This window comes from Nocardia acidivorans NBRC 108247, assembly GCF_001625085.1.
Classification (GTDB): Bacteria; Actinomycetota; Actinomycetes; order Mycobacteriales; family Mycobacteriaceae; genus Nocardia; species Nocardia acidivorans.
This window is the reverse complement of sequence record NZ_BDAW01000009.1, coordinates 113,219-168,415: the sequence shown is the minus strand read 5'-3', so window position 1 is coordinate 168,415 and position 55,197 is coordinate 113,219. Positions and strand designations below refer to the sequence as shown.

Sequence of the window (55,197 nt, the reverse complement as noted above, 5' to 3'; positions counted from 1 at the left end):
GATGCAACTCACTGGCCTGTCCGGCCGTTTGATGGGGGAGAGATCTTGAATACCGTTGTGGCCGAGCAGTATCGGCGGACCACCAATCCGCAGGTGGTGCTGGGCATTGTGGCGATCGGCGTGCTGCTGTCCAGCCTGGATCTGTTCATCGTGAATGTGGCGCTGCCCGATATCGCCGCCGATTTCTCCGGATCGAAGATCTCCGGACTGTCCTGGGTGCTGAACGCCTATGCGATCGTGTTCGCCGCACTGCTGGTACCCGCCGGTCGGCTGGGTGATCGCAGCGGCAATCGCACCACCTTCCTGACCGGGCTCGGCCTGTTCATCCTCGGTTCGGCACTGTGCGCGGTGTCCTGGAATGTGGGTGCGCTGGTGGCCTTCCGCGTGGTGCAGGCCGTCGGCGGCGCGCTGCTCACCCCGGCATCGCTCGGCTTGGTGCTCGCCGCGACCCCGCCGGAGCGTCGCGCCATGGCCGTGCGGCTATGGGTCGCGTTCGGCGGTCTCGGCGCGGCACTGGGTCCGGTGCTGGGCGGCCTGCTGGTCGAGATCGATTGGCCCTGGGTGTTTTTGGTGAATGTGCCGATCGGCATCGCGGCACTGGCGATCGGTCTGCGGCTGCTGCCGAACCCGGCCGGTGACGGTGGCGCGCTGCCCGACGGGTTCGGTGCGCTCATGCTGGTCGGCTCGGTGGCGACGCTGATTCTCGCGCTGGTCAAGGGTGAGGATTGGGGCTGGGGCTCGCCCGGTGTGATCGGTGGACTGGTGGCGGCGGTGGTCTTCGGTCTCGCGTTCGCGTGGTCGTCGCGGCGGCATCACAGTCCGGTGGTGGATCCCGCACTGCTCCGACTGCCGAATTTCGCTCTGATGGTGGGCAATTCGATGCTGTTCAATATCGCCTTCGCGGGCATGCTGCTCTCGGTGGTGCTCTGGGCGCAGAACCTCTGGGGCTGGTCGGCGCTGCAAACCGGCCTCGCCATCGCACCTGGACCATTGGTGGTGCCGATCGTGGCGATTCTGGCCGGTCGGCTGATCGCCCGGATCGGCGCGGGACCGGTGATCGCACTCGGCGGCGTGCTGTTCGCGGCCGGAATCCTGTGGTGGACGGTCTCGGTCACCCTCACCCCGAATTTCGCGGGCGGGTTGTTGGGCGGCATGCTGCTCACCGGCCTCGGCGTCGGCTGCACCCTGCCGACCAGTTTCGCCGCCGGAACCGCGGGACTGCCACCGCAGCGCTTCGCCACCGGTTCGGCGGTGCTGAGTATGGCCCGTCAGCTCGGACTGGCGATCGGCGTGGCCGTGCTCGTCGCGGTGCTCGGGTCACCGGTCGGGCCGGAGGCGAATCTCGAGGCGTTCCAGCGCGGCTGGTATGTCATTGCCGGTGCGGCGGTCGCGGCCGGAGTCGTCGGCCTGGCGGCGCGACTGCCACGACCGGCCGCCTGACGGTCGCGCGGCGACATCCACATCAGACCGGAGGTAGGTGTCGCCGCCGGAGTTTTTCAGGGTCGGTCTCAGGGGTTGTCCGGATGTTCGGCGACGCTGCGATCCCTACCGTCGAATCATGCGAATCCTGCCGACCGTCACCGCCGTGACCGCACTGCTCGTGGTGGCGGGCTGTTCCAGCGTGAGCACCGGCAGCTCACCCAAAGCCGTCACCACGACCCCGCTCCAGGTGTCGGCCGGCCGAATCGATCAGGTGCGCAACGATATCGACGCACTCGTGCGCTCCGGTATGCCCGGCGTGATCGCGACCCTGAGCGAAGGCGGTCAAACGGTGGCGCTGACCTCGGGCGTGGCCGATCGCGGCACCGGCGCGACGATCCCCACGACCCCGCCACAGCAGGCCCGCGTCGGCAGCATCTCCAAAACCTTCACCTCCGCGATCATCATGCAGTTGGCGGCGGAGAACAAGATTCGCCTCGACGATTCCATCGACACCTACCTGCCCGGCCTGCTGGTCGGCGACGGTATCGACGGCCGTGCCATCACCGTCCGCCAGCTGCTCCAACATCGCAGCGGCCTACCGGAATTGACCGACGACCCCCAGATCGACGAGTACCGCGTGGCCCTGGCGGGCCGCACCTACACCCCCGCGCAGGAGATCGCGAACGCCCTGCGCTTCCCCGCCAAATTCGCCCCCGGCACGCAGTACACGTACACCAACACCAACTACATCGTCGCCGGCATGCTGATCGAAACAGTCACGGGCAGAAGCTATTCGGAGGAACTGTCCGGCCGCATCACCACCCCCTTGCACCTGGCCGACACCTACCTCCCCGCCCCCGGCGACCTGGAAATCCACGGCCCCCACCCGCACGGCTACGCCACCATAGACGGCGTGCTGACCGATGTGACCCGCTCCGAACCATCCGTCCCCTGGACGGCCGGCGGCCTCATCTCCACCGGCCCCGACCTGAACACCTTCTACCAATCGCTGATCTCCGGCAAGGTGGTCCCACCCGCCCAGCTCCAGGAAATGCTGTCGGGCACCCCCGTCCCCGGCACCACATTCACCTACGGCCTAGGCATTGGCAACATCCAATTGACCTGCGGCGTCGAATACTTCGGCCACACCGGCGGCATAGCCGGCTACACCACCGTCACCGGCGCGACCAAAGAAGGCCGCTCCGCCACCATCTCGATAACCAGCACCCCCGACACCGACCCCGACACCGCCATCCTCAACCTCATGTCCCACGCCCTCTGCCCCTGACCCACACGCATGTAATGGCGCAGGCAAATGCCGAGTAGCCCCCAGCGCCATTACATGCACGTCGGCGGTGCTCGCCTAGGCTGCGGGGATGCGGCTGATCGACACTGTGGCGTGGGTGCGGATCGAGGGTGGGCGGATTCTTTGTGCTCGGCCCAAGGGGAAGGACGTCTTCTATATCCCCGGAGGCAAGAGAGAGGGGGGTGAGACCGATCTGGAGACGTTGGTGCGTGAGATCGAGGAGGAGTTGACTGTCGCGCTGGTGCCGGAATCCGTTGTGCACGTGGGGACTTACGAAGCGCCCATCCCCGCGGCCGTGGTGCGGATGGCCTGTTACACCGCCGACTACAGCGGTACCCTCGCCGTCAGCAGCGAGATCGAGGAGATGGCCTGGTTCACCTACGCCGATCGCCCGCATGTTCCCCCGGTCGACCAGTTGTTGTTCGACGATCTTGTCGCTGATGGGCGCCTCGCGCAGCATCCCGATCTCGCCAACTAGAACATGTTGTTGACAGGTGCCGACCGGTAGGCTTCGTGAGACTGGTCTGAATGTAGAACATGTTCTAGTGTGATGGGCAGAACATTCCAGTGCCGGGAAGTTAGAGGAGCCCCCACACATGCGTACCGAGATCTGTGATCGCCTGGGCATCGATGTCCCCATCTTCGCGTTCACCCATTGCCGCGATGTGGCCGCCGCGGTCAGCAATGCCGGCGGCCTGGGCGTGCTCGGCGCGGTCGGCTTCAGCCCCGAACAGCTCGAGGTCGAACTGACCTGGCTCGACGAGCATGTGCAGGGCGTGTACGGCGTCGACCTGGTCATCCCCTCCAAGTACGAGGGCAAGGGCGTCGAAGGACTGACCCCGCAGGAGTTGGAAGCCCAACTGGCCAAGCTGGTTCCGCAGGGTCACCGCGATTTCGCCGCGAAGATCCTCGCCGACCACAATGTCCCGGAACTGCCCGCGGACGAGCAGCCCAATCAGCTGCTGGGCTGGACCGCCACCACGGTCGCCCCGCAGATCGACGTCATTCTCGAGCACCCCAAGGCCAAGCTGGTCGCCAACGCGCTGGGCACCCCGCCCGATGACGTGATCAAGCAGATCCAGGGTTCCGGTCGCCTGATCGGCGCGCTGTGCGGTTCGGTCAAGCACGCCATGAACCACAAGAACGCCGGACTCGACTTCGTCGTCATGCAGGGCACAGAGGGCGGCGGCCACTGTGGCGAGGTCTCCTCGATGGTGTTGTGGCCGCAGGTCGTCGACGCCATCGGCGATATGCCCGCGCTCGCCGCCGGTGGTATCGGCAACGGCCGTCAGGTCGCCTCCGCGCTGGCCATGGGCGCGCAGGGCGCGTGGACCGGTTCGCTCTGGCTCACCGTCGAGGAAGCCAATGTGCCGCCCGCGCAGATGCAGACCTACATCGACGCCACCAGCAGCGATACCGTGCGTTCGCGGTCCTGGACCGGTAAGCCCTGCCGCATGCTCAAGAACGACTGGACCGAGGCGTGGGACCGGGACGACACCCCGAACCCGCTGGGCATGCCGTTGCAGATGATGGTCACCATCGACGGCGTCAAGCGCGGCCACAAGTACCCCGAGGCCGCCAAGGATGTGAACTTCAACCCGGTCGGTCAGGTCGTCGGCCAGCTGAACAAGATCGAGCGCTCCGCCGACGTGATTCAGCGCCTCATCTCGGAGTACCTGGAGTCCTGCGAACGGCTGAACAAGCTCAACAATCAGTAATCCGTCAGCGGGCGTGGACTGCACCGAGAATCCCGTAATTTGTCGCGCCGGCAGCATTGTCGGCGCGACGAATTCGGTCCGGTGCGGATTACCGTGTCCTCATGCCCCGGATCGAGCGCTTGCTTCGGGCCGCGTATTACGGCCTGCTCTCGCTCCCGGTCGCGTTCGCCGACACCGGTGTTCGTGCCCGGGTGACCAGGCGCGTGTTCCGCGAACCCTTCGAACTCGATTCGCCCGGTCCGTGGCGGGCCGCCGCGCATACGGTGCTGGCGGCGGTCACCGCCCTGCTGTCCTGGTTCGCGTTGTTCCTGGCGCTGGTCGCCGCGGTGCGCGGGGTCGCGTATCCGCTGATCGCGGCGCATGACTACCGAAATTCCTGGGGCGGGCCGACATTGGCGGGCGCCTGGGCCGTACACGCCGCGCTCGGGGTGGGCCTGCTCCCGCTGTGGTTGCTGCTGCCGGCGGGTTTCGGCACGGTGCAACGACTTCTTACCCGACGGCTGCTCGGCCGCACCGGTCCCCGGTGGCCCATTCCCGCGGCGGTCGTCATCTCCGCCGCCGGGGCACTGTTTTTCATAGCCTGGTTGCATCAAATCTGAGACCTCGCGCGTGGCTTCGCGGCGTGTTCGGCGAGAATGACTGCGGCTCAGTTGTTCTCGACTTTGTCGTGCCGCACCATGTATGTAGCGCCAGGTCCGCCGACGCCCCGGTTGTGGGGTTGCCCATGTGACCCGTGTCTCCGAACCGCCGGTGCGACTTGCCGTTTCGGGTAGAGGATTGCGACGGTGTTCGGGATATGTTGCAAAGTGAGCTATCGCGCCCCCGGAAACCGATGCTGCCCCAGGGTTTTGCGGCAGGTGCGGCATGAAACTGTCCGTCCTCAAGTCCCGTAAGGGGCTCTCCTCGTTGGTCGGGTTGCTCCTGACCATCGCGCTGGTCGTGATCGTCGTCTTCCTGGAGCAGAAGAACGGCACCGACACCGGCGGTAAGAACCCCCCGGCCACCGCCACCGCCGACGGTAAACAAGTCGCCGCGCTGGTGGCGAAACTCGCTGTCGCGGACGAACTCCCCATGACCGGATACAGCCGGGAGAAGTTCCCGCACTGGGACAACAACACGCCCGCACACGGCTTCGGTCAGACGTACGCGCAGTACAGCAAGTGCACGACCCGCGATGTGATGATGCTGCGCGATGCGAGCGGCGCGGTCACCCTCGACGCGAAAACCTGTGAGCTGAAAGTCGGTAAGGACGGAGGCTGGAAAGACCAGTATGGCGTCCTGGATCCGAAGACCGGAAAACTCAAGCCGTACAAGTTCATCACCGATCCGGCGGGCGTGGACGCCGAGCATATTGTTCCGCTGGCCGAAGCATGGCGCTCGGGCGCTGCCAAAATGGATGAGGACACCCGCCGGAACATCGCCAATGACGCGATCAATCTCATCGCATCGGATCCCTCGGCGAATCGTTCGAAGGGCGATCAGGATGCCGCGCATTACCTTCCGCCGGGAAGCTTCCGGTGTGGCTATATCGATCACTACATCCAGATAAAGATAAAATACAACCTGTCCGTTGATCCCGACGAGCGCACAGCACTGCGTACCGCAGTCGATGACTGCGTTGAACAAGGAGGGTTCAGATAATCGACGTCATCGAGATACCCGCCGCAGCAGCCGTCATGACCCAGGAGGAAGGGACGGTGTCGGGGGCACTCGACGTCGCCGTCGACGACACCGGAGCCGGTTTGGTTCGGTATCGCGACACCGACACCTGGTACACCATCGGAAATCTCGAGGATCGGCCGCCACTGCGGTGGTCGAGGGTGGAAGACCTGGTGGACGCGATCGAAGCCGGTCAGGGAAAGCGAGACCAGGCCGGAAACACGATTCCCTTCGAGGCCTGACCCGATCAGCGCCTATCCATTGCCGTCAATGGATAGGCGCTTTTCTTTTCCGCGCAACAGGTTTCGTCAGCCCTGCACGGCCGCGAGCGCTTCGGAGCGCTGCTTCAAACCGTCCGTCATTCCACCGAAACCCTTGCGCATCGCACCGCCGAGAATGGCGCTGACCAGAATGCTCAGCGGCCCATTGAGTTCGAAGTGCGAGGTGTAGCGGGTGCGGCCGTCCGCCAGCGGGATCACAGTGTGCTGGCGCAGGCTGTTCAACAGACCCGGCACCGGCTTCATGTTGTAGCTGAATTCCTTGCCCGGAGTGTGGGTCCGAATGAATTCACGCTGCTGACGCGGCTTGGAGCCGAGCAGTCGCACCTGCATATCGATCGGGGTGCCGGGTTCGAGGGTGGTTTGGCAGGAGGGGACGAAGGGATTCCACTCGCCGTACTTGGCCACATCGGTGAGCACCTGCCACACCAGGTCGGCGGGTGCGTCGATCTCCACACTGTTATCGATGACAAGGGTCATGGGGGAACCATACTGAAACGAGTTCTAAGTGTCCGGGTGAGGACCCCGAACCGGGTGGTCTCCCACGGCCCCAGTCGGTTACGCCCAGCTCGAGCTACGGTCGAACCGTGACACTCGCCGATCGATACCCGGTGCTGCACGCTCCCGCTCGCTGGGAATGGGGTGGGCTCGACGTCCAGTTCTCCACCGAGCTTCCGCCCGATGAACTGGTCACCAATATCCACGTCATCTGCTTCGTCGGCGACGAGATCGTGCTGTGCCGCGACAGTCGCGGCCGCTGGCTGGTGCCCGGTGGTACCCGCGAGGAATCGGAGTCCGTGCGCGACTGCGTCATTCGCGAACTCCGCGAGGAGGCGGGGGCAGAACTCGTGGGACCCCTGCACTGGTTCGGTGCACATCACGCGATCACCGATCACCCCGCGCCCTATCGCCCCTGGCAACCCCATCCGTGCAAGGCGTGGCTGTGGTGCACGGCCGATGTACGACTCACGGGCGCACCGACCAATCCCGATGATGCCGAACAGATTCTGGAAGTCCGCACCCTCCCGCCGGCCGAGGCCATCGAGCGGTCCGCCACTGACGGCCCGCATATGCCCGAACTCCTCACCCTCGCAGCAGAACTCCACCGCGGTTTCTGATGTGCATGTAATGGCGCAGGGGGCTACTCGGTGTTTGCCTGCGCCATTACATGCGCGTTGTCGGAGTGGGCTCTCTGGCAATCAGAAGAGTTGATTCACCAGGAGATTGACCGATCGGGTGATGCGGCCGGTATCGCCGGTGATCCACCAGTCCATGATCACGCCGCGCATACCGGAGATGAGCAGGGTCGCGGCGGCCTCGGGATCCTCGATCGAAGGGTTTATGCGGGTGAGGGTTTCGGTCATGGCGGTGATCAGGACCTCGATCGCGTCCGTGGCGTAGGCGGTGAAGGGGCTGCCGGGGACGGTGGCCGCACCGAGCACCTGGAGTAGGACGCGGATGCTGATCGAGGCCGTGCCGGTGGTGTTCAACGTGAAGGATTGACCCAGGCGGGATTTGAGGACTTCCGGATCGTCTATGCCCGCGAAGAGGGCGGCGATATCGGGGCGCTGGGTCTCGAGGGCCGCCACCAGCATCTGTTCCTTGGTGCCGAAATAGTGGATGAGCATGCGGGAGCTGGTGCCCAGGTACTCCGCGAGCGGGCGCAGCGAGAGTTCGGCCAGGCCGCGGTCGGCTATGTAGGCAATGACGCCTTCCAGGAGTTCTGCGCGGCGGGCGTGGTCGAGGGGGCGGGGCACGGGTTGACTGTAGCGGACGGTACAGGTATCCATGTCGGCATGGGTGTAGCAATTGGTACAGAAACTCGCGGCGTCGTGGTCACGGCCATGGCCGCCACCACCTGCCTCGGACCGGACCTGGACACCACGTGGTCCAGACTGCTGGCGGGTGAGAGCGGAATCGCCCCGCTCACAGATGATTTCGTGACCGAGCATCAGCTCCCGGTACGGATCGGCGGCCGCCTGACCAATCGGCCGGGGGAGCAGCTGACCCGGATCGAACAGCGGCGGATGTCGTTCGTGCAGCAGCTTGCGCTGGTGCTCGGGCGGCGGGTCTGGCAGGAGGCCGGAACTCCCGAGGTCGAGACCGAGCGGCTCGCCGTCGCGGTCGGCACCGGACTCGGCGGCGGTGACGCGCTCGTGCACGCGGTGGATGTGATGCGGGCGGGCGGCTATCGCAAGGTGCCGCCCATGACGGTGCCCATGGTCATGCCCAATGGTTCGGCCGCCGCCATCGGATTGGAGATCGGCGCGAAAGGCGGGGTGTACGCACCGGTTTCGGCGTGCGCGTCCGGCGCGGAGGCCATTGCGCACGGCTGGCGGCTGATCGCCACCGGTGAGGTCGATGTGGTGGTCGCGGGCGGTGTGGAGGGGCATATCGACGCGGTGCCGATCGCGAGTTTCGCCATGATGCGCGCCATGAGCACCCGCAATGACGAACCCGCGCGCGCCTCACGGCCTTTCGACAAGGATCGGGACGGCTTCGTCTTCGGCGAGGCCGGAGCCATGCTGGTGCTGGAGTCGGAGGAACACGCGCGGGCGCGGGGCGCGCGGATTCTCGGGCGGGTGCTCGGCGCGGGCATCACCTCGGACGGCTATCACATCACCGGCACCGCACCCGACGGCGATGGCGCGGCCCGCGCCATGCGCAAGGCGATCGGCTCGGCGGGGTTGGCCGCCACCGATATTCAGCACATCAATGCCCACGCCACCTCCACGCCGATCGGCGACGCCTCCGAAGCCCATGCCATCGCGGCGGTCGCACCGGACGCCTCGGTCTATGCCCCGAAGTCGGCGCTCGGACATTCGATCGGCGCGGTCGGGGCGCTGGAGGCGATCCTCACCCTGCGCACGCTCGAGCGTGGAACCATCCCGCCCACACTGAATTTCGAACAGGGTGATGCGGCGACCCCGCTGGATATCGTCGCCGGTGCGCCGCGCGAGCAGACCCTGGATTACGCGCTGAGCAATTCGTTCGGCTTCGGCGGGCACAATGTGACCCTCACGCTGGGGCGCGCCTGAGGATTCGAGTGCTCAGTCCGGCGTGACCTTGGTCAGCATCGCGTGCGCGTGCTCGGCGAGCACCGGCCGGAAGCTGAAGCACAGGCCCAGCCACAGCACGCCGAAAATCCATCCCGCGACGATATCGGTCGGCCAGTGCACGCCGAGGTACAGCCGGGACACCCCGACACCCAGCAGGAACAGGACGGTGACGGCCACCAGCAGCATTCGCCATACCCCGCGCAGCAGCGGCAGCAAGACCGCCGCGACAACCACGCCCACCACGACGGCCGATCCCAGCGCATGTCCGGACGGATAGGAGTAATTCGTCTCGACCACCATGCGGTCGATCAGCGGCGGCCGCGGACGACCGATGAGCAGTTTGCCGAAGAACACCAGCGCACCCGATCCGAGCGCGGTGAATCCCACGAAAACCGCGGTCTCCCACTGCCTTCGCCAGGCCAGTGCCGAACACGCCGCTACGCCGAGCACCGTCATGGTGGCGGTGCCGCCCAGTTCGCTGATGACCTTGGCGAATGCGGTCGCCGCACCGCTCCGATGGTCGATGAACCAGCGCAGCAGGCTGGCGTCGGGGCCGATCGGACCCGGATGCACCTGCACCGCGAACGTGAGCACGACAACGATCGCACCCAGCGTCAGCAGTGTGCTCAGCAGCACCGGATGCGGTACACGCGGCCGCTTCGGCACGAGCGAAGTCTCCTTTTGCGTTGCGGTAACTGCGGCTGGCATACCTCGACCATGGCACGTTCTGCCTGAGAAGGGGTTGAGAACCCGGCCGGACGGCGCGAATTTTCGGATCTACGACCCATGATCGGGACAAATCGGTCTGCACCATCATGCCCGGGTGTACCGCGATGGTGCATGCTTGGGCCGTGCGAGTGCTGGTGGTCGAGGATGAGCAGCGGCTGGCGCGCACCATCGCGCGCGGGCTGGAGCTGGAGGGTTTCGTGGTGCAGCTCGCACACACCGGCACCGAGGGGCTGTGGTGGGCGATCGAGGACGAATTCGACGTGATCGTGCTCGACATCATGTTGCCGGAATTGAGCGGATACGAGGTGCTGCGGCGTCTGCGCGGCCGCGATGTCTCGACCCCGGTGCTCATGCTCACCGCCAAGGATGGCGACTACGAACAGGCCGATGCGCTCGACCTGGGCGCGGACGACTATCTGACCAAACCGTTCTCGTTCGTGGTGCTGATCGCGCGCCTGCGCGCGCTGCTGCGCCGCACCTCACCACAGCGTCCCGCACTGTTGTCGGCGGGCGATCTGGTGCTCGATCCGGCGCGGCGCAGCGTGCGGCGCGCGGGCACCGAGCTGACGCTCACCCCGCGCGAGTTCGGGCTGCTGGAATTCCTGCTGCGGCACAAGGGGATCGCCGTCACCAAGGCCGAGATACTGCGCAATGTCTGGGATGCGCACTACGAGGGCCCGGAGAATGTGGTCGAGGTGTACATCGGCTATCTGCGCAAGAAGATCGACGCACCGTTCGGGCAGGGCAGTATCGAGACGCTACGCGGTGTCGGCTACCGGCTGATCGATCCGGGGACCACCGAGGGGCAGCAGAATCACGAATCTGGCTCCACCCCACGGTGATTCGGCCACGCTGACGCTGCCGCCGTGCGCGGCGACCAATTCCGCGACAATCGCCAGGCCCAGCCCGGAGCCGCCCGAGGCCCGCGCCCGATCCGGCTCCAACCGCACGAAGCGGCCGAAAACCCGGCCGCGATCGGCCTCCGGAATACCCGGGCCGTCGTCGTCAACGACCAGGCGGGCCCGCTCGCCATCCTTGCCCACCGAGATCGAGATCCTCGAATCCGCATGTGCCGCGGCATTGTCGGCGATATTGCGGATCGCCCGCGCCAGTTTCGCGGGATCGCCGATCACCCGGGTCGGGTGGATATCGGTGCGGATGGTGAACGCGCCCCGGCCACGCAGCGCCGCGGCCTGCGCATCGGCGAGATCATCCAGATCGACATCGCCCGTGCGCAATTCGAGCCGGTGCTCATCGGCGGCGGCGAGGGTGAGCAGATCCTCGATGAGGTGCCGCATGCGTTCGGTCTCCGGCAGCAGGGTGCCGTCGATCAACTCCCGGTCCAGTATTTCGGGTCGGTCTCGCGCCAGCTCCAGGGCCGCCCCCACCGCCGCGAGCGGACTGCGCAATTCATGCGAAGCGTCGCCGACGAATCGCCGTTGCGCCAGATGACCGGCCTCGATGCGGGCCAGCATGGCATTCATGGTCTCGGCCAGCCGGGCGATCTCATCGCGCGCGGGTGGCACCGGGACGCGTTCGGACAGATCGGTCGCGCCGATCCCGGTGACCCGGCGGCGGATCACCTCCACCGAGCGCAGGGAACGGCCGACCAGCAGATAGGTCGCGGCCGCCGCGGCGGCCACCACGATCGGACCGCCCGCGGCGACGAGTGCCGCCACCTTGGTCACGGCATGCTCGACCGGTTCGGTGCTCACCGCGACCATCACCGTGTAGCGGCCCTGCGGCGTGTCCACCGATCGGGCGGATACCCGCAGATCGTCATCCTCGTCCGGGACCGGCTCACGGCCGACCACGCGATCGCCGACCGTAGCTGGATCGAGCAGGGCCACAGTGGTTTTCGGGTCGGAGGAGCGCAGCACCCGTCCGCGCGCGTCGACCACCTGGACCGCGTCGATGGAGCCTTCGGTGGAGAACAGCGAGGCGGGTAGCGCACCCACCGCACCGTCCGGCATCGGCTGCGCGGAGATCCGCGAGAGTTCAGGGGCCAGTGTGTCCATCTGGGTGACGGCGGCGGAGTCGAGTTCCCGCAGCAGCGATTCGCGCAGCAGTAGCAGCATGGCTCCGGCGGCGGCCAGCAGTACCGCTCCGACCACCAGCGCGGCCACGATCGCGGACCGGACGCGCAAGCCCCAGCGGGAAGGGCGCAGCCACTCCGGAATCCGATTCACCCGACCATCATCGACTACGCCGGGAATCGGATGTCACCGGCGGGTGCGTTCAGGGCAGGGTGTCGGTCTGGATCCGCGGATCGAGTTTGCGCAGGGTATCGGGTCGATCGGTGAGACAGGGCCAGTCCCGGCTCACCGCTTCGATGGTCGCGTGCCCGGCCGGAATGAGCGCATCGGCGTCTATGCGATCGGCCAGTGCCGCACCGAGGTGATCACTGGCCGGACGGTCGAGAGGCTGAATGACCGTATTGGGCAGATCCAGCAGCACGGCAAGGATATCCAGGCGACCCGGCGGGATGAGCGCGCGCGCCGCGGCCAACGCGGTCGCCGGAATGATGATGGTGTGCCCGGCATCGGCGGTGGCCCACACCACCGATTGCACGTAGGCGACCCGATGCGCCCAGGCGGTCAGGGCGGCCGTGTCGAAGACGACGCCGCCGAGCGTGGAGCCGGCGGAGGTCATGCCGCGCCGGCGTGATCGCCGTCGACATCCTCCTCGGGTAATGGGGGCAGGCCCTGCACGGCGCGGGCGCGATTGATGAGGTCCAGCGGGGGACGGCCACCGAAGACCTGCTCGATGCGAGCGAGGGACTCGGCACGATCGACGCGGTTCTTCACGGATTCGGCGACGAAGGCCGAGACCGACTCGATACGGCCTTTGCTGCGCCAGTCGTCGAGGGTTGCGGCGATCTCTTCCGGCACCGTCACGGTGATCTTGCGGGTGCGACGTTCTCTCGCCATACCGAAAGGATAGCGCGGTATGGCCGAAGGACACGAGAAGGTAACGGCGTGGCCCGATCCGGTAGACCCGTCGTCGGGTCCGCGGCGACCGCTCCGAGTCCCGCGCATTCGGATTCCGCTGATCTGAAACCTGCCGGTCACGCGGCGATCCGTATTCGATACGGTGGGCGTGTGCCGGTCGCGATTCGGGCCGCACTGAAGGCGCGAGAGGACAGACGGTAGATGGCTGAGAGATCGATCGAGTGGGTCGACGGCGCTCTGGTGACCATCGATCAGCGCGCGCTGCCGCGGGAATTGCGGGAGCTGCGGATCACCACGGTCGACGATCTCATCGACGCCATCAAGTCACTCGCGATTCGCGGTGCCCCGGCCATCGGCGTATCGGGAGCCTTCGGCGTGGTGCTCGCGGCCCTGGCCGCCACCACCGATGGCGTGGTGAATATCGAACAGGTCGAAGCGGAGTCCGCGCGTGTCGCCGCCGCCCGGCCGACCGCGGTGAATCTGGCATGGGGTGTGCGGCGGGCGCTGGCGCAGCTGCCGAACGGCGTGCAGGCCGTGCTCGACGAGGCCCTGGAAATGCTGGCCGAGGACGGCCGGGTGAATCTTGCCGCGGCCACGCACGCCGCCGATCTGGTGCAGCAGCTCTGTCCGGACCGGCCGCTGCGAATTCTGACGCACTGCAATACCGGTCGGCTCGCCACGACCGCCGTCGGCACCGCCATCGGCGCGCTGACCGTGCTGCATCAGCGGGGGGCGCTCGCGGAAGTCATTGTGGACGAGACTCGTCCGCTGCTCCAGGGCGCGCGACTGACCGCGTGGGAGATGGCCGAGGCCGGTATCCCGCATCGCCTCACCATCGATTCCGCCGCCGCGTGGGCCATGGCCACCGAGGGTGTGGACGCGGTTATGGTCGGCGCGGATCGGATCACCGCCGACGGGTCGGTGGCCAATAAGATCGGCACGTACATGCTGGCCATCGCGGCCCGGCGGCATGGGATTCCGTTCATCGTGGTCGCGCCCGAATCCACTCGCGATGTGGCGACCGCGCGCGGCGGCGATATCGTCGTCGAGCAGCGCGCCGCGGCGGAAGTGACCGGATTCGGCGGTGTCACAACGGCTCCCGAAGGGACGCCGACCTTCAATCCCGCCTTCGATGTGACGCCGCCGGAGTTGGTGACGGCCGTGGTCACCGAGAACGGCGTGCTCGGCAATCCGGCACTCGATGCCGGTCGGGAGATCGCCGCGATCGCGCGCGGGCTCTACGCCAACGGCTGGATGCCCGGCACCGCGGGCAATATCTCGGTGCGCCAGGGCGATACGGCCTTCGTCACCGCGAGCGGACTCTCCAAGGGCGAACTCGACGCGACCGACATGGTGACCGTCGCGGTCGCCGATTCGACCCCGCTCTCCGCCACCGGTCGAAAGCCGTCCGCGGAGACCACGATTCACACCGCCGTCTACCGCACCACGGATTCGAGCGCCGTCGTGCATGTGCATCCGCCGCATGCGACCGCCGTCTCGATCGGTGCGGCCGCCGCCGAGGTGCGTCCTGTGCGCTTCACCGGATACGAGCTGATCAAGGGCCTGGGCGGCACTCGCCCCGACCTCATCGATATCCCGGTGTTCCCCAATCACGCCGATGTCCCGCGGATCGGCACGGATATCGAGAAGTACCTGCTCGAGCATCCGGACGCCCCGCCGGTGCTTTTCATTGCCGGACACGGCATTACGGCATGGGGTGCCACCTTGGCCCAGGCCCGCGATCGCGCGGAATGCCTCGAGGCCATGTGCGAACTGACCACACTGACCGGACACCGCGAGATTCCGGTGCGCGAGAATTAGTTCCGAGGAGGAACCCGAAATGACACTGCTGCAGATCATGTCCGATCAGGACTCCGCCGAGGTCAAGCTGCGCACCACCGATGACGCGGTGATCGCCGCCGAGCTGAACAAGCGCGGCATCACCTTCGAGCGCTGGTCGCTGTTCGACGGCTTCACCGCCGCCACCTCGACCGAGGACCTGCTGGCCGAATACCAGTCGCGCATCGACGCTTTGAACGCCGACGGGCGCTTCAAGTTCATCGATGTGGCGCGCATCCACCCCGATGCCACCGATCCGGAGTGGCCCGCCAAGGCCGTGGCCGCGCGCACCAAGTTCCTGGACGAGCACCGGCACGCCGAGGACGAGGTCCGTTTCTTCGCCGCGGGGCAGGGCTGCTTCTACCTGCACCTGGGCGATGAGGTGCTGGCTACGGTGTGCACCGCGGGCGATCTGGTCTCGGTTCCGGCGGGCACGCTGCACTGGTTCGATATGGGCACCGAACCCGAATTCGTGGCCGTCCGCTTCTTCGAGGAAGAAGACGGCTGGATCGGTGATTTCACCGGTGACAAGATCTCCTCCGGTTTCCCCACCCTCGACGAGTTGCTCCCCTCATGATCAACGTCATCGTCCTCGATATCGAGGGCACCACCAGCCCGACCAGCTCCGTTCGCGAGGAGCTGTACGGCTACACCCGCACCCGGCTCCCGGGGTGGCTCGCCGAAAACCAGTGCGGCGCGGCCGATTCCATCCTCGCCGAGACCCGTGCGCTGGCCGGGAAGCCGGAGGCGTCGGTGGCCGAGGTCGCCGAGATTCTCATCGACTGGCTGAATACCGATGTCAAGGCCGAGCCGCTCAAGGCCGCCCAGGGCATCATCTGCGCCGAGGGTTTCCGCAATGGCTCGCTCTACGGTGAGTTCTTCCCCGATGTCCCGCCGATGCTGCGCGCCTGGCGCGAGTCCGGCCTCGAGCTGTACATCTACTCCTCGGGTTCGGTGCGCAATCAAAAGGATTGGTTCGCCTTCGCGCGCCCCGGCGACCTGTCCCCGCTGATCACCGGCCACTTCGACCTCACCACCGCGGGTCCGAAGCGCGAAGCCTCCTCCTACGAGAAGATCGCGGGCGCGATAGGAGTCCCCGCCGACAGCATCCTGTTCCTGTCGGACCATCCGGATGAACTCGACGCCGCGGTGGCCGCGGGCTGGCAGGCGATCGGCGTGGCCCGCCCCGGCGAACCGAATCCGCCACGCCCGCCGCACCGCTGGGTCGGCGACTTCGCCGATATCGAACCCAACTGAGCGACAACGGCGATCAAGACGGCCGGTCGGGCGCGTCCGCACGGGGAGTGATGGCCGCGGTGACGCGGTCCGCCGGCGCGCGGAGGTTCGGCCGCGGACGCTGTCGTACGCGCTCGCCGATTCCCCGGTCGGACAGCCGGCGTGGGACGGTTCAAGGATTGGACCGATGTGCCCGAGGACGCGGTCGATCGGGACGCGATGCTGACCAACGTCATGATCTTGGCTCAACGGCACCGCGGGCTCATCGGCGCGCTATTACTACGAGGGCGCCGCGACCTGGGGCAGGCCCGAACCGGAGACCGATGTACCGGTGGCGGTGGCGGTCATGCCGCACGATCTCGGCATCCCGGTGCGGCGCATCGCCGAACGGAACCACAATATCGGGCGGTGGACCGAATATGAGCGCGGCGGTCACTTCGCGGCGATGGAGGAACCGGACCTCATCGACGACCTGCGGGCCACATTCCGCGAATACCGGTACTAGACAGGAACTCTCGCTGATTCGAGGGAACCGGTCAGGGGCAGCAGTCGCAGTCGTGTGCGGCCGCCGCCCCGGTTTCCGGGGTGACGGGAATCGCGCAGCAGGGGTCGCCACGCCACGCGTTCACACCCTCGCGCACCGCGATCGCGGCAATGACGAATGCCGCGATCGGGTCCGCCCAGGACCAGCCGAGGACGGCGTTCAGGAGCAGTCCGGCCAGCAGCACCGCCGAGAGGTAGGTGCAGAGCAGGGTTTGTTTCGAGTCGGCCAGGGCCGAGGCGGAGCCGAGTTCGCGGGCGGTGCGGCGCTGGGCCCAGGACAGGGTGGGCATGATCGCGAGACTCGCTGCGGCCACAGCGATTCCGATGGGGGAGTGCCGGGCCTCGCCGACGCCGAGCAGGGCTCGCGCCGAGTCCACGCTCACGTAGAGCGCCAGCGCGAAGAAGGAGAAGGCGATTATTCGCAGGGCGGTCTTCTCGCGCGTCTCGGGGTTCACGGCGGAGAACTGCCAGGCCACGGCGGCCCCCGAGGATATTTCGATAATCGAGTCCAGGCCGAAACCGATGAGCGCGGTGGAGCAGGCGCGGGTTCCCTCGGTCAGCGCGACCAGCGCCTCGATCACGTTGTAGGAGATCGTCGCCGCGACCAGCCAGCGAATTCGCTTTGCCAGCAGGTCTTTTCGTGCGGCGGTGCGGGTTGACGGCACGGTCGGCGTCCCCGGCGACATCAACAGCAGCCTTCGGTTTCCGATGCCGCGCAGCAGGCCGGATCGACGGCCAGCACCAGGCCCAGGAGATCCTCCAGGGCGCGGGCGATGCGGGCGTCGGCGAGTTCGTAGCGGGAGCGGCGGCCCTCGGGGACCGCGACCACCAGGCCGCAACCGCGAAGGCAGGCAAGGTGATTGGACAGGATTTGGCGGGAGACGCCGATCCGCTCCGCCAGGTCCGAGGGGTACCCGGGTTCGGTGCGCAGGCTCAGCAGAATCCGGGTGCGGGTGGGGTCCGAGAGCGCGTGGCCGAAACGGGCCAGTGCCTCGGTGTGCGACGACGTTTCCACCCGCATGACAGTACAGATAATTCTGTATTCAGGTCAATCTGAACTATTCGAGCCCGCGGCGTGAAGTTTGGCCGCCAGCAGCTGACAGCGCGCGGCGAGATCGGGCGGGTCGAGTACTTCGAAGTCGTGTCCGAGCCGCAGTACATGTAACAGGACGGCGTCGAGATCGGTTGCGCCGCTGAGCACTTCGCAGGAGTCATCGCCTCGGGGCCGGACGACCGCGGCCGAGGCGGGGATTTGCGCGCGTACCGTCGCGGCGTCGGCGTGAACCAGGAAGCGGGCCTGTCTGGCGTAGACCCGGCTGGTCACGCTCTCCTGTACGTACGCGACCGGATCCGGGGTGGGCCGGGGGCGGAAACGCCAGGTGCGCGCCGCGACCTCGGTCATGCGGTCGACGCGGAAGGTGCGCCAATCGGCGCGGTCGAGGTCGTAGGCGAACAGGTACCAGCGGCGGTCGGAGGCGACCAGGCGATACGGCTCGACCCGCCGGCGGGTGTGCGTCCGGCCGGAGGGATAGTCGAAACCGGCCTCGACCTCGTCGCGGCAGGCCCGGGCCAGAATCATCAACGTGCCCGGGTCGACCGGGGTGCGACCGCCGTCGAAGGACTCGACCGCACCGGCGAGGGTGCGCACCTCATGCCGTAAACGACTGGGCAGTACCCGATCCAGTTTGGTCAGCGCCCGCAGGGCCGCACCGCCGACGCCCGCGACCGCACCACCCGCACCGATCAGCAGCGCGACCGCGGTGACGATCGCCTCGTCGTCATCGAGCAGCAGCGGGGGCAGGTCCTGGCCCGGACCGAGTTGATATCCACCGCCCACACCCTGACTCGCGTGCACCTGATAGCCGAGGGCGCGCAGGCGTTCGACGTCCCGGCGGACCGTGCGCGGTGTGACGCCCAAACGGTCGCCGAGTTCCGGGCCGGTCCAGACCCGCCGCTGCTGCAACAGTCCCAGCAGGGCGAGGACGCGCTCGGTGGTGCCGGGCGCGTCGGCGGGTGCCGTCATCGAATCACCTTCCATAGCGCCGACTCTCCCTAAGATAGCGGACCGATACTGTCCGCTATCGATGTCAGGGTGTGGTCATGGACGCAGACGGATACAACTGGAATCACTCACTGCGGGAGCAGTGGGAGTGGCATTGGCACAATCAGATTCGACCGCGACTCGCAGGGCTCACCGATGACGAGTACTTCTGGTCGCCGGTGCCGGACGCCTGGAGTGTGCGTCCGCTCGGTACTTCGACCGCGCCGGTACAGGCCGGGGTGGGGGACTTCGCGATCGACTACGCCTTCCCGACGCCTACCCCCGCCCCGTTCACCACCGTCGCCTGGCGTCTCGGGCATGTGATCGTCGGTGTGCTCGCCATGCGCAATGCCACGCACTTCGGTGCGCCCGAGGCATCCTATGAGAAATGGGAGTACGCGCCCACCGCCGCCGCGGCGCTGGGACAGCTCGAGACGCAGATCGACACCTGGCTGACCGGGGTCCGCGGACTCACCGAGGCCGAGTTGCTCACCCCGCTCGGACCGAAGGAGCCGTTTCCCGAGCTGTCCATGGCCGATTTGATACTGCATATCAATCGCGAACTGATTCATCATCTTTCCGAGGTCAGTCTGCTGCGCGACCTCTATCTGCACACGCATTCCGATGCCCACCCGAAGGAGACCCCGTGACCGCCGAGCCGATCCACCTGGACCCGGAAGAGCTCTTCTACAACCCGGTCTTCACCCAGGGCGTGATCGCGCCCGCCAGCAAAACCCTCTATGTCGGCGGCCAGCTCGGCAGTGACGGCGCCGGCAGGCTGCTCGACGGGGTGGAGGCGCAGACCGAACAGGCCATGCGCAATGTGCTGGCGGTGCTGGCCGCCGCGGGCACCGGTCCCGAGCACGTGGTGAAACTCAACATCTACCTCGACGCGGACGTCGACGCGGCGGCGGGCTACGCCGCGTCCCGCAAGGTGTGGGGTGATCACCGCACCGCCATCACCGTGGTCGCCGTGGCCGCACAGGCCCGCCCGGGCGCGCTCGTCCAGATCGATGCGGTGGCCCTCATCCCCGACTAGAGTGCGTCGAAACCCCCTCGGCCGGTGCTGCGTCGCTGGAGGAGATCGCCCGCCGGGCCGGAGTCGGCTCGGCCACCCTGCACCGGCATTTCCCAAGCCGCGCAGAGCTTTTGGGTGCGGTTGTACCGCAGTGGAAATGACATGCCACCGAAACGCCAGGCCCCGAAAACCCCTGCCACGCCGCGTAAATCACCGCGGCCCGCACGATCGCGTGCAGGCGTTGTGCGCCCGCGCCGAGGAGCTGGCGTCCGGCCAGAAGGCGGCCCGGCGCTGGTGACCTGGCTGCGCGATGTGGTCACCCACGCCGCCACCGCGCGCGGGCTGGGTCCGGCGTGCGCCCGCGCCGAGGAGTTCGCGTCCGGCCCGAAGACGCGGGCCCGGCGCAGGTGACCTGGCTGCGCGATGTGGTCACCCACGCCGCCACCGCGCGCGGGCTGGGTCCGGCGCTCTCGGGTTACGAATCCGATCCGGAGTTCGAGCCGCACAGCATGATTCGGCGGGCGGCGCGGCCACTGCTGGAACGTGCGCAGCGCGAAGGCTCGATCGCACGGACCGTCACCGTCGACGATATGCTGCAACCGGCCAACGGTGTCGCGCTGGCGACCGAATCGCTGCCGGATCCGGCGCACCGCGCCGACGCGCTCATGGCCATCGTCGCCGATGGCCTGTCGACCTGAGCGACGAGAACAGCGCCTGTCCCGGGAACCCCGGGGCAGCCGCTGTTTTCGTGGCGAGGGTGGTTCAGCTACCGACCGGGGTGGCCGCGGCGCGGGTGATCAGATACTCCACCAGCGTCATGAGGACGTTCTTGGCGGAGGCGCGATCGCGGGCGTCGCAGAGCAGGACGGGGATCTGCTCGTCGAGGTCGAGGGCTTCGCGGACCTCGACCGGGGTGTAGAGGGGTGCGCCTTCGAAGCAGTTCACGGCGACGGTGAATGCCACGCCCCGGCGTTCGAAGAAGTCGATGGCCGCGAACGAGCCTTCGAGTCGGCGGGTGTCGGCCAATACGACCGCGCCCAGCGCACCGCGCGCCAATTCGTCCCAGAGGAACCAGAATCGGTCCTGTCCGGGCGTTCCGAACAGGTACAGCACCAGGTTTGGATCGATGGTGATGCGGCCGAAGTCCAGGGCCACCGTGGTGGTGGTCTTGCCTTCCACACCGCGCAGATCGTCGACCCCTGCGGAGAGTTCGGTGATGAGTTCTTCGGTTCTCAGCGGCGTGATTTCGCTGAGCGCCCCCACCATGGTCGTCTTGCCCACGCCGAAACCGCCCGCGATGAGAATCTTCACCGAGGCGGCCATGGGCTGGGATTGGTCAAAGTTTTCGGATGCCATCGAGTACAGCTCGCAAAATGTTGAGGTCACCGGGCGCGGCCTCGGGGGAGACCGGTGCCCGGAACTTGAGGATGCCGTCGGAGATGAGGTCGCCGACGAGGATCTTGGTCACTGCCAGTGGAAGCCGCAGGGCCGCCGAGACTTCGGCGACCGACAGCGGGAGCCTGCACAGGCGAACGATATCGCCGTATTCCGGTTCGACCCGGCGCAGCACCGGTGCCGCATTGGGCACCACTACTACCGTGAGCATGTCCAGATCATGCCCAGCGCCCATGGTTCGACCGCCGGTCCTGGCGTATGGGCGCACCAGTGGACCTGCTTGATCGTCGAACCAGTGATCCCCCGGCCTGGCCATCATGACAGCCTGGGGTTAACCTGTCCGGCCAGATGATGGCGCGGCGTGGTGGACAGATAGGTGCCGACGCGCTGCACGGTCAGGTTCATCTCGTAGGCGACCATGCCGAGATTGGCCTGTTCATTGGCCTGGAGCGCGAGGCAGGCGTGGCTGCCCGCGGCGGTCACGAACAGTACGGCGCGATCGAGTTCGATGACCGCCTGGCGCACGCCGCCGCCGTCGAATCGGCTGCCCGCGCTGCGGGCGAGTCCGTAGAGGGTGGAGGACATCGCGCCGAAGTGTTCGGCGTCCTCACGGCTCATGGCGGAGGAGCGCCCGAGCAGCAGGCCGTCGGTGGAATGCACCACCGCGTGCCGGACGCCCGCGAGCCGATCCACCAGATCATCGAGTAGCCAGTTGAGATCACCAGCGTTTGAGGTGGTCACCGTCGCCTTCCTGTCGGTCCTGGAATGGGTGGGACACAGGCTCGGCCGCGCCGGGATCGGCCCGGCGGCCCTGCCTGGTTCCGTTTTCGATGGCGGAGAACAGATCTCGGGCCTGCTCGGCCGTGCGGGTGGGCTGTTCGGACGGCTCCTGCGCCGTCTTCTCCTGCGCCAATTCCGGTGCGAGACTTGCCTGCCGCCGCCTTCGCGGGAGCTCCGGACGGACGTCGGAGCCAGTGTACTGGGACCGATCGAATTCGCGTGCACGGAAATCGTTATCCGGTTGCTGCCGGGGTGCCGGGGCAGGCGGAATGTATTGCGGCCGATGGGTGCTCGGATGTGTGGGTGGTTCGAAGGGTCGCGGGGTCTCGAAGGACATCTGTCGCTCCGGGGCTCGGGGCTCGGGCCGGGCAGGCAGGGCGGGATTCGAAAAAGACGCCGGGGCAGGCGGTTCGAGCCGGCGCGGCGATTCGAAGGGACCGGGGTTGCCGATCGGCTCGGACGGCTTCGGCGCCTCGAACTGTTTCGGCGCCTCGAACTGTTTCGGCGCCTCGGACTGCTTGGACGCTTCGAACTGCTGCTGCGCCTCGAGCTGTCGAGCGGTCTCCGCGGCGAGCGCGGCATGGAACTGTCCGGTGTCGAATGCCGTGGGCACGGCCGGGATTTCACCGGTCCGGCCCGCCGAGACGGTGAGTCCGGAGGGCACCAGCACGATGGCGCGCACGCCGCCGTAATCGGATTCGGCCAGTCGGACCGAGATGCCGTTGCGGACCGCCAGCTGCGCCACCACGAACATGCCCAGGCGGGAATCCTCCGAGAGCGTATTGACGCCGAAATCCGGTGGGTTGCGCAGCATATCGTTGATGCGGGCGAACTCGGCCTCGGGCATGCCCATGCCCTGGTCGACGATTTCGATGGCGATGCCCTTGCCGACCACATTGCCGCGCACCTCGACCTGCGAGGACGGCGGGGAGAAATGCGCGGCGTTGTCGACGAGTTCGGCGAGCAGGTGGATGAGGTCGGCCACGGCCGAACCGGCGACGGCGACCTCGGGTAGTCGAGTGATCTTGACGCGGGTGTAGTCCAGCGCCTCTCCCACACCGCTTCGCACCAATTCGATGAGCTGCACCGGATTTCGCCACTGCCGGCCGGGCTGTCCGCCGGCGAGGACGATCAGGTTCTCGGCATTGCGGCGTTCGCGGGTGGCAAGGTGGTCCAGGCGGAAGAAGATCTCCAGCAGGGTGGGGTCCTCCTGCTTGGCCTCGGCCTCGTCGAGCACCTCGAGCTGGCGGTGCACCACCACCTGGCTGCGGTGCGCGATATTGAGGAAGACCGCCTTGACGCCCTCGCGGGTGCGGGCCTCGGTGACCGCGGCGGAGACGGCGGCGGTGTGCGCGTGGCCGAATGCCTTTGCCACCTGGCCGATCTCATCGGTGCCGAAGTCGAGTTCGGGGGTCTCGGTGGAGATCTCCACCTGCTTGCCGTCGCGCAGCTGCGACATGATCTCGGGCAGTCGCTCATCGGCGAGCACGAAGGTCTGATCGCGAAGTCGCTTGAGCCGCCCGATGATCCGGTTGGCCAGCAGCAGCGCCACCAGGAATGCCGAGAGCGAGACCAGCAGCATGGCGCCACCGGCGATGGCGGAGTTGCGGGCGTTCTTGTCCGCGGCGTCACCGGCCAGGCCCAGGGCGTACCGGCTCTGCGCGTCCCACATGTCCAGCAGCGACTTGTTCACGGCACTGACGGTGTCGTGCCATTCCTGCGGGGTGAAGGTGAGCGGCGCGACCGGTTGGGTGGCACCGGCTTTCACGGGGGCGGCGGTGATGGGGTCGAGTGCGCGGGCGAGCAGCACATTCTCCATCATGATCAGCTTCTGCCAGTTCTGGTCGTTGACCACGGCCTGGAAGGCGGGCTTGCCCTTACTGCCGTCGGCGCCGGCGAGCACACCGATATTGACGCGGTACGCGCCGAGCACGCGGGAGAATTCGATGGCCAGATCGGGCGGCAGCGTGCCGTCCTTGAGCAGGACCTCGGCCAATGAGTCGGCGCGCGAAAGCATTTCGGAGGCGGAGACGATCTCCAGGGTCGCCGCGGTCTCGATGGCGACCTCGGGATTGGGGGCGGTGGCCTCCACCGCGCGGGTGCCGACGGAGATCAGGTCGAGCAGATGCCCGTAGAAGTTGTAGACATCGGGCATCGGCAGTGCGTTGCCGTCGATCTGGGTGCGCACCGCGGCCAGCGACCGGGTCAGGGTGAGGAATCCGCCGACGTCGCCGGTGACATCCTGCGGGCCCAGGTTCTCCATGTCCTTGGTGGTGCCCGAGATGCCGCGCAGCGCATTGTCCAGCCGAGTTCTGGCCTGGGTCAAGGCCTTCGGATTGGGTTCGTCACCGGCCAGCTGAGCCATGGTCAGCTGGCGTTCCTGTTGGACCGCGCTGACCAATTCCTTCGAAAGAGGTGTGGCGGCCGTGAGTGCGTCCGCCCACTCTCGCGCGTTCTTGCCTTCCACCACCAGGTATCCCGCGCCACCCACACCGATGACGAGCAGCGCGAGGCTCGGTACCAGTGCGATGGCGAGAACACGGGTCCGGACCCCGAGTCTCGCTCTGAACATCGCCACAACGTAACGGGACGTGCATCACATTCTCAACCGTATCTCATTGAGCGGGAACATTATTGACACGGCAAGTGATGCATGCTTCGGAATTGAAGACTAGGTGAGAGCGCGCGAGATGAGATACTCGGCGAGGGTGGTCAGTACTTGCTTGCACGATGTGCGGTCACGCGCGTCGCACAGCAGGATCGGCACCCGCTCATCGAGGTCGAGGGCATCGCGCACCTCCTCCGGCGAATACACCGGCGCACCCTCGAAACAATTGACGCCGATGGTGAATCCGATTCCGCGCCGCTCGAAGAAGTCGATGGCGGCGAACGAATTCTCCAGACGCCGGGTATCGGCCAGGATCACCGCGCCCAGCGCCCCGCGCGCCAATTCGTCCCAGAGGAACCAGAATCGGTCCTGGCCGGGGGTGCCGAAGAGATAGAGCACCAGCCCGGCGTCGATGGTGATGCGCCCGAAATCCAGGCCGACCGTGGTGGTGGTCTTGCCCTCCACACCGGTGAGATCGTCGATGCCCGCCGAGCGCTCGGTAATGATCTCCTCGGTGCGCAGCGGGGTGATCTCGCTGATCGTCCCGACCATGGTGGTCTTGCCGACCCCGAAGCCGCCCGCGATCAGGATCTTCACCGATTGCGCGAGCGTATGGTCCTCGTCGAACCCGGTCATGGCGGGGCTCAGCCGAATTCGCCGGGGCGGCGGGCGGTGGTGGACAGGAAGGTGCCCACCCGCTGCACGGTCAGGTTCATCTCATAGGCGACCATGCCCAGATTGGCGTCCGCGCCCGCCTGCAGGGCCAGGCACGCGTTCGCGCCCGCGGCGGTCACGAACAGCACCGCGCGATCGAGTTCGATGACGGCTTGGCGCACGCCGCCGCCGTCGAAACGGTGTCCGGCACTGCGGGAGAGCCCGTACAGCGTGGAGGACATGGCGGAGAAGTGTTCGGCGTCCTCGCGCAGCATGCGGGTGGAGCGGCCGAGCAGTAGACCGTCGGTCGAGTGGACCACGGCGTGACGGACACCGGCGAGCTTGTCGACGAGATCGTCGAGCAGCCAGTCGAGGTCACCGGCGGGAGAAGTACTCACCGTCGCCTTCCTGTCGAGTGGTGATGGATGGGAGCGGGCGCGGATCGGAGCCACGGCCCTGGCGGGTGCCGTTCTCGATGGCGGACATGAGGTTTCGGGCCTGCTCCGGACTGCGTTCGGGCAGGGCGGGCGGAGCCTGTTCGGGAACCGCGGTATTCCAGGCGGTTGATGCCCCGGGAGCGGGGTCGTGCGCCAATTCGGGTGCGAGGCTTTCCTGTCGGCGGCGCTTGGGCAGCGCGGGGCGATCGCTCCCCGTTCCCCGCGCAGCCGCCGGGTGGCCGATCGCATGCGCGGAGCGGTCGCTCGGGAGCGGGCTCGTCGGTGGTTCCATCCGGGCGTGGCGACCGGTGTCCATGGTCCGGTCGGGCCGAGCGCGAAAACCATTCGTGTCTTGCACGGATTCGCCGGGCGCGGGTCGCCGATCCCACGCCGAGTGCGCGGCCGGAAGCGACCGGGCGGGTGGCAATGCCTCGCGTCGGGCGGGTGCGTCGAGCACCGGGAGTTCACCGGTGTCGGACCGGAATTCGGCGCGGCGGGGGATCGGGAGCTGACCGGAGGTGAAGTCGGGGGACGGCGTCTCACCGGCGATGAGCGTGGCGGGTACCAGCACGATGGCACGCAGACCGCCGTAGTCCGATTCGGACAGGCGCACCGAAATGCCGTGCCGCGCGGCGAGTTGCGAGACCACGAACAGCCCGAGGCGCGAGTCCGAGGAGAAGGTGCTCAGGCCGAAGTCCGCGGCGGTGGCCAGCAGGGTGTTGATGCGTTCGAGTTCGGCTTCGGGGACGCCCACACCCTGATCGATGATCTCCAGCGCCACCCCGCGCCCCACCGCGTTACCGGTGATCTGCACCTTGGACTGCGGTGGGGAGAAGTGCGCGGCATTGTCGATGAGCTCGGCCAGCAGGTGGATCAGATCGCCCACGGCCAAGCCGACGATGAAAGTCTGTGGCAGCCGCCCGGTTCGGATCCGCTGGTAGTCCACGGTCTCGCCGACGGCGCTGCGCACCAGCTCCATGAGCGGTACCGGATTGCGCCACTGGCGGCCCGGCCGCCCGCCCGCCAGGATGACCAGGTTCTCGGCATTGCGGCGTTCGCGGGTGGCGAGGTGATCGAGCAGGAAGAAGGTTTCCAGCAGTGCCGGATCCTCCTGTTCGGATTCGGCCTCGTCCAGGATCTCCAACTGCCGGTGCACCACGACCTGGCTGCGGTGCGCGATATTGAGGAAGACCGCCTTCACGCCCTCGCGGGTGCGCGATTCGGTGACCGCGGCCGAGACCGCGGCGGTGTGCGCGTGACTGAACGCGTCCGCCACCTGGCCGATCTCATCGCGCCCGAATGCCAATGCGGGAGTTCCGGTGTCGATATCGACGTGATCGCCCGCGGAAAGCAGTCGCATGGTCTCGGGCAGGCGTTCATCGGCCAGGGCGATCGTCTCGTCGCGCAGGCGGCGCAGTCGCCGGATGATCCGATTGGCCAGGGCGAGCGCGACCAGAATCGCGCCGAGGGCGACCACCACCATGGCCGCACCGGCGAGCAGGGAATTGCGGGAGGTGTCCGCGGCGGCGTCGGCGGCCAGGCGCTGGGCCTCGGAGTTCTCGTCCTGCCAGATATCGGCCAGCGCCTTGTTCACCTCGGCGAGGGCATCGGCCCAGGCGGCGGGTGAGAGCGGCAGTGGAGCGGGTTTGAAGGTCGCGCCGTCCGGGCGCGGCACCGCACGCTGGGTCAGCGCGGTCTCCATGGCGCTCAATCGCTGCCAGGCCGCCGAGGCGACCAGAGTCTTGGCGGCCTCGGCCTGTGCGGGATCGGCGTCGGCGAGCAGTCGCTGGACGCGATCGTGATAAAAGCCGACCAGCAGCAGATACTCGTCGGCCAGATCGGCGGGCAGGCCGATCCCGCCGACCAGGAGCGCCGCGCCGAGGGCATTGGCGCGGCCCATCGCCTCCTGAGCCTCCAGAACGCCACTGGCGTCGGCCAATTCGATGGCGGTGGCCGGATCGGGGGCGGTCTGCTGGGCGATGCGGACACCGGCGAGCACGAACTGCGGCATCGAGCTGTAGAAGGCGTCGGCGTCGCCGATCGGCAAGGTGCCCGCGTCCAGTCCGACGCGAATCACGGTGAGCCGCTTGCTCAATTCGGTGAGCGCGGAAGTGGCGTCGCCCATGGCCTCGGGACCCATACTGGTGAGCCGCGATTGCGCGGGAACCAGTTCGCGCAGCGCGGCGTCCAGGCGCTGGCGGGCGGCGGCCAGGGCGTGCAGATCGGTGTCGGCTCCGGCCATGCGCCACAGCGTGATTCGGCGCTCCTGCGCCAGGGCGTCGATGAGTTCGCGGGTGGGGGCGACCCCGGCGCGCATCTCATCGGCCCAGTCCTGGGCGGAGTTCGAGCGGTCCACCAGATATCCGGTCGCGCCGACGCCGACCGCGACCAGCGCGAGACCGGGTACCAGTGCGATGGCCAGAATTCGTGTCCGCACCCCTGGCCGCCTGCTGAGCATTGCCCGAGGGTAGCCATCGGGTGGCCGAAGTACCCGGGCGAGTCCTCTTGAGCGGGACGGGATTTGACTCCGAGACCGGCCGTCCGGTATGCGACGGTAGCCGCGCCTGCGCCGAAACGAACCTTGAATCCGTTGCGCGAGACCATGTCTCGCCGACGGTCCGGCCAACCCGGTTCACCACCTGCGCTGTACGTCTCCAACCTGGTGACCAGAGGATAGCCCCGCGTTCCCGCGCGCGTAGCCGGTTCGCCGGACCCCGAATTCCGCACCCGGACCGCACGGCACGGCGGGCCGCGAGCCAGACGTTCACCGATTCGACAGCTACGCGTCGGTTTCGGGCAACCGTCCAGGGATACGTTCGCCGCGCCCGGGGTACAGCGGGCCGCGCACGAAACCCGTGCCGCGAAGGTTGGAGGGAACTCAGTGCAGCACAAGAAGCGCGCCCGGCTCGGCGCGGTCGCGGCCATCACCGCCGCGTTCGTGGGCTCGACCCTGGTCGCGGGTTGCGGCTCGGACGGCAAGGCCGACAACGAAGTGCACAACATCATCTACCTGCTCGGTGACGGTATGGGACGCACCCACATCACCGCCGCCCGCGAGCGCTTCATGGGGACCAAGGGCCACCTGAACATGGAGCAGCTGCCGTATGTGGGAGCGGTCTCCACCTACGCCGTGGAGCCGAACAGCGATAAGCCCGCCCTGGTGACGGACTCCGCGTCCGCGGCCACCGCCTGGTCCTCGGGTGTCAAGACCTACAACGCCGCCCTCGGTGTGGACGCGTACGGCAAGTCCGTGCCCACGCTGATGGAGCAGGCCAAGGCCGCGGGTTTCGCCACCGGCAATGTCAGCACCGCCGAGATCACCGACGCCACCCCGGCCGGTATGTTCAGTCACGCGCTGCTGCGCGGCTGCCAGGGACCGACGTTCAGCGAATCCACCTGCCTGGTCAAGAAGGCGGACGGCAGTTACGAACCGGCCCCGGCGGACAAGACCCTGGTGACCCCGATCGCCGAGCAGATCGCGCGCAATGGCACCGCCGATGTCATCTTCGGCGGCGGCCTGGCCCGCTTCGAGCCCGAGGACCAGAAGGTCATGCAGGACAAGGGTTATCAGGTGCTGGGCAGTATGGGCGATCCCGCGCTCAAGGCGCAGACCGCCGACAGCCAGAAGGTCGCCACCACCGCGGATCTGACCGCGACCAAGAGCGATAAGGTGATCGGCCTGTTCAACCGCGGCAATATGACCGTTACCCAGGCCAAGGCGCTGCTGCCGGACTCCGCACCGCAGAAGCAGGAGCCGACGCTCTCGGCCATGACCACCAAGGCCATCGACCTGCTGTCCAATCGCAAGGACAGCAAGGGCTTCCTGTTGCAGATCGAGGGTGCGAGCATCGACAAGCGCTCGCACGCCAATGACGCCGCCCAGACCCTCGAAGAGGTGAAGGCGTTCGACGATGCCGTCGCGGTCGCCATGGACTTCGCCAAGAAGGACAAGCACACCCTGGTCATCGTCACCGCCGACCACGAGTGCGCGGGCTTCAACATCATCGAGAAGGGCACCTTCGTCAACGCGGAGGCCGTCGGCCCGCCCGCCAATGTCGATGCCACCAACCCGGCCAACAACTCCAACCCCGCGCGTGACGGCAAGGAGAATGTGAAGGATCCGGCGCGCTCCAACGGGTTCATCAACGGCACGGGCGCCAATGACCCGCGCAATTTCGCCCCGGCGACCTTCCGCACCGTCGATGACAAGCCCGAGGTCAAGGACGGCACCGCCGAGGCCAGCCTGTGGCTGACCTACCTGTCCGGCAACCACACCGGCGCGGACGTGATGATCTACGCCTACGGTCCCGGCGGCGACGCCTTCGCCGCCAGCCAGGACAACACCGCGCTCTACACCAAGATGCACAAGGCCCTGCTGCCGTGAGCATGAACGGTGTTGTGGCGGTCGGTGATTCATTGCCGCACGTGGTCAGGGCGGCCGAACTGCGCGGTCTGACCGCCCAGCAGCAGCCGCAGACGGTGCGGCGGAGCCGTCGCACCACGCGACGCGGCGCGCGCGCACTCGCGGTGCGCGGGGCCATGATCGCCGGACTGCTGGCCGTGGCCGCGTTCGGGGCGGGATGCGCACCCGCTTCGGATCCGGCCCCGTCCGGCCCGGTGGCGACGCCGATCTTCACCTCGAAACCCGCTGTGGCACCGGCGGCTTCGATCACGGCCGGGCGGGGCGAGGTGCGATTGGAACCGGGGCCGTTCACCGACCGGATCCAGCTGACCGGTACCCGGTTGGACGGCAACGCCGTGCACGGGCGGCTGGCCATCACCACCGATGTGAGCGATGTGCTGGCCCTCGAGGTCCACGCGGCGTTCTACGATGCCGCCGGAACCCTGGTCGGCACCGGCCATTTCGAACACGCCGATGAAGAGGCCATGGGCGGGGGATCCCATCAGCCGCACAACGACGGCATCGATTTCACCATCGTCGCGGCCCCGGCCGATGCCGCGGTCTCCGCGGTGGTGCTGTCGGTTCCGGTTCTTGTGAACGAATAGCCCACTGCCGCAACACCACTCGCGAACCCGCGGAAGCACGCCTGGTGCCCGCGGGTTCGCCCATTCGCGGCCTGATCATGCCGGGGCAGAGCGGTTTCCGGTGTGTGGCACGCACACCGCTCGTACGCGTGCCGCACGCCGGGCGATATCGAAACTCGTCAACAGCTGTTCGGTGGAGCCGGTGCTGGGGGATTGTTCGCGCACGGCTGCCCATTGGTTGCGGATCAGCCGGTTTCGGCCGCTATTCGAGGGTCGCGGGTAGGCCGAAGCGTTCGAACAACTGTGGTCCGAGAAAGACGGTGATCTTGTCGATGGCGGCGTTCTTCACGGTCAGCACGTGGATGGATTGCGCTCGGTAGATGCCCGCGTCGTCCCGTTGATAGCAGGCGGCCGCCGGTTGGGTATTGGCCGCGGTGCCCACGCAGCGCCATCGGTCCGGATCGGAACAGGTTTTGGCGGTGAAGAATGCGAGCACGTCGGCGCGGCCCGCGAACCACACCAGGGCGGGCGGCATCTCCAGGACGACGTCGTCGCGGAGCAGTTCGGCCAGGCCCCGCATATCCGATCGGCCGAAGAAATGCATATAGCGATCCACCGCCTGCCGCTCCTGCGGGCTCAGCGATTCCGACATCCGGTCGAGCATCGGGGCTACCTTCTCCAGGTGGGCGTGCGCGCGCTGCAGCGCGCTGTTGATCGCGGCGGGGGAGGTCTCGAGCAGATCGGCGACCTCGGCGGCGGACCAGGCCAGCACATCGCGCAGGATCAGCACCGCGCGCTGGCGGGCGGGCAGGTATTGCAGGGCCGCGATGAAGGCGAGCCGGATACCGCTGCGCGCCGCCACCACCGCCGCCGGATCGGCGGCCGAATCACCCAGCAGCGCATCGGGAATCGGTTCGAGCCAGGAGATCTCCGGATGGCGTGGCGGGGTGAGCACCAACTCCTGACTGGGGCCGACCAGTCCGGTCGGGAGGGCCCGCTTACCGCGCTGGTCCAGGGCGGTGAGACAGGCATTGGTGGCGATCCGATAGAGCCAGGTGCGCAGCCCCGCCTTCCGCTCATCGAATCGATCGGCCGCACGCCAGGCTCGCAGCATGGTCTCCTGCACCAGATCCTCGGCCTCGTGGATCGAGCCCAGCATGCGATAGCAGTGCGCGAGCAGCTCCGGCCGGAACGGCGCTGTACGCGAGGCGAATTCGGCGCTGACCGTCATGGACGTCGAACCTACCGGGGTGTGCGCGCGGCGGATGTCGCTGCTGGTCATGCCGGCAGTCCCGCTCGTCCGACGGGCGCCGCACTCGCCGCGGATTCAGCCGTGAGCGGGCCGCCCACCGCATCCGGCGCGGCTCCCGGTGCGCCCGCGGGAATGAGCAGGCCGAGCACCGCGCCCAGCAGGGCGAGCAGTGCCGCCGTGGCGATCGCGGCGACGAAGCCGTCGGTGAAGGCACGGGCGGAGGAATAACCGCCGACCGCCGCGAAAATCGCTGCCGGAACGGCTATTCCGAATGCTCCGCCGAGTTGCCGCAGGGCGTTGTAGGTACCGGAGGCGGCTCCGACCGCGGTGATGGGCACCGCGCGCAGCACCGCGCCCTGGGCCGAGGGGATCGCCATCGACGCACCGATTCCGGCGATCACGAAGGGTGCGAGCAGCATCGGGTACGGCAGGTCGGGCCGAGCCATGAGGGCTATCCAGCCGTAGCCCGCGGCCTGCATCACCAGGCCCAGCACCACCAGCGGACGCTCACCGAACCGGTTGACCTGCCTGCCCGCGATGGGTGCGACCAGGAAGAGCGTGACGGTCCAGGGTGCGAGCCGCAGCCCCGCGCCCAGCGGACCATAATGCATGACCACCTGGAGGAACTGGGTGAAGAAGAACGCACCGCTGAATATCGAGGCGGTCAGCAGGAATCCGGCCGCATTGCCCGCCGAGAAGGCACGGGAGGCGAAGAATCCCATGGGGATCAGCGGTGCGGGGGTACGCGACTCCCAGCGGACGAACCCGGCGAGCGCCGCCGCACCGAGAATGAATCCCGTCACGACTTCGGCACTGCCCCAACCGGATTCGTTACCCCGGATCAGCCCCCACACCAGGCCGAAAGCGGCAATGCTCACCAGCGCGATCCCGGCGAAGTCCAATCGCCGCGCCAGGCCGAAGCTTTCGGGCAGTCGCGTGCGCACCAGGGGCACCAGCAGCAGGCCGATCGGAACATTGATCCAGAAGATCCACTGCCAGGTCAGGCCCTGCACCACCGCACCGCCCAGCAGCGGGCCGCCGAGCGTGCCCAATCCCGTTGTGGCGGCGAAAAGCCCGAGTGCGCGGGTGCGCTGCGCGGGTTCGAAGGCCGCCGAGAGCAGGGCCACGGCCACCGGCATGATGGCGGCCGCGCCAATGCCCTGTGCCGCCCGCGCGGCAATCAACCAGCCCAGACTCGGCGCCAGCGCGCACCCGGCGGAGGCCACCGTGAACACGCCCAGCCCCGAGGCGAGCACCCGCCTGCGCCCATATCGGTCACCCAGCGCCGCGCCCGCCATCAGCAGCACCGCGAAGCTCAGGTTGTAGGCGTTGATTGTCCATTCCAGCGCGCCGAGGGAGGCGTGCAGATCAAGTTGTATGGCGTGCAGGGCCGTGGTGACAACCAGTGCGTCCAGCACCATCATCAACCCGGCGAGTGAGGTGAGCGCCAGTACCCAGCGCTGACCGACTGTCATTTTCATCGCGCGGTCCTTCGTCGAAGGGGTGTCACGAGTACCTACTCGCGCCGCACGCCGAATTCATCGGCCGCCGACACTTTTCGCCCCGCAAACCCGACTCGAGCGGTCGAGTCATCGAGTCGTCGGTCCGGACCGCCGGGTGAGAGTAGATTGTGTGTACCCGGCAGTAACTTGTATTAGGAGGCGACGATGCCCGTTCCGGCAGCCGCAGTCTTCGAACGTCTGCGGACGTTCGCGGCAGTGGACAGCACCGAGGATCGCGATACCCGCGCGATCACCGAGGTGTTCACCGGCAGGACGCTCGGCTCGGTGCCGGTGGGCACCGCCGCCGATGTCACCGCCGCCGTCGCGAAAGCACGTGCCGCACAGGCGGAGTGGGCGGCTCGGCCCGCCAAGGAGCGGGCCGCGGTCCTGCATCGGTACCGGGATCTGGTGGTGGAGAACCGCGAATACCTGATGGATGTGGTGCAGGCCGAAACCGGTAAGGCGCGCTGGGCGGCCCAGGAAGAGATCATGGGCCTGATGTTCGCGGCCCGCTATTTCGCCCGCGTCGCACCGCAATTGCTCGCCGAACACAGCGTGCCCGGCGCATTCCCGGTGCTGAACCGGGCGGCCGTGCGTGCGGTGCCCAAGGGCGTCGTCGGCGTGATCGCGCCGTGGAACTATCCGATGCTGCTGTCCATCGGCGATTCCATCCCCGCGCTGCTGGCGGGCAATGCAGTGGTGGTCAAGCCGGACAGCCAAACCCCGTACTCGTCACTGGCCAATGCCGAGCTCTTCGCCCGCGCCGGTCTGCCCCGCGATCTGTTCGCCGTGGTCACCGGTCCCGGCACGGTGGTCGGCACGGCCATCGTGGACTCGTGCGACTACCTCATGTTCACCGGCTCGTCGGCCACCGGCCGCACCCTGGCCGAGCAGTGCGGCCGCCGCCTGATCGGCTTCTCCGCCGAACTCGGCGGCAAGAACCCGATGATCGTCACCGCGGGCGCCGATATCGACAAGGCCGCCAAAGCCGCTGTGCGCGCCTGCTTCTCGAACGCGGGCCAGCTCTGCATCTCCATCGAGCGCCTCTACGTGGAGCAGTCGGTGGCCGCCGAATTCACCGAGAAGTTCGTCACCGCCGTCAAGGCCGCGAAAGTCGGTGCGGCCTACGACTATTCGCAGGACATCGGCAGCCTCATCTCCGAAGCCCAGCTCGAAACGGTCACCAAACATGTGGCCGACGCCGTCTCCAAGGGCGCGAAAGTGCTCGCGGGCGGCAATGCCCGCCCGGATCTGGGCCCGCTCTTCTTCGAGCCCACCGTCCTGTCCGAGGTCACCGACGCCATGGAGTGCGGCCGCGACGAAACCTTCGGCCCCCTGGTCTCGATCTATCCCGTGGCCGATGTCGAAGAGGCCATCACCCGCGCCAACGACACCGAATACGGTCTCAATGCCAGTGTGTGGGCGAGCAGTAAGGCCGAAGGCGAGCGCATCGCCGCCCGCCTGCACGCGGGCACGGTCAATGTCGACGAGGGTTACGCCCCCGCCTGGGGCTCCACCGGCGCGCCCATGGGCGGGATGGGCATTTCCGGCGTGGGCCGTCGCCACGGTCCGGACGGCCTGCTGAAATTCACCGAACCCCAAACGGTCGTGGTGACCCGCTTCCTCAACCTCGACCCCCCGCCGCTGATCTCGCAGGACAGGTGGCAGCCCTTCCTCATGGGCGTGGCCCGGGCCATCAAATACCTCCCCGGGCGCTGAGCAAGCGCGCGAGGGTGATTCAGGCGGTGGCGCGGCCAGCCCGGAGAAACTGGCCGCGCCGCCTTGTCATCCGGTCAGGTCGATGCCGCGGGGCGGCGCGGGAGCCGCTTCCAGCACTGCCGCCTCGGCATCGGTGAACAGACGGGACCGGATGACGAATCGGACTCCCTCGGGGACCTCGAGGGAGATACCGGCACTGCGGCCGGGGGTGATGTCGACCGTGAGATGGGTGTGAGGCCAATGCTGGTATTGGTCGGCGGTCAACCAGAAGGGTGTGTCGGGGAAAACGCGGCCGAGTAGGACATCGGCGGGGGCGACCCGGAAGTCGCCCAGTGGGTAGCAGATTGGCGAGCTGCCGTCAGCGCAGCTGCCGGACTGGTGGAACATGACCGGACCGTGGTGGGCGATAAGACCCTGCAGCACATCGGCTGCGGTGTCCGTAATGGCCACCCTGGTGACGGAACCCGTTTTCATGGTCGCGGCTCCTGATCGCAGATCTGCGGTGACCGGGGTCACTATGAACCCGCGGGGTTGGCAGAGGGTTGGCGCGCGGTTGGTGAAAAGTAGGCTGTTCAATGCAACCCTGGCGCAACGCTGCGCCAACCGGCGGGCGGTCGTCTCATATCCGCCGAGGCGACCTGGAATCGGTCACCCTCGACCAACTACGCGCGTAATGCGGTGTGCAGCCGGGCCGCCGCCAGCGCGCGACGGCTGTCGCCGGGGGCGAGCAAACGCAGTGCGTGCTCGTGGATTTCGATATCGTCCGGGCAGCGCTGCCCGAATCGCAAGGCGTGCTCGGGATTTCGATCCGCGAGCACCGCGGTGCGCAGGCCCACGTCGAGATGTTCCCGCCACTGCACGATGCCGGGGATATCCGAATCCGGTAGGAGCGGACCGCGATACAGCCGCACGGCGGTGGCGAGATCGCCCGCCTCCAGCGCCGCGAGCAGTTCGGTGGCGTCGCAGGCCAGCGGATCGGTGAGCATATAGCGACGGTCCGCGATCCGGCCGTCGGTGGCGCGGCGCAGCCGTGAGACATCGGCTTTGAGCGTGCTCGACGATACCGACCGATCACCGTAGACGGCCGCGTGCAACCGCTCGGGCGTGAAGCCCTCCGGTTCCAGGGCGAGCAGGGTGAGGATCTCCACCTGACGCGGGCGCATGGCCACCTGCTGCCCCTGTTTGAACAGCCTTGGCACGCCCAGGCATTCGAGCCGGGTGCGTGCCACCGGCCTGGATTGCCCGGTGTGCAAGCGTGATTCGATGGCCGTGACCAGCGCTCGCACCGTGGTGAGGATCATCGGATGCGAGCGATCCCAGTAGGTCGACAGATCCAGCACACCCAGCTGGCGACCGTCGGCGGCGCGAATCGGGGCGCAGTAGCAGACCCACCCGTGCAGCGCCTCCACCAAATGCTCTGCGGCCCATACCGAACTGGGCCGCCCGGTGTGCAGGGTGAGCGCGACGCCACTGGTCCCCATGTACGGCTCGTCCCAGCAACCGCCCGGTGCGAGGTTCACCGTCTCGGCCCGCTGCCGAACCGACCGGTCGCCACAGCTGAACAGCACGGTCCCCTCGTCATCGGTGACCACCGCGATCATTCCGGCGTCCTCGGCAATGGCCCGAATCTCCCCGGCCAATTCGGTGACCGGCGTCCGCAGCGGCGAATCCGCCCAGCGCGCACCCAATTCGTCGCGATCGGTGGCGGGTGCGACCGCGCGCGCCGGATCCACCGTACGCAGCGAACGCTCCCACGATTCCACGACCTCTTCGCGCAGTGTCGGCACCGGAACGCTCGGCGCGACGATCGCCGGCAACCGCCTGGTTCCGGTGGCCCAGCGCGCCCACACCTTCTCCAACTCCGCACGCTGCTGTGATCGGGCGGGCAGGTGTGTCATCGCGCAAACTCCTCGCGGGGCGACTCGGAAATGCGATACCCCATGATGGCGCGCGTGCTCGCCGCGTGTACGCCATTCGGTCGAGTCCACGCGTCATCTCGATTCGGCCGCAACCCTCGAACGCGCCGATCATGTGCGCGCCCTGCTCGGGGATCGCACCGTCGAGTTCAATCTGCTGATCCAGGGTGTGGTCGCTCCCGAAGATCGTTCGGCGGCAACCGAAATGCTCGCCGAACAGCCGCCGTTGAACTTCGACGGCGAGCTCGAGGATCAGCCCGTGGTCCTCATCGGCACACCCGAGCAGAGGGCCGACACCCTGCGCGAACGCCGGAAAACGTTCGGGTTCAACTACATCACCGTGCTCGAACACAATAGGAGAAGCCGGCGCCGGTCATGGCGCTGCTGCGCGGCGAGTAATCGCACATCGCGTTTGAGCCCGCTCAGTCGAGGCATTACGTCCGCAAGAGGACGGACTCGACGAGGAGGTACAGATGTCGGGTGCAATGACAACCGTGGTCATCATCATTGTGGTGGTCGCCGCGGTGGTGGTGATCGCGCTGGCGTTGCTGCCGCGCATGCGCAGTCGAAAGCTGCGTGAACGGTTCGGACCGGAGTACGACCGCACCCTGGAACAGGCGGACAGCCGCCGCGAGGCCGAGCGGGAACTCACCGAACGGCAGAAGCGGCACAGCCAATTGCAGCTGCGCGAACTCAGCGAGGACGAGAAGCGCCGCTACACCATGCAGTGGGCGCATGTGCAGGAGCAGTTCATCGACGATCCGGCGCGGGCGCTGGACAATGCCGACCGGCTGCTGACCCTGGCCATGGCCGATCGCGGCTATCCGACCGAGAGCTACGACCAGCAGGTCGCCGATCTCTCGGTCGAGCACGCGCGACCGCTGGCCGAATACCGGCGCGCCCATGAGATCGCCGGACGAGCCGGGCGCGGTGAGGTCTCCACCGAGGATATGCGCGCCGCCATCGTCGACTACCGCCACCTGTTCGCGGACCTGGTGGGCATCAACGGGGCGGAGCACAGCGCGCGCACCGAGAACACCGCCCGCGATCGCCACGCGACAACCGAGAAGTGAGGAACAACCATGAGCATCGAATCCGAACACGCGAAACAACGTGCGGTCCAGGAGAATACGGTGACCGGCAGCGATATCCACGCCGCCGGGCCCGATGACCGCCCGGTCGCCGAACGCACCGCCGACGCCGGTGGACGCACCGCCGCCGAGGGTCGCGACGCGGCCGAGGGCCTCAACCCCGACCCCCGCGGTGCGGCCGCGGCGCGCGAAACCCAGCGCTCGGACCGTGAACACCACGGTGATCCGACCGCGGCCACGCATTCGGACCAGGATCCGGCTCCGGGTCAGCCCGAACATTCGGCTCGGTCCGCGGAATTCGGCCAGCCCGGACAGGCATCGCACGCCGGACAGTGGGCGCAGGGCGAGGATCCCCGTCAGACCCAGAATTCCGGCCGGTCACCGCATTTCGACCAGGCACCGGGGCAGCAGGGCACTGCCGCCAATGACCCCATGCGATTGCGCGGGCAGTGGCGTGAGGTGCAGGGCATGTTCGTCGATGACCCCAAGGATGCGGTGACGCGGGCCGATCAGTTGGTCTCCGGCACCATTCAGGCGCTGGCCGATGATTTCGCACAGCGCCGTCAGCAGTTGCAGCAGCGCTGGCAGCATGGGAACGGCTCGGACACCGAGGAGTTGAGGCAGGCGCTGCGCGGGTACCGCGAGCTCTTCGATCAGCTCATGACGGCGTCGGCGGGCGGGGCGACGAACATATAGGACTTCTCCTCGATCCGCTGGCGGATCCGCCACTGATCGTCCACCCGGACGAAGGTGTCGTGATACCAGAGCCCGCACAGCATCAATCGCTGATGACCGTCCGCACCGGTCACGACCATCGGGTTGTGACACATGGTGCGGGCGGTCGCGTGGTCGCCCTCCACCCGAATGGCGGAGTTGGCGATCATATGCTGGAAGGCCGAGAAATTGGGCATGACGGCGGCCAGGAAAGTCTTGGTGGAGGCCAGATCGCCGGCCGGGCCGCCCATGGCCGTGTAGTCGATATGGGCGTCGGCGGTGAAGATTTCGTCGAGCAACTCCCACTGGTGGGTGTCCACGGCATGGGAGTACCGGACCATCAGGTCCTCGATCTCCATGCGATCCGAAATCTCCTGCAGGGACAGCATGCGCGCGCCTCCGGGTAGTGCCGATACAGCTGGTCGGTGCCCGAGCGTACGTCGCACCGGCAGCTGATCTTGTGTTTTCGAAAGATACGGGGGTGCAGTCGATCTCGTCCAGACCGGTCTTCAAGAATCACTTCGGTGATACGCGAGCGACATAACTCTTCGCCGAGACCGTCCGAGCGACCCGCTGCGGCGCGCCACCGATGAGCCCGCGCCACGGCAGGGAGGGGAGCAGCCGCACATTCAGATTCCGCATGCGGAGCATCGCCTCGCTGCCGGGCGCGACCGGTGCGACCCGACCTTTGGCAGGTGTCCATCTTGATCTGCGCCATCCAGCTCCCAGCGATCCAGGTGCAGCAGGTGGGGGATGGCGAAAATCGAGATAGCGCGGCACCGGGCCGAGCGGCCGACTTTGCGGCATTGTGGTGCCGTGCCGACGATCACCCTTGAACAGGTCAGTGCGGGCTACGGCCCGACCCCGCAGCTCATCGCGGTGAACGCGACCTTCGCCGAGGGCCGCTGCGCCGCGGTGCTGGGTCCCAGTGGTGCGGGCAAGACCACCCTGTTGCGCCTGCTCAATCGGTTCGGCGACCCCGGCGGCGGGCGCATCCTGCTGGACGGCATACCGATCACCGATCTGCCGGTGCTGCCGCTGCGCCGCCGGGTCGGCCTGGTGCCGCAGAAACCGGTGCTGCTCACCGATACCGTCGCGGACGAGGTGCGGGTGGGCCGCCAGGTCTCCACCGAGCGTGTCACCGAACTCCTCGCTCGCGCCGGATTGCCGCCGGACTTCGCCGACCGGCGCTGCGCGGAGCTGTCCGGCGGTGAGGCGCAACGGGTTTGCCTCGCCCGCGCGCTCGCGGTGGAACCCGAGGTGCTGCTGCTGGACGAGCCGACCTCGGCCCTGGACGGTGCGGCTGCCGCGCACATCGGAGATCTCATCCGCAAGCACATCTCCGCGGGCGGCAGCGTCGTATTGGTAAGCCACGACACCACATTCGTCTCCGGTGTCGCCGACGACATCTGGTATCTGGAGCGCGGCAAGCTGTCCCGGCTCGCCGCCGAGGGAGAGGTCGACCTGCCGTGACCGATGAACTCTCGGTACCCGACTGGACCGGCGTATCGGCGTCGTTACTGCTGGTCGGCCTGGCCGCGCTGATCGCCTATCGCCAGCGCCTGAACCTCACCCGCGAGCTGCTCATCGCCGCCGCGCGCGCGGGCGTGCAGCTGGTCGCCGTGGGCGCGATCCTGCTGATCCTGTTCCGCCACACCGGATTACCGGGCGCGCTCGGCTGGGTCGTGCTCATGGTCGTGATCGCGGGTTTCGTCGCGGGCCGCCGCGGCGCGGGCCTGCCGCACGCCCGCCGCTCGGCCACCCTGGGGGTGGCCTTCGGCTCGGCGGTCACCCTCGGCGCGCTGATCCTATTGGGCGTCATCTCCACCCATGCCCGCGTGGTGGTTCCGGTGGGCGGCATGATCGTCTCCTCGGCCATGCAGGCCACCGGTATCGCGCTGCGCCGCCTCACCGAGGATGCGCGCCGCAATCGCGATGCGGTCGAAGCGCGTCTGGCGCTTGGCCTTTCGGCGCACGAGTCCTTCCTGCCGTATCGCCGATCGGCACTGCGCACGGCGCTGATTCCCGCGATAGACTCTACGAAGGTGGTCGGACTGATCAGTCTGCCGGGGGCTATGACAGGTTTGATTCTCGCGGGTGTGGATCCGCTCACAGCAATCCGCTACCAGATTGTGGTCATGTATATGCTCTTGGCCGCAACGACTCTCGCAGCTCTGGCGGCTACCCGGGTCGCCGAGCGGACCCTCTTCGACCCCGCGCAGCGCCTGGTGCCGGTGGCCGAATAGCGGTCGGATCGCCGGTTCTGCCCGAAACGCCGGTATTGTCATATCGGCGAGTAAACTGGTTGGGAGATAGGCAGTTTGATGGAACCAACCGAATTTTTCATGCCCTACGCCCCCGTGGCACTCAATCCACTGGAGCTGGAGGCAGAGGCGGGTATGTGGGAGTGGCTCGAGGCGTTCGAGCTGGTGCCCACCGAACTGACGCGGCGGCGGATGGAACGCACGAGACCTGCGCGAATGTACGCACTCTGGTGTCCGGGCGCCGGGGTCGAGGAGCTCACGCTGCTGAGCCAGTACACGGCTTGGGCTTTCGTCGTGGACGACCAGTTCGATATTGAAATCCCTGATCCACAGCGCAGTTTGGAGGCCGTACAGGCCCTGAACGCGGTATTCGACAGTGCCAGGCAACCTTCCGGCGTCCTAGCCGTGGCGTTCGCCGACCTGTGGCGGCGGCTGTCGCAGGGCCGCTCACCGGAGTGGCGCGAAGCCGTACGAGGTGAGATCCGGGACTGGCTCTGGACGTACTACACCGAGAGCGTGGGCCGACTCTCCGGAAATCTTCCGGATCTGGAGACCTATCGCGCCCATCGCCGAGACGGCGTGGCGCTCTTCGTCTTTCTCGATATCAGCGAGCGCGCCGAGGGCGTGGATCTGGCCGCGGCCGCCCGCTACCTTCCGGCCATGCGCAGTCTGCGCGAGGCCGCGGTCGAGCATATGGGCCTGTTCAACGATGTGCTCTCGGTGGCCTCGGACGAGGCGTCCGGCTACCTCTACAACTCGGTACTGCTCGCCGAATATCATCTCGGGCACAACAGACCTCAGGCGCTCAAGCTGGTGAACGACATGCTCACCGAGTGCATCGACCGCATGACGGCGGCCCTGGAGCGGCTTCCCGCCGAACTGGACGACGCCGGGGTGGTCGGTCGTGACCGCGACGACACCTTGGCCACCGCAACCAATTACACGGTGTACGTTCGGGCGAATTTCGATTACCACTATCAGGCGGCCCGTTATACGAGCGCGCCGGTGGAGGCCCTGGAACACGGCCTGCCACTCACCTGAACTGCGGCGCAGCCGCCGTTGCCGAAATGAAATCCACAGGCGGCCCCGCGTTTTCGCATCCGAATGGGACGATTGGGATCCTTCTATGCATGGCCGCCCAATCACCGCCGGGTGGCTGCGGAGGCCGTGTGTCCGAGTGAGCGGGGCCGATTATGCGAGCGTCGAAACCGACCAGAACCACAGCGGGACAACGACTCGACGGTATGCGCCGATGGGGACTGTCCCGGCCGAGTATGGCCAACCAGCTGAACCACAGCGAAATACGCCAGCGGCCCGCCGAATACGGTCAACATCCGGCCGAGAGCGGCGCACAGCACGCGGCCCGCGGACAGCTGGCCGCCGCACGCCTGGCCATCGAACCGGTTCTGCGCGCGGCGATCGACTCCCTGGCCGACCCGATGGATCGGATGGCGGGCTACCACTTCGGCTGGTGCGATGCCGACGGCGTGCCGACCACCGGCGCACAGGGCAAGGCGCTGCGCCCCGCCCTCACCTTCGCCGCGGCCGTCGCCTGCGGCGGCAGTATCGAGAGCGCGACCCATGCGGCCGCGGCCGTCGAACTGCTGCACAACTTCTCGCTGATTCACGACGATGTCATGGACGAGGACCCGTTCCGGCACGGCCGGCCCACGGTGTGGCGGGTATGGGGTGAAACCAATGCCACGCTGCTCGGCGACGCCCTGCAGGCGCTGGCCCTCGGTGTGCTCTCCGACGGCGTGCCCGAACCGGTCACCGCCGAGGCGGTAATCCGACTGGCCCGCGCCACCGTCACGCTGTGCCGGGGGCAGTACGAGGATTGCGCCTTCGCCGAACGGTCCTCGGTCAGCGTGGAGGAATACCTCACCATGGCCGCGGGCAAGACCGGTGCGCTCCTGGGGTGCGCGTGCGCGCTCGGCGCACTCTGCGCGGGCGCGGATCATCGGGTGGTGTCGGCCATGCACACCTTCGGCTGCGAACTCGGCCTGGTGTTCCAGTTGGTCGACGATGCCATCGATATCTGGGGCGATCCCGCGGTGACGGGAAAGCCCGCGCACAGCGATCTGATTCAACGCAAACAGTCGTTCCCGGTGGTCTCCGCGCTGGCCTCGGATACCGGACCGGGCCGGGAGTTCGCGCGCATCTATCACGCGCGCCAGCCCATGACCGCGCAGCGGGCGGCCCGGGCGGCGCTGTTGATCGAGGAAGCGGGCGGGCGGGCGCACACGCTCGGACGTGCGGCGGCCGCCCTGGAATCGGCCTTGGGCGCACTGCCGCCGGAGGTGGCCGCGGCCGATCTGACGGCGCTGGCGCACCTGGTCGCCTACCGGGACAAGTGATCGAAGAAGAGCAGAGGATTTATGTGTAACCGACAGTTACACATACTTTGTCTCTTACCGAAGAAGGGAGATTGTCGCGCACGACGGGCGACCGATGCCTCAGACAATAGCATCGCACCCGCCGCGCCGCGAATTGGGGCTCGAATTCGCGTCAGCCGAAGACCCGCACACCTCCGACGTAAGTCTGCTCGACCCGGGTGCCGGCGATCTCCGAAGGCAAATGTTCGAACGGATCACGGTCCAGCACAACGAGATCCGCGAGTGCACCGACCCGCAGTGCGCCGGTGTCGTCACGCCGGTTCACGTACGCGGAGCCCGCGGTGTACGCGGCCAGGGCGGTCATCAGATCCAGTCGCTGCTCGGGCAGCAGCGGCGGTTCGTCCGAATCCGGATGGATGCGATTGACCGCGACATGAATGCCCGCCAGCGGTGCGGCCTCGCTCACCGGCCAGTCGCTCCCGCAGGCCAGGGTCGCACCGGCGCGCAGCAGATCGCCGAACATGTACTGGCGTTCGGCCAGGTCACCGCCCATGAACGGCAGGGTGAGCTCATCCATCTGCACCTCGTGGGCGGCCCACAGCGGTTGCAGATTCGCCACCGCGCCCAGGCGATGAAAGCGCGGGATGTCCGCGGCGTGCACCACCTGCAGGTGTGCCAGGTGATGCCGATTGCCGCGCGGGCCGTTGGCCAGCAGCGCGGCCTCGACCGCGTCCAAGGATTCGCGGACCGCGCGATCGCCCAGGGCGTGGAAGTGCACCTGGAAATCGAGTGCGTCCAGTTCGGTCACGTAGTCGCGCAGGGCGATCGGGTCCACGAAGCTGAGTCCGGAATTGCTGGTGCAGCAGCCGTGCCGGTCCTTGTACGGCACGGTCATGGCGGCGGTGTAGTTCTCCGCGATACCGTCCTGCATGATCTTGACGGTGTCGAGGCGGAAGCGCTCGGACCGGAATTGCTTGCGGCGCAGGATCATTGCCGGGATCTGCTCGGCCCCCCGTTCCCGCTCCCACCACTGCGCGCCGGTGACGCGGGCGGTGAGGGCGCCGTTCTCCGAGGCCGCGAAGTAGGTGGCCGCGTGATCCATCGGACCGCCGTCGGCGCTGAGGTACGCGTCCTGCCAGGCGGTGATGCCCAGTGCGTGCAGGTGCGCCTGCGCACGCAGCAGTCCGGCCATCCGATCCTCGGGGGTGACCGGCGGCAGCACCTGTTCGACCAGGTGCATCGCGCCTTCCTGGAGCATGCCGATGGGCGTGCCGCCGGGCTCGCGTTCGACGCGGCCGTCGGCCGGATCGGATGTGTCCTTGGTGATACCGGCCAACTCCAGCGCCCGGGTATTGGCCCACGCGCCGTGGTGATCGCGATTGGTCAGATACACCGGGCGATCGGGCACCAGGGCGTCGAGCTGTTGGCGGGTCGGCACGCCGCCCGGGAAGCTCTCCATCGACCAGCCGCTGCCCGTAATCCATTGCCGCTCGGGATGTTCTGCGGCGTAGGCGGTGATGCGCCGGAAGTACTCATCGAGTTCGACGGTGCCGGTGAGATCGCATTCGCCCAGTTCCACGCCCGCGGAGGCCGCGTGGATATGCGCGTCCTGGAAGCCGGGCAGCAGGGCGCGCCCGGTCAGATCCACCACCTCGGTGCGCGGTCCGATGGCTGCCCGTACCTCGGCGTGCCCCACGGCGGTGATGCGGTCGCCGGTGACGGCGAGCGCGGTGGCGCGGCTGCGCGCCGAGTCCATGGTGAGGACGGTGCCGCCGGTGAACACAAGGTCGGCGTGGGTCATTCAGATGCTCCTGACAACGAGGGGATCGATTCCGGATGGGCTGGTTCTTCGATGTCGTCGGTGACCAGCGTCCCGCGCGCGGGGCGCAGGAAGTAGGGGGAGCGGCGCACCCATTTGGCCCAGGCGGCGACCACGATGCCGGACAGGACCATGGCCAGTGGCACCGACAGCACGAACCAGCCGTTGTCGGCGGCGACCTCGTAATGGCCGGTGCCGCTCCAGTAGTCCCACTCAGATAGCCCGCGAGGCCGAGCAGCAGGATCGCGCCGATGACCGGCAGGATGACCGGGATCAGGGCGTCGCGCGGGTTGACCCGCAGCAATCCGCGGAATCGGACAGCCGCAGCGACGATGCCGATGGGCGCCGACTGGGCGCGGCCCTGGGCGCTGTACCGATACTTCAAGGGCACCGATGACCTGCTGCTCGCGGTTGCCGACGAACTCATCGGCCGCGCGATAGCGGGATATGTGCCGACCGGTGATTGGCGGCAGGATCTTCGGGCCATAGGTCACCGTATTCGGGATGGATATCTGGACTGCCCGCAGGTTGCCACACTCACCATGTATCGCACCACCGGACGGGCCAGGGAGGCCGAATCCATCAACACCATCCTCGGGGTGCTGCGCGGCGCGGGATTTCCGGACGCGGAGTCGGTGCGGCTGTATCACGCGCTCGTGGATCAGGGCATGGCCAGCGCGGCGCAGGAATCGTGCTGGAGCGCACTGCCGGACACCGCGCGCGAGGCCGAGTATCGGGTCTGGGATGAGACCTATCCGGCGCTCTCGCCGCAGACGTATCCGCATCTGGTGGCCGTCGCACCGCTGCTGCGGGATGAAATGCGCTGTAACTCTTATGATTACGCGCTCGAGCTATTCCTCGATGCCGCCGCGGCCCGACTCCAGGCGTTGCGGCCGCGCAAGTCTCGCGCGCGGGCCACCGGCACGAGCGTCGCCGAGGCGAATCCGCCCGCGTCCGGAGCCTGATCGAGGTCAGTTACCGCCGGCCAGGATTGCCAGCAGCAGTTCCGCCCGCACCCGGGCGCTGTCCAGATTGCAGCCGAGTAGATCCTGCGCGGTGGCGATGCGCTTGCGCAGCGTGTGCCGGTGCACGCCGGTCGCCGCGGCGGCGGTCTCCCACTGACCGTTCGCCTCGAGATAGGCGCGCAGCGAGACCAGCAGTTCGGTGCCGTGCGCGGAATCATGATCGGTGAGCGGGGTCAGCATGGTCTTGGCCAGGGTGTCCAGCACCTGGCGGGTGGAGTCGAAGGACAGCAGCGATCGGCCGGTGAGCGCGCCGAATTCCGAAGGCGCGCTGCCGCGTTCGGCGGCCGCGGCGGCCATGGACGCGGCATCGGTGGCGGTGACCAGTTCGGGCAGCGGATGTTCACCGCTGAGGCCGAAGCGCACCGCGCGGCTGGTGATTGGGGACAGGTCGGCGGCGAGTTCACGGGCGAAGGCGACTGCCGCGACCCCGGGCAGTACGACCCGGATGCGGCGGTCGATCAGATGCAGGAACAGCGGATGGCCCGAGCGCACGGCCATGCTCTCGGCGACCGAGCGAATATCGTCCACCGCGTCCAGGGTGTCGCAGTCCGCGGCGAGCACTCGAATGCGTCCGGCGGCGTCGGCGGCCTGCGCCAGATGCGTCCAGGCCGGGGCCAGATTCGTCTCATGGCTCAACAGCAGGCCCAGCACGGTGCTGTTCAGGCGGTGCTGAGCCTCCCATAGTCGTGCCGGTTTCTCGAAATCCAAGGCCAGCAACGAATTCGCGTGGCCGAGCAGGATCTGATCGACGGCGCTGAGCGGGGCGGGACTGACCACCACCAGGTCGCCGTGCACGCGGCCGCCCACACCGATGCGCTGATGGGTGATCGACTGGCCGTGCACGGTGTGCACACCGCTGGCGGCCGCCGGATCCGAGGCCAGGGCGGTGCGGATGGTGTGCAGCAGTTCGTCATCGGGGGCGTCGGGGTGCACATCGGTGATGCGGGTTTCGGCGTCCAGCACCAGCACGGTGGCGCGCAAGGAGGTGGCCAGTTCGCGGACGATGGCCCGCGCCCCTGATCTGACCAGCGCCCGGGTCATGCGGGGCTGGGCGCGCGAGGCGCGCAGCAGTGCGTCGTATTGCAACTGCGCCGAGCGTTCGGTGACCCGTTTGACGATGGCCGCGAACGGGGTGGGCAGCGGTACCTCGAACAGGGGGATGCCGATATCGTCGGCGGTCCTGATCAGGTCCTCCGGAATCTCCGCGTGACTGAGTCCGATGCCGAACCCGACTGCGGCGACACCGCGTTCATTGAGCCTGCGCAGGTAGGAGGCGCGGGCCTCGGGCGTGGCGGGCAGGCGCATACCGGTGGTGAGCACCAGTTCGCCGCCGGACAGCCAGCGGAAGGGGTTCTCCAATTCGGTGGTGATGACCAGATCGATGGTGCGGCCGATGCCCGCGGCACCGCCTCGCAATGGAATCGCCAGGTCGGGCTGGGATAGCACCCAACTCACCGGTACGGACACGGAACCCCTTTCGCAGAACAGCGAGTGTACAGATTGTCGATGACACGCCCCCGCAATAACCGTTTCGGCACTCACCTACCGGCGAGTCACGGCGCACACTGTCCGCAAGCACGCACAACAGCACACCGCGCCCTCCGGGAGATGAACAGTGACCTCAGCATCGAGTCCCGTGCTCCAGAACTTCATCGACGGCGAATTCGTCGCCTCGTCCGGCACCGACACTCTCAACCTGGTCAATCCGGTGGACGAGAGCGTGGTGGGACAGGCCCCGATCTCCACCGCGGCCGATGTGGACGCGGCCATGAGCGCCGCCGCCCGCGCGTTCACCACCTGGGGCAAGACCACCCCGGGCGCGCGCCAGGCCGCGCTGTTGAAGCTGGCCGACGCCATCGAGGCGCAGCGATGAGATCGTCGAGGCGCAGTCCCGCAATACCGGGCAGCCCAAGGCCGTTATCGCGGCCGAGGAGGTCGCGGTGAGCGCCGACCACATTCGGTTCTTCGCCGGGGCCGCAAGGCTTTTGGAAGGACGCGCGGCCGGGGAGTACATGGAGGGGTTCACCTCGCATGTGCGGCGCGAACCGATCGGCGTGGTCGGGCAGGTGACGCCGTGGAATTACCCGTTCATGATGGCGATTTGGAAGATCGGACCCGCGCTCGCCGCCGGGAACACGGTGGTGCTCAAGCCGAGCGATACGACGCCGGAGAGCACGCTGGTGCTGGCCAGGATCTCGAAAGGCATTCTGCCGGACGGGGTTCTCAATATCGTGCTCGGTGACGCGAGCACCGGTGAGGCGATCGTGAATCATCCGACGCCCGGTTTGGTGTCGATCACCGGGTCGGTGCGCGCGGGTATCGCGGTCGCCGGTGCGGCGGCCACCCAACTCAAGCGCGCCCACCTCGAACTCGGCGGTAAGGCCCCGGCCGTGGTGTTCCCGGATGTCGATATCGACGCTGCCGCAAGCGCTATCGCCGAGGCGGCGTTCTTCAATGCCGGACAGGACTGCACCGCCGCCACCCGCGTACTGGTGCACGAATCGATTCACGATCAGCTGGTCGACGCGCTGGTACGCAAGGCCGAGACGGTCAAGCCGGGTCTGCCCGATGATCCCGAGGCGTTCTACGGGCCGCTCAACAACATCAACCATTTCACCACCGTCATGGGCAAATTGGCGGCGCTGCCCGGTCATGCCAAGGTGCGCACCGGCGGACAGCGGGTGGGGGAGCAGGGCTTCTTCGTCGCACCGACCGTGATCACCGATGTGCGCCAGGATGATTCGATCGTGCAGGACGAGACCTTCGGGCCGGTGCTGACCGTGCAGTCGTTCCGCGATGCCGAGCAGGCCGTCGAATTGGCCAACGGTGTGCGGTACGGGCTGGCCTCGAGCGTCTGGACCCGCGATCACGCCACCGTCGAACAGCTCACCCGCGCACTGGATTTCGGTGCGGTGTGGGTGAACTGCCATATCCCTCTGGTGGCCGAGATGCCGCACGGCGGGTTCAAGCAGTCCGGGTACGGCAAGGATCTCTCGATGTACAGCGTCGAGGAGTACACCCGGATCAAGCACGTCATGAGCGCGCACTAATACCCGAACCCTCAGCAGCCCTTCCCTTTTCGACCAGGAGTTCAGCACCGTGACCGAGATCGCCTACCGTCTGCCGCAGCAGCGCATTGTGAGCACGGCGCTGCCCGGGCCGCACTCGGCCGCGTGGGCCGCGCGCCGCAAAGCCGCGGTGGCCGCCGGGGTCGGATCGTCCGTGCCGGTGTTCGCCGCCGACGCGGACGGTGGGGTGATCGTGGACGTGGACGGCAACTCACTCATCGATCTGGGCTCGGGGATCGCGGTCACCAGTGTGGGCGCGTCGAATCCGGCGGTGGCTGCGGCCATTTCGGAGCAGGCGGCGCATTTCGCGCACACCTGTTTCATGATCACCCCGTATGACGGGTATGTGCGGGTGGCCGAGGAATTGGCCGCGCTCACACCGGGCGATCACGATAAGCGCACCGTGCTGTTCAACTCCGGGGCCGAGGCGGTGGAGAACGCCATCAAGATCGCGCGACTGGCCACCGGGCGCAGTGCGGTGGTCGCGTTCGATCACGCGTATCACGGGCGCACCAATCTCACCATGGCGTTGACCGCGAAATCCATTCCGTACAAGGCGAACTTCGGTCCCTTCGCGCCGGAGATCTACCGGATGCCCATGTCCTATCCGTACCGTGACGAATCGACACTGACGGGTGAACAGGCTGCGGCGCGGGTGATTTCGCGGATCGAAACCCAGCTCGGGGCGCAGGCGGTGGCGGCGCTGATCATCGAACCCATTCAGGGTGAGGGTGGATTCATCGTGCCCGCACCGGGATTCCTGCCCGTGCTGGCGGAGTGGGCGCGGGCCAATGGCGTGGTGTTCATCGCCGATGAAGTGCAGACTGGATTCGCCCGCACCGGAGCGTGGTTCGCGTGCGAGCACGAGGGCGTGGTGCCGGATCTGATCACCATGGCCAAGGGAATCGCCGGTGGTATGCCGCTGGCGGCGGTGACCGGGCGGGCCGAACTGCTCGACGCGGTGCACGCGGGTGGGCTCGGCGGGACGTACGGCGGCAATCCGGTCGCGTGCGCGGCGGCGCTCGCCACTCTCGATCAGATGCGTGAACTCGATTTGTGCACGCGGGCACGGGAACTCGAAGCCATCGCCATGCCGCGACTGCGGGCGCTGGCCGCGGAGACCGGGGTCATCGGGGATGTGCGCGGGCGCGGGGCCATGCTCGCCATCGAGATCGTGAAGCCGGGCACGGGATTGCCGGATCCCGTGCTCACCAAGGCGGTGGCGGCGGCCGCGCTCACACGGGGCGTCGTGGTGCTGACCTGTGGCACCTACGGCAATGTGATTCGGCTGCTGCCACCGCTGGTCATCGGGAACGAGCTGTTCATCGACGGGCTGGAGGTGCTCGCCGAGGCGCTGCGCACGGAAATCGCCTGAGGGTCAGCATTTCCGCGAAGTCGTGAGTGCGCTACGCGGGCTGCCGATAGACCACTGCCACCGGAATCTCGCGGGTCGTCTTGCGTCGGTATTCATCGAACTGCGGCATGATCTCGACCATGCGCTCATACAGTTCGGCCCGCTCCGCGCCGGTGACGAATTCGGCTTTGCCGGTGTAGGTTTCGTTTCCCAGCTCAACCGTGAGCTGGGGATTGGCGCGCAGGTTGTGATACCAGGCCGGATGCTTGTCCGCGCCGCCGTTGGAGGCGATGATCGCGATCCGCTCGCCGTCCGGTACGTAGACCAGCGGGTTGGTGATCTCGCGACCCGATTTCGCGCCCGTCGTCGTAATGAGGACCATATTGGTGCGGCCCTCGAACGGCCCGCCGACGCGGCCGCCATTGGCCCGGAACTCTTTGATCACGCTGTCGTTGAATGCGTTCATTTCACCCGTCCTCTCGTTGCTACCCACGCTCCAACCTGGGTCGGGGCCGTGAAATTCCGTCCGGATGATCATGCCGCAGGGGTGCGGACAACCCGGAAACGCGCCTATTCGCTGTCGAAGCCGTGGGCCTGGGCGACCAGGTCGTAGAAGGCCCAGACGCCGCCGGTGTGATACGAGTCCGGATGCTCCGAACCGCCCGTGAAGGGGTAGGGGGTGGCGATATAGACCTCGCCGTCATTGAGCGGTCCGAGGCGGCGGCGGATGGCCGCGACGTGCCGGGGTTGCAGGATGTAGGTGATGAAGTCCGGGTCGAACAGGACGCGGTCCACGAAGGCGGAGATATCGCTGAAGACGCCATAGTCCTTGGTGCCGGGGAAGTACGGGTCCAGGACGCCGTATTCGCCGGTGCGGATGCTCATGAGGAAGGCGTGCCCGAGGTCGGTGTAACCGACGACGCGATCGAAGCGGGGGAACCGGGGTGCCCAGGCAGGCATCACCTGATCCAGGTGATGCGGTCCGACTAGTTGGAAATGCACGCTGGTCACCGGCTTCATCCAACCAGAGGGGGGCGCGGGCGCCGCGGCTGGTGTCACTCCGCTTCGTGAGCGGCCTCGTACTCCGCTTCGAAGGCGCGCTCGCGGCGGCGTTCGCGCACCTTCCAGACGATCAGGGCGATGACGATCAGCACGCCCACACCGATGGCGATATCGCGGCCGACGGTCTTGGCGACCCGCTCATAGGAGTTGCCCGCGACGAATCCGAGCACCACGAACGTTGTGCCCCAGACGATTCCACCGAAGGCATTGAAGGCCAGGAAGCGGCGGTACGGCATCTTCGAGGTGCCCGCCAGCGCGGGCATCATGGCGCGGAAGAAGGCGGTGAAACGTCCCAGGAAGACCGCCCAGCCACCGCGCTTGGCCAGGAAATCCTGCGCCTGCTCGACCCGGCCGCGATGCTTGTCGAGCATGCGCACGCCCAGCAGTCGCGGGCCGACCTTCTTGCCGACCTCATAGCCGACGCTGTCGCCCACGATCGCCGCGATCACCACCAGCAGGATCATCGCCCAAAGCGCCACGTGACCTTGGCTTGCCGCGACCCCGCCGAGCACCGCCGCCGTCTCACCGGGCACCACGAAGCCGACGAAGACGGCGTCCTCCACGAACACCAGCGCGGTGACAATGACGTAGATCCACACCGGTGCGATGTCCAGGATCCGGTGCAGCAGCGAGTTCATGCCCGCCACGCTACCCAGTCCGCCCCGCACACCGGATACCGAATGCCCGCAGCCGCAATGCGACAGGTGTGAACTCACCGGAAGAAGGCTTGCTTGGAGTGCACTCCAGCTCACTACGGTGATCGTATGAGCAAAGTTTGGTTCATCACCGGCGTCTCACGAGGATTCGGCCGCGAATGGGCTGTCGCCGCACTGGAGCGCGGCGACAGCGTCGCGGGCACCGCACGCGATCTGAGCACTCTCGACGATCTGGTCGGCAAATATCCCGACACCTTCCAGGCGATTCAGCTGGATGTCACCGAGCGCGACGGGGATTTCGCGGCGGTTCGAGCGGCTGCCGAACGCTTCGGCCGGCTCGACGTGGTCATCAACAATGCGGGGTTCGGCCAGTTCGGCATGATCGAGGAACTCAGCGAGCAGGAGTTGCGCGCCCAGTTCGAGACGAATGTCTTCGGCGCCTTCTGGATCACCCAGGCCGCCCTGCCCATCCTGCGCGCCCAGGGCAGCGGCCATATCCTCCAGGTCTCCAGCATCGGCGGCATCTCCGCCTTCCAGAACCTCGGCGCGTACCACGCCTCCAAGTGGGCATTGGAAGGCTTCTCCCAGTCCCTGGCCCAAGAGGTGGCACCCTTCGGCATCCGTGTAACCCTCATCGAGCCGGGCGGTTTCGGCACCGACTGGGCAGGCCCCTCCTCCAAACACGCCACCCCACTGGAGGCGTACGACCCGGCTCGCGAGGCCCGCTCCCGCCAACGCGCCGCCAACCGCAGCGGCGACCCCACCGCCACCCGCGAGGCGATCCTCACGGTGGTGGACGCCGAAAACCCGCCCCTGCGCCTGTTCCTCGGCGAAATCCCCCTCCAAATCGCCACCGCCGACTACGAATCCCGCCTCGCCCTCTGGCGCGAGTGGCAACCCGTAGCCGCTGCCGCCCAAGGCAATTGATCCAAGTCCTGACCTAACGAGTTCCCCGCAGGCTCCGCCTGATCGACCGAGTGAGCGGCGTACTCCACGGCCACACCCGCGGCGGGTCCACCGTGGCCAACTCCGCGAACTCGGTCACCAGGTCGATGGTCCCGCCCACATGCTCCAGCGTCGGCGTGATGACCATCGGCGCATCCGCCGCGTGTAATGCCCTGTGCAACTCCTCCATCGGATCAGCCATGGACTGAATCCGCCACATCGTCTTCACCACCGACACCCCCAATTCCCCGGCCCGCCGCCTGGCATGAAACTCGGCCCGCTCCAACTGATCCCGCGTCTGCAAGATCGTCTTGTCGATCCACACAATCGCTTTCACCGGGTCCCCCTTGTCTGAGTCTGCTGGCTGGCGGCCCGAAGGAGAGACGACCGCATCGGACCCGAATGACTACAAGCGTTGTGCAGCGAGCTGGTCGTTCCTACCGCGTTTCCGGGACGTTCGGGACACTTTCGCCGTAGGGTTCGATTCGTCCCCGGGTGAAGGAAGCAGATGAATCACGCTCTGCGACAGGCAATGGCGAAGGCCAAGATCACCGAACAGCAGCTCGCGGAAAAGTGTGGCGTCGACGTGAAAACGGTTAATCGTTGGTTGACCAACCCCACACGCGTACCCCACGCCCGGCATCGATGGGAGGTGTGCGCATCACTCGGAGCGGAGGAGGCAGTCTTGTGGCCTTCAGCTGTACGCCTAACTCTGAAAACCGGCCCTGACCGCGAAGTGGTCCAAGTATTTCCGTATCGGTCGGCCGCACCGGCATCACTGTGGCGATCGTTGATGACGAATGCGAAGAGCGAATTGACGAACGCCGGGTACACGAACTATTTCCTGTGGCTGGAGCATGCGAACCTGGGGAGCCTGCTTCGCCGAAAAGCGGCGAACGGCTGCACTGTCAGGTTCCTCATCGGTGACCCTGACGACGATGTGACGCGGGCCCGCGAGGAAGAGGAGAGCGTTCCGTTGACGTTGTCCACCCGTATCGCGGTGACGCTGGCCGAATTACACAAACTTCGAGATGTATCCAGTATCGCGGGACGTTTTACGAACGGGCACGTGAACTTGTCGGTCTTTCGGTTCGATGACGACATGATCGTGACGCCGATTCTGGCAAGAAGGGTCGGCCACGATTCGCCGATGTTCCACCTTCGTCGCGAGCAGGAGGATGGGATGTTCGACCGCTTTTCCGAACATGTGGAAGAACTTTGGTCGAGGGGACGAGATATCTGGGAGGATGCGAATCATGGCGCGCCGTGACTACGAGAACGACCCGAACGCACCAGCACCCAACAGTCTCGTACCGGCGGCATCGGTGGTTGTGGTCAACGACGCGGGCCAACTCCTGCTGCAACGTCGGGTGGATAACGGGATGTGGGCACTGCCTGGCGGGCAGATGGAGCTGGGCGAATCCCTTGCGGGGTGCGGGATCCGAGAGACGAAGGAAGAAACCGGCATAGACATCGAGATCACCGGAATCGTCGGAACCTACACCGACCCGAAACACGTATTCGCCTATGACGACGGGGAAGTTCGGCAGGAGTTCTCGATCTGCCTACTGGGGAAACCGATCGGCGGATCCGTCACCGTCTCCGATGAGTCCACGGAGGTCGCCTGGTTCGATTGGGAGGCAGTCGAGGACCTTCCGATGGTCTCGAATATCCGCAAACGACTGAATGACTGGAAGTCAGGCAAGATTCCAGTCATTCGTTGAATTATGGGCTCACAGTGACGCGTCCGCAGGGGACCGGCCGGGTTGCGCGAACGTCGCGTTGGCTGGGTTAGGCGTACTGCCTGACGCTTGA

At 67.2% G+C, this 55,197-nt stretch carries 61 protein-coding genes and 1 pseudogene (1 of these 62 running past the window's edge); 33 read left to right on the top strand and 29 right to left on the bottom strand.

All coding sequences use genetic code 11. The annotated features are described in order from the left end of the window. The first annotated feature begins 45 nt into the window (after positions 1-45). The 7 genes from NA10_RS04225 to NA10_RS04195 all read left to right on the top strand — a co-directional run bounded on the left by NA10_RS04225 (position 46) and on the right by NA10_RS04195 (position 6,347). Positions 46-1,440: an MFS transporter gene (locus NA10_RS04225; RefSeq protein ID WP_245677014.1), complete on the top strand. Its 1,395-nt coding sequence runs from the start codon at positions 46-48 to the stop codon at positions 1,438-1,440. A gap of 118 nt (positions 1,441-1,558) precedes the next feature. Then, positions 1,559-2,710 carry a serine hydrolase domain-containing protein gene (locus NA10_RS04220; protein ID WP_067563574.1) on the top strand — a complete coding sequence of 384 codons (1,152 nt, stop codon included), beginning with the start codon at positions 1,559-1,561 and terminating at the stop codon, positions 2,708-2,710. A gap of 88 nt (positions 2,711-2,798) precedes the next feature. Further along, positions 2,799-3,206: an NUDIX hydrolase gene (locus NA10_RS04215; RefSeq protein WP_067563571.1), complete on the top strand. Its 408-nt coding sequence runs from the start codon at positions 2,799-2,801 to the stop codon at positions 3,204-3,206. Between the two features lie 118 nt (positions 3,207-3,324). Then, positions 3,325-4,446 carry an NAD(P)H-dependent flavin oxidoreductase gene (locus tag NA10_RS04210; RefSeq protein WP_067563569.1) on the top strand — a complete coding sequence of 374 codons (1,122 nt, stop codon included), beginning with the start codon at positions 3,325-3,327 and terminating at the stop codon, positions 4,444-4,446. Between the two features lie 101 nt (positions 4,447-4,547). Continuing rightward, a complete protein-coding gene (locus NA10_RS04205) occupies positions 4,548-5,045 on the top strand; it encodes a hypothetical protein (protein WP_067563567.1) in 498 nt (165 codons plus the stop codon). Between the two features lie 340 nt (positions 5,046-5,385). Beyond that, positions 5,386-6,087 (top strand): HNH endonuclease family protein, encoded by a 702-nt coding sequence (locus NA10_RS04200; protein WP_245677013.1) that lies wholly within the window; start codon positions 5,386-5,388, stop codon positions 6,085-6,087. A 35-nt stretch (positions 6,088-6,122) separates the two neighbouring features. Then, positions 6,123-6,347 carry a hypothetical protein gene (locus NA10_RS04195; protein ID WP_084514285.1) on the top strand — a complete coding sequence of 75 codons (225 nt, stop codon included), beginning with the start codon at positions 6,123-6,125 and terminating at the stop codon, positions 6,345-6,347. A 66-nt stretch (positions 6,348-6,413) separates the two neighbouring features. Here the strand turns inward: NA10_RS04195 and NA10_RS04190 are convergent, their stop codons facing one another. Then, positions 6,414-6,863: an SRPBCC domain-containing protein gene (locus NA10_RS04190; protein WP_067563562.1), complete on the bottom strand. Its 450-nt coding sequence runs from the start codon at positions 6,861-6,863 to the stop codon at positions 6,414-6,416. Between the two features lie 107 nt (positions 6,864-6,970). Here NA10_RS04190 and NA10_RS04185 point away from each other — a divergent pair, with 107 nt between their 5' ends. Then, complete coding sequence (locus tag NA10_RS04185) at positions 6,971-7,501, top strand: NUDIX hydrolase (protein WP_067563560.1); 531 nt, start codon at positions 6,971-6,973, stop codon at positions 7,499-7,501. 81 nt (positions 7,502-7,582) lie between these two features. Here the strand turns inward: NA10_RS04185 and NA10_RS04180 are convergent, their stop codons facing one another. After that, positions 7,583-8,140: a TetR/AcrR family transcriptional regulator gene (locus NA10_RS04180; protein ID WP_067563936.1), complete on the bottom strand. Its 558-nt coding sequence runs from the start codon at positions 8,138-8,140 to the stop codon at positions 7,583-7,585. A 39-nt stretch (positions 8,141-8,179) separates the two neighbouring features. Between NA10_RS04180 and NA10_RS04175 the strand changes: the two genes are divergently transcribed. Beyond that, positions 8,180-9,421: a KasA/KasB family beta-ketoacyl-ACP synthase gene (locus tag NA10_RS04175; RefSeq protein ID WP_067563558.1), complete on the top strand. Its 1,242-nt coding sequence runs from the start codon at positions 8,180-8,182 to the stop codon at positions 9,419-9,421. Positions 9,422-9,433: 12 nt separating this feature from the next. On the opposite strand, the gene NA10_RS04170 is transcribed toward NA10_RS04175, so the two are convergent. After that, positions 9,434-10,108 carry a phosphatase PAP2 family protein gene (locus tag NA10_RS04170; protein ID WP_067563555.1) on the bottom strand — a complete coding sequence of 225 codons (675 nt, stop codon included), beginning with the start codon at positions 10,106-10,108 and terminating at the stop codon, positions 9,434-9,436. 185 nt (positions 10,109-10,293) lie between these two features. Here NA10_RS04170 and NA10_RS04165 point away from each other — a divergent pair, with 185 nt between their 5' ends. Continuing rightward, positions 10,294-11,013: a response regulator transcription factor gene (locus NA10_RS04165; protein ID WP_067563933.1), complete on the top strand. Its 720-nt coding sequence runs from the start codon at positions 10,294-10,296 to the stop codon at positions 11,011-11,013. Here NA10_RS04165 and NA10_RS04160 read toward each other — a convergent pair. The 3 genes from NA10_RS04160 to NA10_RS04150 are packed head-to-tail and all read right to left on the bottom strand — an operon-like array spanning position 10,930 to position 13,101. Beyond that, positions 10,930-12,360, bottom strand: coding sequence for a sensor histidine kinase (locus NA10_RS04160; protein ID WP_067563552.1), 1,431 nt, complete (start codon positions 12,358-12,360; stop codon positions 10,930-10,932). The two genes, NA10_RS04165 and NA10_RS04160, sit on opposite strands and share 84 nt — an antisense overlap. Positions 12,361-12,409: 49 nt before the next feature. Further along, complete coding sequence (locus NA10_RS04155; RefSeq protein WP_067563549.1) at positions 12,410-12,823, bottom strand: hypothetical protein; 414 nt, start codon at positions 12,821-12,823, stop codon at positions 12,410-12,412. Then, positions 12,820-13,101, bottom strand: a complete 282-nt coding sequence (locus NA10_RS04150; RefSeq protein WP_067563547.1) for a ribbon-helix-helix domain-containing protein — start codon at positions 13,099-13,101, stop codon at positions 12,820-12,822. The genes NA10_RS04155 and NA10_RS04150 overlap by 4 nt, the downstream gene beginning before the upstream one ends. A gap of 222 nt (positions 13,102-13,323) precedes the next feature. On the opposite strand from NA10_RS04150, the gene NA10_RS04145 reads away from it, so the two are divergent. The 4 genes from NA10_RS04145 to NA10_RS38080 all read left to right on the top strand — a co-directional run bounded on the left by NA10_RS04145 (position 13,324) and on the right by NA10_RS38080 (position 16,702). Continuing rightward, on the top strand, positions 13,324-14,943 hold the full coding sequence (locus NA10_RS04145) for a bifunctional S-methyl-5-thioribose-1-phosphate isomerase/methylthioribulose 1-phosphate dehydratase (protein WP_067563544.1): 1,620 nt from the start codon (positions 13,324-13,326) through the stop codon (positions 14,941-14,943). A 19-nt stretch (positions 14,944-14,962) separates the two neighbouring features. Further along, positions 14,963-15,538, top strand: coding sequence for a 1,2-dihydroxy-3-keto-5-methylthiopentene dioxygenase (locus NA10_RS04140; RefSeq protein WP_067563541.1), 576 nt, complete (start codon positions 14,963-14,965; stop codon positions 15,536-15,538). Beyond that, complete coding sequence (mtnC, locus tag NA10_RS04135) at positions 15,535-16,218, top strand: acireductone synthase (RefSeq protein WP_067563540.1); 684 nt, start codon at positions 15,535-15,537, stop codon at positions 16,216-16,218. Before NA10_RS04140 ends, mtnC begins: the two co-directional genes overlap by 4 nt. A gap of 325 nt (positions 16,219-16,543) precedes the next feature. Continuing rightward, positions 16,544-16,702 (top strand): hypothetical protein, encoded by a 159-nt coding sequence (locus tag NA10_RS38080; RefSeq protein WP_218021442.1) that lies wholly within the window; start codon positions 16,544-16,546, stop codon positions 16,700-16,702. Positions 16,703-16,733: 31 nt separating this feature from the next. Here the strand turns inward: NA10_RS38080 and NA10_RS04130 are convergent, their stop codons facing one another. The 3 genes from NA10_RS04130 to NA10_RS04120 are packed head-to-tail and all read right to left on the bottom strand — an operon-like array spanning position 16,734 to position 18,763. Beyond that, a complete protein-coding gene (locus NA10_RS04130) occupies positions 16,734-17,426 on the bottom strand; it encodes a cation efflux transmembrane domain-containing protein (RefSeq protein ID WP_067563537.1) in 693 nt (230 codons plus the stop codon). Continuing rightward, positions 17,426-17,755, bottom strand: a complete 330-nt coding sequence (locus NA10_RS04125) for an ArsR/SmtB family transcription factor (protein ID WP_067563930.1) — start codon at positions 17,753-17,755, stop codon at positions 17,426-17,428. The genes NA10_RS04130 and NA10_RS04125 overlap by 1 nt, the downstream gene beginning before the upstream one ends. A gap of 33 nt (positions 17,756-17,788) precedes the next feature. Next, positions 17,789-18,763, bottom strand: coding sequence for a helix-turn-helix transcriptional regulator (locus tag NA10_RS04120; protein WP_067563928.1), 975 nt, complete (start codon positions 18,761-18,763; stop codon positions 17,789-17,791). Positions 18,764-18,840: 77 nt separating this feature from the next. Here NA10_RS04120 and NA10_RS04115 point away from each other — a divergent pair, with 77 nt between their 5' ends. The 4 genes from NA10_RS04115 to NA10_RS04105 all read left to right on the top strand — a co-directional run bounded on the left by NA10_RS04115 (position 18,841) and on the right by NA10_RS04105 (position 20,497). Further along, a complete protein-coding gene (locus NA10_RS04115) occupies positions 18,841-19,431 on the top strand; it encodes a DinB family protein (protein ID WP_067563536.1) in 591 nt (196 codons plus the stop codon). Then, a complete protein-coding gene (locus tag NA10_RS04110; protein ID WP_067563533.1) occupies positions 19,428-19,820 on the top strand; it encodes a RidA family protein in 393 nt (130 codons plus the stop codon). The genes NA10_RS04115 and NA10_RS04110 overlap by 4 nt, the downstream gene beginning before the upstream one ends. A 35-nt stretch (positions 19,821-19,855) precedes the next feature. Then, positions 19,856-19,960: a helix-turn-helix domain-containing protein gene (locus NA10_RS35250; protein ID WP_218021450.1), complete on the top strand. Its 105-nt coding sequence runs from the start codon at positions 19,856-19,858 to the stop codon at positions 19,958-19,960. A gap of 246 nt (positions 19,961-20,206) precedes the next feature. Further along, on the top strand, positions 20,207-20,497 hold the full coding sequence (locus NA10_RS04105; protein ID WP_067563530.1) for an SbtR family transcriptional regulator: 291 nt from the start codon (positions 20,207-20,209) through the stop codon (positions 20,495-20,497). A 64-nt stretch (positions 20,498-20,561) separates the two neighbouring features. Here NA10_RS04105 and NA10_RS04100 read toward each other — a convergent pair whose 3' ends face one another. The 7 genes from NA10_RS04100 to NA10_RS04070 all read right to left on the bottom strand — a co-directional run bounded on the left by NA10_RS04100 (position 20,562) and on the right by NA10_RS04070 (position 28,131). Further along, on the bottom strand, positions 20,562-21,155 hold the full coding sequence (locus tag NA10_RS04100; RefSeq protein ID WP_067563527.1) for a GTP-binding protein: 594 nt from the start codon (positions 21,153-21,155) through the stop codon (positions 20,562-20,564). Then, a complete protein-coding gene (locus NA10_RS04095) occupies positions 21,136-21,510 on the bottom strand; it encodes a DUF742 domain-containing protein (RefSeq protein ID WP_067563524.1) in 375 nt (124 codons plus the stop codon). Before NA10_RS04095 ends, NA10_RS04100 begins: the two co-directional genes overlap by 20 nt. Then, complete coding sequence (locus NA10_RS04090; protein WP_067563521.1) at positions 21,510-21,935, bottom strand: roadblock/LC7 domain-containing protein; 426 nt, start codon at positions 21,933-21,935, stop codon at positions 21,510-21,512. Before NA10_RS04090 ends, NA10_RS04095 begins: the two co-directional genes overlap by 1 nt. Then, a complete protein-coding gene (locus NA10_RS04085) occupies positions 21,913-24,546 on the bottom strand; it encodes a sensor histidine kinase (protein ID WP_157556036.1) in 2,634 nt (877 codons plus the stop codon). Before NA10_RS04085 ends, NA10_RS04090 begins: the two co-directional genes overlap by 23 nt. 99 nt (positions 24,547-24,645) lie before the next feature. Beyond that, entirely contained in the window at positions 24,646-25,218 is a 573-nt protein-coding gene (locus tag NA10_RS04080; protein WP_067563515.1) for a GTP-binding protein, read from the bottom strand. 8 nt (positions 25,219-25,226) lie between these two features. After that, positions 25,227-25,634: a roadblock/LC7 domain-containing protein gene (locus NA10_RS04075; protein WP_067563513.1), complete on the bottom strand. Its 408-nt coding sequence runs from the start codon at positions 25,632-25,634 to the stop codon at positions 25,227-25,229. Next, on the bottom strand, positions 25,612-28,131 hold the full coding sequence (locus NA10_RS04070) for a sensor histidine kinase (RefSeq protein ID WP_067563510.1): 2,520 nt from the start codon (positions 28,129-28,131) through the stop codon (positions 25,612-25,614). Before NA10_RS04070 ends, NA10_RS04075 begins: the two co-directional genes overlap by 23 nt. Positions 28,132-28,554: 423 nt before the next feature. Between NA10_RS04070 and NA10_RS04065 the strand changes: the two genes are divergently transcribed. Both NA10_RS04065 and NA10_RS04060 read left to right on the top strand, forming a co-directional pair. Next, entirely contained in the window at positions 28,555-30,057 is a 1,503-nt protein-coding gene (locus NA10_RS04065) for an alkaline phosphatase (protein ID WP_218021441.1), read from the top strand. Continuing rightward, positions 30,054-30,680, top strand: a complete 627-nt coding sequence (locus tag NA10_RS04060) for a hypothetical protein (RefSeq protein ID WP_067563507.1) — start codon at positions 30,054-30,056, stop codon at positions 30,678-30,680. The genes NA10_RS04065 and NA10_RS04060 overlap by 4 nt, the downstream gene beginning before the upstream one ends. 241 nt (positions 30,681-30,921) lie before the next feature. Here the strand turns inward: NA10_RS04060 and NA10_RS04055 are convergent, their stop codons facing one another. Beyond that, positions 30,922-31,941, bottom strand: coding sequence for a sigma-70 family RNA polymerase sigma factor (locus NA10_RS04055; RefSeq protein WP_084514283.1), 1,020 nt, complete (start codon positions 31,939-31,941; stop codon positions 30,922-30,924). After that, a complete protein-coding gene (locus NA10_RS04050) occupies positions 31,938-33,392 on the bottom strand; it encodes a DHA2 family efflux MFS transporter permease subunit (protein ID WP_067563504.1) in 1,455 nt (484 codons plus the stop codon). The genes NA10_RS04055 and NA10_RS04050 overlap by 4 nt, the downstream gene beginning before the upstream one ends. 186 nt (positions 33,393-33,578) lie before the next feature. Between NA10_RS04050 and NA10_RS04045 the strand changes: the two genes are divergently transcribed. Beyond that, entirely contained in the window at positions 33,579-35,132 is a 1,554-nt protein-coding gene (locus NA10_RS04045; protein ID WP_067563501.1) for a succinic semialdehyde dehydrogenase, read from the top strand. Positions 35,133-35,198: 66 nt separating this feature from the next. Here NA10_RS04045 and NA10_RS04040 read toward each other — a convergent pair whose 3' ends face one another. Beyond that, a complete protein-coding gene (locus tag NA10_RS04040; protein ID WP_067563499.1) occupies positions 35,199-35,606 on the bottom strand; it encodes a DUF779 domain-containing protein in 408 nt (135 codons plus the stop codon). Positions 35,607-35,794: 188 nt separating this feature from the next. Then, positions 35,795-37,030: a transcriptional regulator gene (locus NA10_RS04035; RefSeq protein ID WP_067563496.1), complete on the bottom strand. Its 1,236-nt coding sequence runs from the start codon at positions 37,028-37,030 to the stop codon at positions 35,795-35,797. A gap of 491 nt (positions 37,031-37,521) precedes the next feature. On the opposite strand from NA10_RS04035, the gene NA10_RS04030 reads away from it, so the two are divergent. Both NA10_RS04030 and NA10_RS04025 read left to right on the top strand, forming a co-directional pair. Further along, complete coding sequence (locus NA10_RS04030) at positions 37,522-38,121, top strand: hypothetical protein (RefSeq protein WP_084514282.1); 600 nt, start codon at positions 37,522-37,524, stop codon at positions 38,119-38,121. Positions 38,122-38,130: 9 nt separating this feature from the next. Further along, on the top strand, positions 38,131-38,835 hold the full coding sequence (locus tag NA10_RS04025) for a hypothetical protein (protein WP_067563493.1): 705 nt from the start codon (positions 38,131-38,133) through the stop codon (positions 38,833-38,835). Here NA10_RS04025 and NA10_RS04020 read toward each other — a convergent pair. Then, a complete protein-coding gene (locus NA10_RS04020; RefSeq protein ID WP_067563492.1) occupies positions 38,793-39,242 on the bottom strand; it encodes a nuclear transport factor 2 family protein in 450 nt (149 codons plus the stop codon). The genes NA10_RS04025 and NA10_RS04020 overlap by 43 nt on opposite strands. A gap of 427 nt (positions 39,243-39,669) precedes the next feature. Between NA10_RS04020 and NA10_RS04015 the strand changes: the two genes are divergently transcribed. From NA10_RS04015 to NA10_RS04000, 4 genes are all read left to right on the top strand, one after another. After that, complete coding sequence (locus NA10_RS04015) at positions 39,670-40,326, top strand: ABC transporter ATP-binding protein (RefSeq protein ID WP_245677012.1); 657 nt, start codon at positions 39,670-39,672, stop codon at positions 40,324-40,326. Beyond that, positions 40,323-41,099: an ABC transporter permease gene (locus NA10_RS04010; protein WP_067563489.1), complete on the top strand. Its 777-nt coding sequence runs from the start codon at positions 40,323-40,325 to the stop codon at positions 41,097-41,099. Before NA10_RS04015 ends, NA10_RS04010 begins: the two co-directional genes overlap by 4 nt. A gap of 99 nt (positions 41,100-41,198) precedes the next feature. Beyond that, complete coding sequence (locus tag NA10_RS04005) at positions 41,199-42,158, top strand: terpene synthase family protein (protein WP_157556034.1); 960 nt, start codon at positions 41,199-41,201, stop codon at positions 42,156-42,158. Between the two features lie 203 nt (positions 42,159-42,361). Beyond that, entirely contained in the window at positions 42,362-43,474 is a 1,113-nt protein-coding gene (locus NA10_RS04000) for a polyprenyl synthetase family protein (RefSeq protein WP_245677011.1), read from the top strand. Between the two features lie 151 nt (positions 43,475-43,625). Here NA10_RS04000 and NA10_RS03995 read toward each other — a convergent pair whose 3' ends face one another. Together NA10_RS03995 and NA10_RS36405 are read right to left on the bottom strand one after the other, a co-directional pair. Beyond that, positions 43,626-45,254: an amidohydrolase gene (locus tag NA10_RS03995; protein WP_067563484.1), complete on the bottom strand. Its 1,629-nt coding sequence runs from the start codon at positions 45,252-45,254 to the stop codon at positions 43,626-43,628. Beyond that, the gene (locus tag NA10_RS36405) at positions 45,251-45,427 is read right to left on the bottom strand and encodes a hypothetical protein (protein WP_157556032.1); all 177 of its coding nucleotides are present in this window, start codon (positions 45,425-45,427) and stop codon (positions 45,251-45,253) included. The genes NA10_RS03995 and NA10_RS36405 overlap by 4 nt, the downstream gene beginning before the upstream one ends. A gap of 96 nt (positions 45,428-45,523) precedes the next feature. Between NA10_RS36405 and NA10_RS03990 the strand changes: the two genes are divergently transcribed. Then, positions 45,524-46,237 carry a TetR/AcrR family transcriptional regulator C-terminal domain-containing protein gene (locus NA10_RS03990; protein ID WP_084514279.1) on the top strand — a complete coding sequence of 238 codons (714 nt, stop codon included), beginning with the start codon at positions 45,524-45,526 and terminating at the stop codon, positions 46,235-46,237. A 6-nt stretch (positions 46,238-46,243) separates the two neighbouring features. Here the strand turns inward: NA10_RS03990 and NA10_RS03985 are convergent, their stop codons facing one another. Continuing rightward, positions 46,244-47,764 (bottom strand): PucR family transcriptional regulator, encoded by a 1,521-nt coding sequence (locus NA10_RS03985; protein ID WP_067563478.1) that lies wholly within the window; start codon positions 47,762-47,764, stop codon positions 46,244-46,246. A 148-nt stretch (positions 47,765-47,912) separates the two neighbouring features. Here NA10_RS03985 and NA10_RS03980 point away from each other — a divergent pair. Both NA10_RS03980 and gabT read left to right on the top strand, forming a co-directional pair. Beyond that, positions 47,913-49,347, top strand: a pseudogene (locus NA10_RS03980) (aminobutyraldehyde dehydrogenase). Positions 49,348-49,396: 49 nt separating this feature from the next. Further along, the gene (gene gabT, locus NA10_RS03975) at positions 49,397-50,740 is read left to right on the top strand and encodes a 4-aminobutyrate--2-oxoglutarate transaminase (protein ID WP_067563477.1); all 1,344 of its coding nucleotides are present in this window, start codon (positions 49,397-49,399) and stop codon (positions 50,738-50,740) included. Between the two features lie 31 nt (positions 50,741-50,771). Here gabT and NA10_RS03970 read toward each other — a convergent pair whose 3' ends face one another. Genes NA10_RS03970 through NA10_RS03960 form a run of 3 tightly spaced genes read right to left on the bottom strand, consistent with a single transcriptional unit; the run spans position 50,772 to position 52,497 of the window. Further along, a complete protein-coding gene (locus NA10_RS03970) occupies positions 50,772-51,257 on the bottom strand; it encodes a nitroreductase family deazaflavin-dependent oxidoreductase (protein ID WP_373862335.1) in 486 nt (161 codons plus the stop codon). Positions 51,258-51,289: 32 nt separating this feature from the next. Then, positions 51,290-51,730, bottom strand: coding sequence for a DUF1851 domain-containing protein (locus tag NA10_RS03965; protein ID WP_169812519.1), 441 nt, complete (start codon positions 51,728-51,730; stop codon positions 51,290-51,292). Positions 51,731-51,774: 44 nt separating this feature from the next. After that, positions 51,775-52,497 (bottom strand): DedA family protein, encoded by a 723-nt coding sequence (locus NA10_RS03960; protein ID WP_245677010.1) that lies wholly within the window; start codon positions 52,495-52,497, stop codon positions 51,775-51,777. Between the two features lie 48 nt (positions 52,498-52,545). On the opposite strand from NA10_RS03960, the gene NA10_RS03955 reads away from it, so the two are divergent. After that, positions 52,546-53,364 carry an SDR family oxidoreductase gene (locus NA10_RS03955; RefSeq protein ID WP_067563469.1) on the top strand — a complete coding sequence of 273 codons (819 nt, stop codon included), beginning with the start codon at positions 52,546-52,548 and terminating at the stop codon, positions 53,362-53,364. 13 nt (positions 53,365-53,377) lie between these two features. Here NA10_RS03955 and NA10_RS03950 read toward each other — a convergent pair whose 3' ends face one another. After that, complete coding sequence (locus NA10_RS03950) at positions 53,378-53,719, bottom strand: hypothetical protein (protein WP_067563467.1); 342 nt, start codon at positions 53,717-53,719, stop codon at positions 53,378-53,380. Positions 53,720-53,890: 171 nt separating this feature from the next. On the opposite strand from NA10_RS03950, the gene NA10_RS03945 reads away from it, so the two are divergent. Together NA10_RS03945 and NA10_RS03940 are read left to right on the top strand one after the other, a co-directional pair. Beyond that, positions 53,891-54,652, top strand: coding sequence for a DUF5919 domain-containing protein (locus NA10_RS03945; protein WP_067563465.1), 762 nt, complete (start codon positions 53,891-53,893; stop codon positions 54,650-54,652). After that, on the top strand, positions 54,639-55,106 hold the full coding sequence (locus NA10_RS03940) for an NUDIX domain-containing protein (RefSeq protein WP_067563462.1): 468 nt from the start codon (positions 54,639-54,641) through the stop codon (positions 55,104-55,106). The genes NA10_RS03945 and NA10_RS03940 overlap by 14 nt, the downstream gene beginning before the upstream one ends. A gap of 67 nt (positions 55,107-55,173) precedes the next feature. On the opposite strand, the gene NA10_RS03935 is transcribed toward NA10_RS03940, so the two are convergent. Next, positions 55,174-55,197, bottom strand: partial view of a hypothetical protein gene (locus NA10_RS03935; protein ID WP_067563459.1) — the end only. It continues 711 nt past the right edge of the window; only the last 24 of its 735 coding nucleotides appear in the window; the start codon falls outside the window, past its right edge — the gene reads right to left on this strand; it ends in the stop codon at positions 55,174-55,176.

Coding starts and splice junctions, on each gene's coding strand:
- NA10_RS04000 (WP_245677011.1), top strand. CDS start 42,362: ATGCGCCGATGGGGACTGTCCCGGCCGAGTATGGCCAACCAGCTGAAC.
- NA10_RS04080 (WP_067563515.1), bottom strand. CDS start 25,218: ATGACCGGGTTCGACGAGGACCATACGCTCGCGCAATCGGTGAAGATC.
- NA10_RS03970 (WP_373862335.1), bottom strand. CDS start 51,257: ATGATCATCCGGACGGAATTTCACGGCCCCGACCCAGGTTGGAGCGTG.
- NA10_RS04115 (WP_067563536.1), top strand. CDS start 18,841: ATGGACGCAGACGGATACAACTGGAATCACTCACTGCGGGAGCAGTGG.
- NA10_RS03995 (WP_067563484.1), bottom strand. CDS start 45,254: ATGACCCACGCCGACCTTGTGTTCACCGGCGGCACCGTCCTCACCATG.
- NA10_RS04005 (WP_157556034.1), top strand. CDS start 41,199: ATGCCCTACGCCCCCGTGGCACTCAATCCACTGGAGCTGGAGGCAGAG.
- NA10_RS04025 (WP_067563493.1), top strand. CDS start 38,131: ATGAGCATCGAATCCGAACACGCGAAACAACGTGCGGTCCAGGAGAAT.
- NA10_RS04095 (WP_067563524.1), bottom strand. CDS start 21,510: ATGGCCAGGCCGGGGGATCACTGGTTCGACGATCAAGCAGGTCCACTG.
- NA10_RS04210 (WP_067563569.1), top strand. CDS start 3,325: ATGCGTACCGAGATCTGTGATCGCCTGGGCATCGATGTCCCCATCTTC.
- NA10_RS04145 (WP_067563544.1), top strand. CDS start 13,324: ATGGCTGAGAGATCGATCGAGTGGGTCGACGGCGCTCTGGTGACCATC.
- NA10_RS04050 (WP_067563504.1), bottom strand. CDS start 33,392: ATGAAAATGACAGTCGGTCAGCGCTGGGTACTGGCGCTCACCTCACTC.
- NA10_RS04195 (WP_084514285.1), top strand. CDS start 6,123: ATGACCCAGGAGGAAGGGACGGTGTCGGGGGCACTCGACGTCGCCGTC.
- NA10_RS03945 (WP_067563465.1), top strand. CDS start 53,891: ATGAATCACGCTCTGCGACAGGCAATGGCGAAGGCCAAGATCACCGAA.
- NA10_RS04130 (WP_067563537.1), bottom strand. CDS start 17,426: ATGTCGCCGGGGACGCCGACCGTGCCGTCAACCCGCACCGCCGCACGA.
- NA10_RS04155 (WP_067563549.1), bottom strand. CDS start 12,823: ATGACCTCCGCCGGCTCCACGCTCGGCGGCGTCGTCTTCGACACGGCC.
- NA10_RS04055 (WP_084514283.1), bottom strand. CDS start 31,941: ATGACCAGCAGCGACATCCGCCGCGCGCACACCCCGGTAGGTTCGACG.
- NA10_RS04205 (WP_067563567.1), top strand. CDS start 4,548: ATGCCCCGGATCGAGCGCTTGCTTCGGGCCGCGTATTACGGCCTGCTC.
- NA10_RS04030 (WP_084514282.1), top strand. CDS start 37,522: ATGTCGGGTGCAATGACAACCGTGGTCATCATCATTGTGGTGGTCGCC.
- NA10_RS04150 (WP_067563547.1), bottom strand. CDS start 13,101: ATGGCGAGAGAACGTCGCACCCGCAAGATCACCGTGACGGTGCCGGAA.
- NA10_RS03990 (WP_084514279.1), top strand. CDS start 45,524: ATGACCGGCAGGATGACCGGGATCAGGGCGTCGCGCGGGTTGACCCGC.
- NA10_RS04045 (WP_067563501.1), top strand. CDS start 33,579: ATGCCCGTTCCGGCAGCCGCAGTCTTCGAACGTCTGCGGACGTTCGCG.
- NA10_RS38080 (WP_218021442.1), top strand. CDS start 16,544: ATGCCGCACGATCTCGGCATCCCGGTGCGGCGCATCGCCGAACGGAAC.
- mtnC (WP_067563540.1), top strand. CDS start 15,535: ATGATCAACGTCATCGTCCTCGATATCGAGGGCACCACCAGCCCGACC.
- NA10_RS04020 (WP_067563492.1), bottom strand. CDS start 39,242: ATGCTGTCCCTGCAGGAGATTTCGGATCGCATGGAGATCGAGGACCTG.
- NA10_RS03955 (WP_067563469.1), top strand. CDS start 52,546: ATGAGCAAAGTTTGGTTCATCACCGGCGTCTCACGAGGATTCGGCCGC.
- NA10_RS04215 (WP_067563571.1), top strand. CDS start 2,799: ATGCGGCTGATCGACACTGTGGCGTGGGTGCGGATCGAGGGTGGGCGG.
- NA10_RS04085 (WP_157556036.1), bottom strand. CDS start 24,546: ATGTTCAGAGCGAGACTCGGGGTCCGGACCCGTGTTCTCGCCATCGCA.
- NA10_RS04100 (WP_067563527.1), bottom strand. CDS start 21,155: ATGGCATCCGAAAACTTTGACCAATCCCAGCCCATGGCCGCCTCGGTG.
- NA10_RS04220 (WP_067563574.1), top strand. CDS start 1,559: ATGCGAATCCTGCCGACCGTCACCGCCGTGACCGCACTGCTCGTGGTG.
- NA10_RS04070 (WP_067563510.1), bottom strand. CDS start 28,131: ATGCTCAGCAGGCGGCCAGGGGTGCGGACACGAATTCTGGCCATCGCA.
- NA10_RS04190 (WP_067563562.1), bottom strand. CDS start 6,863: ATGACCCTTGTCATCGATAACAGTGTGGAGATCGACGCACCCGCCGAC.
- NA10_RS04120 (WP_067563928.1), bottom strand. CDS start 18,763: ATGACGGCACCCGCCGACGCGCCCGGCACCACCGAGCGCGTCCTCGCC.
- NA10_RS04040 (WP_067563499.1), bottom strand. CDS start 35,606: ATGAAAACGGGTTCCGTCACCAGGGTGGCCATTACGGACACCGCAGCC.
- NA10_RS04140 (WP_067563541.1), top strand. CDS start 14,963: ATGACACTGCTGCAGATCATGTCCGATCAGGACTCCGCCGAGGTCAAG.
- NA10_RS04175 (WP_067563558.1), top strand. CDS start 8,180: ATGGGTGTAGCAATTGGTACAGAAACTCGCGGCGTCGTGGTCACGGCC.
- NA10_RS04035 (WP_067563496.1), bottom strand. CDS start 37,030: ATGACACACCTGCCCGCCCGATCACAGCAGCGTGCGGAGTTGGAGAAG.
- NA10_RS03940 (WP_067563462.1), top strand. CDS start 54,639: ATGGCGCGCCGTGACTACGAGAACGACCCGAACGCACCAGCACCCAAC.